The sequence below is a fragment of the Yimella sp. NH-Cas1 genome (assembly GCF_022359705.1).
GTDB lineage: Bacteria > Actinomycetota > Actinomycetes > Actinomycetales > Dermatophilaceae > Yimella > Yimella lutea.
This window is the reverse complement of the sequence record NZ_JAKSGG010000003.1, coordinates 1488289-1545959: the sequence shown is the minus strand read 5'-3', so window position 1 is coordinate 1545959 and position 57671 is coordinate 1488289. Positions and strand designations below refer to the sequence as shown.

The following is a 57671-nucleotide window of genomic DNA, read 5'->3' as shown; positions in this document are numbered from 1 at the left end:
CCATGGCCATCGGTGCCTGCGCGAAGTTGACGATACGGGTGGAGCGCCAGATGAGCACCAGTGCCAGCGCGAACGCCGAGTACACGGCACCCATGGTGATGCCGTTGAGGATGGTTGTGACGAACTGTTGCACGACGGTTCCCTTCTCAGAACCCGAGGTAGGCGTGGCGTAGACTCTCGTCCGCCGCGAGGGCGTGCGCCTCCTGGGTCGTGACGACCTTGCCGAGGTTGAGGACGACGCCGAGGTCGGCAATGGACAGCGCGCTGCGCGCGTTCTGCTCGACCAACAGGACCGACAGGCCTTGTTCGTCGACGAGCGTGCGCACCAGGTCGAAGATCTGCGCCACGATGCGCGGCGCAAGGCCGAGCGAGGGTTCGTCCAGCAGCAGCACCTTCGGGGTGGCCATCAGCGCTCGCGCGATGACCAGCATCTGGCGCTCGCCACCGGACAGCGTCCCGGCGAAGGCCGAGCGTCGGTCGGCGAGCTTGGGGAACATCTCCCAGACGCGATCCATGGAGACGGGGTCACCGTTCCTGGCGCGTCCCAGTTCACCCAGCCGGAGATTCTCGGTCACGGTGAGTTCGGTGATCACTCCGCGGCCCTCGGGGACGTGGGTGAGGCCGAGGCGGGACATGCGTTCGGGTGCCGCGTGCGTGATGTCAGCGCCGTCGAGGGTCACCGTGCCGGACTGCGGACGGATCAGGCCGGACACGGTGCGCAGCAGTGTGGTCTTGCCGGCGCCGTTGGCGCCCAGCACGGCGGTGATCGTGCGGTGGGGCACCTCGAAGGAGACGCCCTGCAGGGCCTTCACCGGTCCGTAGGAGGCAGAGAGTTCCGAGACCTCAAGCACGTCGGTCTCCGTTCGCGTCGTCACGGTCGAGGGAACGGTTCGGGTCGCGGTCGTCGGCGTCGTCGTCGATCTCACCGTCGTCGTGGGTCACCTCGTTGCCGAGGTAGGCGGCGAGGACGGCCGGGTCCTCCCGGACCTCGTCCGGTGTGCCGCGAGCGATGACCCGGCCGAAGTCGAGCACGGTGATCCGGCTGCACACCCGCATGACCAGATCCATGTGGTGCTCCACGAGCATCACCGACACCCGGTCGGACAGCCCGAGGATGATGTCGCCGAGCTCGGTCATCTCCGACTCGGACAGGCCGGACGCCGGCTCGTCCAGCAGCAGCAACTCCGGCTCGCTGACCAGGGCGCGTGCCAGGGCGACACGCTTGCGGATCGGGTAGGGGAGGCTGGCCGGTGAGCGGTCGGCGTATCCCTCGATGTCGAGTTCACGCAGCACTTCGAGGCTGCGCTCGCGCAGTGCCTTCTCGTCGCCGGTGCTGCGCGGGATCGCCAGCAGACCCGACCAGAATCCGGCCCGGCCGTGACGGTCGGCTCCGACCATCACGTTTTCAAGCACGCTGATGCCGTCGAACAGGCCGAGACCCTGCAGGGTGCGGGCGATGCCGTGGCGGGCCAGGTGGTGGGGCCGCAGGCCGTTGAGCTGCTCGCCCTTCCAGGTGATCGTGCCGGAGGACGGTTGTACGAAGCCGCAGGCGACGTTGAACAACGTGGTCTTGCCGGCGCCGTTCGGACCGATCACGCCGTGGACCTCGCTCGGACGGACCTCGAGACCGACGCTGTCGAGCGCGACGATGCCGCCGAAGCGAACGGTGATGTCCTGCAGCGTGAGCATGGTCGTGGGCGAGGCGAGGGCTGCGCGGTCTGGTGCACCGTCTGGTGCAGATGCGCTCACTTTGACTCCTGGGGTGGAAGTGCGGGTGACCCAACTTTGGACGCTACGCACAAGAAGGGGTATGGGCGCAGCGCACAATATCTGTGGTGCAGGCGGTCATCCTGGGGATCTGCCACTAGCGCTTTTTGTGCGCCGGTGTCATTCTCGGCCCATGGCCGCGCCCACCGAGTCGAGTCTGTCGACCTCCCGGCACGAGATTCCCGCCGCCCAGCGGGAGGCGATCAGACGTGCGTGGGCGAGCATGCTCGAGGACGCCGAGATCATCGCGGACGCGATCACTCTCGAACTGTTCGGGCGCGACGAGGCCTACTACCAGCAGGTGACCAGCGAACTGCGTGAGGAGGTTCGCACCAGCACCCGCCGCCACGTCCGGGCCGGATTGCTCACGATGGCCGGCCTGGCAGCCCCGGACGATCGCGCGATCCACGTCTGGCGCGAAACCGGGCGCCGGCGCGCACAACAGGGCGTGCCACTGGAACAAGTGTTGAACGCCTACAGCTACGGCGCGAGAGCCCTGTGGGAGACCGTGCTGCTCCAGGGTTCCGGCACCGTGCGCGAGGTGAGCGCGGAGACGCTCATCCTCATGGGACAACAGTTGTGGAGCGCGCTCGACGTGCAGAACGCAACCGCCTGCGAGTCCTACCGTCGCGAGGAAGCGCTGCTACAACGGCGGGACCTGCAACGCCAGCTCACCGTGCTGGACGGGCTGGTCCAGGGACGTGGGTCCGAGCCTGACTTCGCCTCGGAGGCCCGTCAGGTACTGAGCGTCGGTATCGACGAGGACCTGCTCGCGATCAGCTGCATCAACGACGACGAGGCCGATCAGCCCACCCGGTGGGCCGAGGAACGCCTGGAGCAGATCGGGGTCCAGTCGCACTGGCTCCAACTCGGCGCGCAGACCGTGGGACTGATCGACCTCGCCGGTCGTGACCCGGCGCCGGTCATCGACCATCTCCAAGTTGCGGCGCTGGGGCGGGCCGCCGTCGCGCTGTGCAGCGACGGTCTGAAGGGTTTCGCGGTCGCGCGACAGCTGGCCTCGCGGGCCGCGTCCTCGCTGCCCCGTGGCGGTCGCGAGGTGGTCGACGTCCGGGATCGTCTGCCGGAGATTCTGCTCACCGGTAGCCCGGAGGCAACCGTGCTCCTGGTCCAGGAGACGCTCGGACGTCTGAACCAGCAGCCCGACTCGACGCGCCAGATGCTGCTGGAAACCCTCGGCGCGTTGCTGCGGCACGGGGGCTCACCGACCCACGCCGCCCAGGAACTGTTCTGTCACCGCAACACCGTCATCTACCGTCTCAAGCAGATCGAGAACCTCACCGGGCGCTCGCTGACGCAGCCGCGGGATCGGCTGATGCTGTCGCTGGCCATCATCGCCTTGCGCGCCGGAGGAGACGGGGAGAGCGCACCGTCGACCGTCGGCGCCTGACGCCTGACTGCGCGGACGACCGCGCCCGTCCGGTCAATTAGGATGGCCGACGGCCTGTGGGCCGAAGCGAACGTACGAGTGTGTAGAGGGAGACATGAGCGGTCACTCCAAATGGGCGACGACCAAGCACAAGAAGGCTGCGATCGACGCCAAGCGGGGCAAGCTCTTCGCAAAGCTCATCAAGAACATCGAGGTGGCCGCGCGTCAGGGCGGCGGTGACCCTGCCGGTAACCCCACGCTGTACGACGCCATCCAGAAGGCCAAGAAGTCGTCGGTGCCCAATGACAACATCGACCGCGCCGTCAAGCGTGGTTCGGGCGCCGAGGCGGGCGCCGCCGAGTACATGAGCTTGATGTACGAGGGTTACGCACCCGGCGGAGTCGCGCTGCTCATCGAGTGCCTGACCGACAACAAGAACCGCGCCGTGGCTGAGGTGCGCACCGCGCTGCAGAAGAACGGCGGCTCGATGGCCGACTCCGGCTCGGTCGCCTTCCAGTTCCATCGCAAGGGTGTCGTCATCGTCCCGAAGGGCGACAACACCGAGGACGACCTGCTCGAGATCGTGCTCGACGCCGGCGCCGAGGAGATCAACGACCACGGCGAATCGTTCGAGATCGTCTCCGAGGCAAGCGATTTCGTTGCCGTGCGTGAGGCGCTGCAAGCGGCCGGTGTCGACTATGACTCCGCCGAGTCGTCCTGGCTGCCGACCGTCGAGGTGCCGCTCGACAAGGAAGGCGCCAAGAAGATGTTCCGCGTCATCGAGGCGCTCGAGGACTCCGACGACGTGCAGAACGTGTTCGCCAACGGTGACGTGTCGGACGAGGTGCTCGCCGAACTCGACGCCGAGGACTGATCCCGTTCCACCTCGAACTCGACCCGGCAGACTCGCTCCGCCGGGTCGGGTCGTTTCTTCCCCGATGATGGGTCGGTGCCCGGACTGCTGACCCTGATCTCTCCAATCCGTCGCGCGTGAAGGCGCAGGCGCTCCTGCACTGGCTGTGGCCGCGCGCAGAAGACGTGTGGGTGCTGACCGAGATCGGCGGCGACGAGGGGCACGGTTGATCGAGGCCGTCTGCCGCCAGGCTGGGTACTCGGTCATGTCGTCGGACGTGATCACACCGGACTCGGCTGCCGATACGACCACGCGTTCGTCACCGAAGGCTTCGTCGTCCGGCGATGCGACCTCGATCAGCCACCGCGGATCGAGGGGCACACCGATCATGCGGCGCTCGTGCTCGATGTCGATGCACCTGGCTCATCCCAGTCCGGCGCGCCTGCGTGAATCGCCCCGCCGGTACGGGTTAACGTTCCTGGAACCGAACATTTGTGCGAGGAGTGGACTGTGCGTGTACTCGGCGTCGACCCGGGGCTGACCCGGTGCGGCATCGGAGTGGTCGACGGCGGCATCGGGCAACCGGTGCGGCTCGTGGGCGTCGGCGTGATCCGTACGCCCGTCGGCGACGACCCGGCCGAGCGACTGCTCACCCTGCAGACCGAGCTCGACCAGTGGTTGTCCGACTACGAACCGGACGTGGTCGCGGTCGAGCGGGTCTTCGCCAAGGCGAACATCAAAGGGATCATGGGCACCGCGCAGGCGTCCGCCGTGCCGATGCTCGCCGCCGCACGTCGCGGGTTGCCGTTGGTGATGCACACACCCAGTGAGGTGAAGGCGTCCGTCACCGGCAACGGCCGGGCCGACAAGGCCCAGGTCACTTCGATGGTGACCCGTATCCTGCGGCTCGAGGTCGCGCCCAAACCGGCGGACGCCGCGGACGCACTCGCTCTCGCGATCTGCCATGTCTGGCGCGGGGGTGCGCAGGCACGCATTGCGAACGCCGCTGCTGCACAACGAAACTCACGACCGAAAGAGGCTCCGTTGGTCCGGGCGTCAAACAGGTACGCGCGATGATTTCTTCCATCCGCGGCAGCGTGTTGAGTGCCGGTCTCGACAATGTCGTCGTCGAGGTCGGGGGAGTGGGCCTGCTCGTTCACACCGCGCCCGCGCATGCAGCGTCAGCGCGCGTCGGCACCGAAGCGACCTTCTTCACCACGCTGGTCGTGCGCGAGGACTCCCTGACGTTGTACGGGTTCGGCGACGACTCCGAACGCAAGCTGTTCGAACTGGTCCAGACCGTCAGCGGCGTCGGTCCCCGGCTCGCACTGGCGATGCTCGCCGTGCACGCACCGGATGCCCTACGCGGGGCGATCGCCGGTGGGGATGTGCCCACGCTGATGAAGGTGCCCGGTATCGGCAAGAAGGGCGCCGAGCGCATCGTGCTGGAACTCAAGGACAAGGTCGGTGCCCTCACCGGCGGCGGATCTTCCTCGTTGCCGCAGCCGCAGGTGCCTGCCGCCGACGAGACGCAACAACAGGTCGTCGATGCGCTCGTCGGCCTCGGCTGGTCCACCAAACAGGCGCAGGACGCCGTCGCCAAGGTCACCAAGGCCGAAGGCGCCCCCACGGATGTCTCGCAACTGCTGCGAGTGACCCTTCGTAGCCTGGGCCGATGAGCGAGTACGACGACTCCTCCTACGACGCCGGCGCCCGCATCGTCGACCCCGGCGTTGCACCCGATGAACGCCACTTCGAGGCGGCACTGCGTCCGAGGCGGTTGGCGGAGTTCCCCGGCCAGCCACGGGTCAGCGAGCAACTCGGACTCGTGCTCGCGGCGGCGAAGCGTCGTGGCACGACGCCCGACCACGTCCTGCTGTCCGGTCCGCCCGGCCTCGGCAAGACCAGCCTGGCGATGATCATCGCCGCCGAACTCGAGCAGCCGATCCGCATCACCAGCGGCCCCGCCATCCAGCACGCCGGTGACCTGGCGGCGATCCTGTCCTCGCTGGCCGAGGGCGAGGTGCTCTTCCTCGACGAGATCCACCGTATGGCCCGTGCGGCCGAGGAGATGTTGTACCTGGCGATGGAGGACTTCCGCGTCGATGTCATCGTCGGCAAGGGCCCTGGCGCAACGGCGATCCCGCTCGAACTGCCGCCGTTCACGGTGGTCGGTGCGACCACCCGGGCCGGTCTGCTGCCGGCCCCGTTGCGAGACCGCTTCGGCTTCACCGGACACCTGGACTTCTACACACCCGAGGATCTCGCGGCCATCCTGCACCGCAGTGCCGGTCTGCTCGGGGTCGACGCCACCCGGCAGGGCATCGCCGAGATCGCCGGACGCTCCCGCGGCACACCCCGTATCGCCAACCGGTTGCTGCGGCGGGTGCGCGACTATGCGCAGATCCATGGCAGCGAGGTCGTCGATCAACCGTCCGCCATGGCTGCGTTGAAGCTGTTCGACGTCGACGAGAAGGGCCTTGACCGGCTCGACCGCGGCGTCCTGGAGACGTTGTGCAAGCGGTTCGGCGGGGGACCGGTCGGGCTCACGACCCTCGCGGTGGCCGTCGGCGAGGAACCCGACACCGTCGAGACGGTCGCCGAGCCGTACCTGGTGCGTGAGGGATATCTGTTGCGCACGCCGCGCGGACGTGCCGCGACGGCGCAGGCGTGGGCGCACCTCGGGCTGACGCCGCCCAAGGATGCCGGAACGTGGGCGACGCAGTTGTCGTTGCCTGAGGGTGAAGGTCGTTTCTCGGACTGAACATTCCGATCCATCCGCCGGGTATTGCTCAAACTCGGGCATGACACGCCTCACACCCGAAGTTGGGGCAGCCGCACACCTGACTTAGACTCACCCGTCGGCGTACGCGTCCGATCGCACCGGCGAAGCACAACCGTCCGGGCCGTCGCCACATCTATCGATCGCAGGGAGCACCACTCACATGCACGCACTCGTCGCCGAGACCGGCACTCAGAACTCGGGCGGCATGGTCTTGTTGCTGCTGCCGCTGGCGCTGCTCGCCGTGATGTTCTGGTTCAGCCGTCGCCGGCAGAAGCAGTTCGCGCAGGCGCAGTCGCAGATCACGGTAGGCGACGAAGTCACCACCACGTCCGGCCTGTACGGCCGACTGGTCGCCATGGACGACCAGACCGCAACGCTCGAGGTCGCCGACGGTGTCCAACTTCGTTTCGACCGCCGGGCGGTCGTGCCGCGCAGCATGGTGATTGAGGCGACCCCCGAATCCAACGACAAGAAGGCCTGAGTTCGTGGCAACCCGTGCAACCCGTGCTCGTCGTGCACCGGCTTCCAAACCGAAGCGCACGCTGATCCTGCTCTTCTTGATCATCGCCGCGCTCTTCGGCGGCATCGCGGCGACCACCGTCTGGGCCAAGCCGGCCGGACAATGGACCCCGAAGCTCGGCCTCGATCTCGAAGGTGGCCGCCAGGTCGTCCTCGAGCCGGTGCTCGGACGCGGCCAGCAGGTCAGTTCGGGCCAGGTGAACCAGGCGGTGAACATCATCCGCCAGCGCGTCGACGGCACGGGCGTCGCCGAGGCGGAGGTCAGCACCCTGGGTGACCGCAGCATCGTGGTGGCGATCCCGGGCAACCCGTCCAAGGAGATCCTCGACTCTCTCGCGCAGTCCTCCAAGCTGACGATCCGTCCGGTCATCGCCACGACCCCGCCGGTGGCGGATGCCGCTGCAACGGCGAAGCCGTCGACCAGCAGCGCGCCCTCGACTCCGTCCGGCTCGCCCTCGACCGCTCCGGCCAAGCCGAGCACGAGCGCTCCGGCCAAGCCGAGCACCTCTGCACCGGCAGCATCGACCTCTGCGAACGCTCCGTTCCCCGAGGCGTACGCCAAGGCCGCACCGAGCACTCCGGCGCCGAGCACTCCTGCGACCTCCAAGCCTGCGACCTCCAAGCCTGCGACCACGTCGAAGACCGCCGCGACTACGCCCGCTGCTCCGGCCGACCCGGTTCCCGCGCAGCCGACGCTGCCCGGTGCCGAAGACGCCGGTATTCCGGCCACGCCCAGCGACCCGCAGTGGGGCGCCAAGCCGGTCGCCGACATCTGGGTGACCAACGGGCTGGCCAAGAAGGGCACTACTTACCAGCAGTTGATGTCGCAGTTCAGCTGCCGCAACACCGACCCGAAGAAGGGCCCCACCGCGGCGAAGTTCCGTGAGATCTCCGCGCAGGCGCCCGAGGACGAGCCCTCCGTCGCGTGTGCCAAGGACGGCAACGAGGTTCTGCTGATGGGTCCGGTCGAGGTGGACGGTTCCACCATCACCGACGCTTCCTTCGGCCAGCGCACCAACCAGCAGGGCATCGCCACCGGTGAGGTCGCGGTCAACCTGGAGTTCAACGAAGAGGGCAAGAAGGCCTTCGGCGACATGACCCGTCGTCTGTCCTCCCTGCAGCAGGACCAGAACCGCTCCGCGATCAACGTCGACGGGGTCGTCATCTCCGCTCCCGGTACGAACGGCCCGATCGTCGACGGCCGCGCCGAGATCAGCGGAGGCTTCACCTCCGACAGCGCGAAGACCCTCGCCGATCAACTTAAGTTCGGCGCGCTGCCGTTCAGCTTCAAGGAACTCACCTCCGACCAGATCAGCCCGCAGCTGGGCACCGACCAGTTGCAGAAGGGACTCATCGCCGGCGCGATCGGTCTGCTCCTGGTGGTCCTCTACTCGCTGTTCCAGTACCGCGCGCTCGGCCTGGTGACCGTGGCCTCGCTGATCGTGGCCGGTCTGCTCACCTACGGCGCGGTCACCTTCCTGGGCTACGCGAACAATTTCCGTCTGACCATGGCCGGCATCACCGGCCTCATCGTCGCGATCGGTATCACCGCCGACTCCTTCATCGTCTACTTCGAACGAGTCAGGGACGAAGTCAGATCCGGAAGACCGTTGCGTGCCGCCGTCGAGACGGGTTGGGCCCGTGCCCGCCGCACGATCCTGATCTCCGACGCGATGAACTTCATCGCCGCCGCGGTGCTGTACGTGTTGTCCGAATCCAGCGTGAAGGCGTTCGCGTTCACCCTCGGTGTCACGACCCTGATCGACCTGCTGGTCGTCGTGATGTTCACCCACCCGGTGCTGTCGCTGCTGGCCCGCACCAAGTTCTTCGGCGACGGACACAAGTGGTCCGGCTTCGACCCCGAGCGCCTGGGCGCCAAGGGAGCCACCTATGCCGGGCGCGGACGCGTCACGATCGCCGATCGCAAGGCCGCTGCGGCCGAAGGAGGAATGCTCTGATGGCGAGCTTCGCGCAGTTCGGTAACGACCTCTACACCGGACGCCGTCAATTCGACTTCGTCGGACGCCGCAAGACCTGGTACGTCATCTCCGCGATCCTTCTCGTCGTCGCGGCCGCCGGCCTGCTCGGCCGGGGTCTGAACCTCGGCCTGGAGTTCAAGGGCGGCTCGGAGCTTCGCGTCCAGGGCGTCACCCAGATGGACAACTACGAGGAGCGCGCCAAGGACGCCGTGAGTTCCGCCACCGGTGCCAACGACTCGCTCAACGTCACCAAACTGGGTGACAACCAGGTGCGCATCCAGGCCAAGAAACTCGGCGACAACTCGGCCGCGACGACCGACAAGGTCTCGAACGCGCTGGCCGAGGAGTTCGGTGTCCCGGCCACCTCCATCGACAGTTCGTACATCGGACCGTCCTGGGGTGAGACCGTCACCCGCAAGGCCCTGATCGCGTTGATCGTCTTCCTGGTGCTGGTGTCCGTCGTGCTCGCGATCTACTTCCGCACGTGGGCGATGGCGGTCGCCGCGCTGGTCGCGTTGATGCACGACCTCGCGTTCACCGTCGGCATTTACGCGCTGTCCGGGTTCGAGGTCTCGCCGGCCACGATGATCGGCTTCCTGACGATCCTCGGTTACTCGATCTACGACACCGTCGTCGTGTTCGACAAGGTGCGTGAGAACGTCGACGAGGCGCACGCCACCGGTAAGCGTTCCTACGCGCAGGCTGCCAACTACGCCGTCAACCAGACGCTCGTCCGTTCGATCAACACCTCGGTCGTCGCGTTGCTGCCGATCCTGGCGTTGCTGGTCGTCGGATTCACCATGCTCGGCCCGGGCACCCTGCTCGACCTCGCGCTGGTGCTGTTCATCGGCATCGCCGTCGGCACGTACTCCTCGATCTTCATCGCCACTCCGCTGCTGGTGTCGCTGCGCAACCGTGAGCCCGCCAACAAGGAACTGGCCCGGCGCGCGGCGCAGTACCAGGAAGCGACCGGAGCCGACCACGCAGGCACCGCCGAGACCTCGTCCGGCGTCGTCGACCCGGAGCGGGAGAAGGAACTCGTCGCCGCCCGCAAGGAACGCACCGCCCGTAAGCGTGAGGTGCACCCGTGGGCCACGAAGGACGACGCGTGAGCAACGCCTCGCAGGTGCTCCTGGAGCGCGTGCGCGACATCCCCGACTTCCCCCGGCCGGGCGTGTTGTTCAAGGACCTCAACCCCCTGTTCGCGGACCCCGACGCGTTCGCTCTCGTGCTCGGCGAGGTGGCGTCCGGCTGGGAGGGCACGATCGACCTGGTCGCCGGCATCGAGGCTCGCGGCTTCGTCGTGGGCGCTGCGCTGGCCCAGCGGATGGGCGTGGGTTTCCTGCCGGTGCGCAAGGCCGGCAAGTTGCCGGGGGAGACGATCGACCAGACGTACGACCTGGAGTACGGCACCGCCACCATCGAGATCCCGGCCGACGCGTGCGAGGGCAAGCGCGTGCTGTTGGTCGACGACGTGCTGGCCACCGGGGGCACCGCCGCCGCTGCGGTCTCGCTGCTGGAACGGGCGGGCGCGGCGGTCGTCGGAATCGAGTTCCTGCTCGAGGTCGGGTTCCTGGAGGGGCGCCGGCTGCTGGAGGGTCACGAGGTCGCGGTCGTCGCGACCGTGTGACGGCACGGCGGTCAGTTCTGCCGCGCTGCGGCACTAAGATCAATTCATGGTCGAGCAGGAGCGTTCCGGGTCGCGGGTCAGGGCCCGTCTGGTGCGGCTGGGCGCCCCGCGCACACCGCAGCACAAGGTGCTCGGCCCGCTGCTGCGCACCGTCCGTGCCTCTCACCCCAAGGCCGATGTCACGCTGCTGGAACGCGCGTATGCCGTGGCCGAACACGCCCACCGCGGGCAGACCCGCAAGTCCGGCGACCCGTACATCACCCACCCGCTCGCGGTCACCACGATCCTGGCCGAACTCGGCATGCAGCCGGCCGTGCTCGCCGCCGCGCTGCTGCACGACACCGTCGAGGACACCGACTACTCGCTGACCCAGTTGCGCGAGGACTTCGGCGAGGAGATCGCCCTCCTGGTCGACGGCGTCACCAAGCTCGACAAGATGAAGTACGGCGACGCGGCGCAGGCCGAGACCGTCCGCAAGATGGTCGTCGCGATGGCCAAGGACATCCGGGTGCTGGTCATCAAACTCGCCGACCGGCTGCACAACGCGCGCACCTGGCGCTACGTGTCGGTGGAGTCGGCGACCCGCAAGGCCAACGAGACGCTCGAGATCTACGCTCCGCTCGCGCATCGCCTGGGCATGAACACCATCAAGTGGGAGTTGGAAGACCTCTGCTTCGCGGTGCTGCATCCCAAGCTGTACGACGAGATCGCCCGGTTGGTGGCCGACGCCGCCCCCGCGCGCGAGCAGTATCTGCAGGGTTTCCGCGAACAGGTCAGTACCGACCTCAAGGCGGCGCGGATCGACGCGACGGTCACCAGTCGGCCCAAGCACTACTACTCGGTCTACCAGAAGATGATCGTGCGCGGCCGGGAGTTCAAGGACATCTACGACCTGGTCGCGGTGCGCATACTGGTCGACTCGGTGCGCGACTGCTACGCGGTGCTCGGCACCCTGCACACCCGGTGGAGCCCGGTGCCGGGGCGGTTCAAGGACTACATCGCGACCCCGAAGATGAACATGTACCAGTCGTTGCACACGACGATCATCGGGCCCGACGGCAAGTCGGTGGAGATTCAGATCCGCACCCACGCGATGCACCACCGGGCCGAGTACGGCGTCGCGGCGCACTGGAAGTACAAGGACGATGCGAAGTCGGCTGCTGCGCCGGTCCCGGCGGCGTCCGACGGCGGGCAGCTCGATGAGATGGCCTGGTTCCGCCAGTTGCTGGAATGGCAGCGCGAGACCGCCGACCCCGATGAGTTCCTCGACAACCTGCGCTTCGACGTCGGCAGTCAGGAGGTCTACGTCTTCACGCCCAAGGGTGAGGTCGTCGGTCTACCCGTCGGGTCGACCCCCGTCGACTTCGCCTACGCGGTGCACACCGAGGTCGGTCACCACACGATCGGGGCCCGGATCAACGGACGGCTCGCGCCGCTGGAGTCGCCGGTCGAGAACGGCGATGTCATCGAGGTGCTCACCAGCAAGGCCGACGGCGCCGGGCCCAGTCGTGACTGGCTGGGCTTCGTCGCCAGCCCGCGCGCCCGAAGCAAGATCCGCCAGTGGTTCTCCCGCGAGCGTCGCGAGGAAGCCATCGACTCCGGCAAGGACCAGCTGACCAAGGCGCTGCGCAAACAGGGTCAGGGCATCGCGCGATTGACCAATGTCGACGTCCTGGCCAAGGTCGCGACCGGTCTGCACTACCAGGACGTCGACTCGCTGTACGCCGCGATCGGCGACAACCACGTCTCCGCCGAACACGTCTCCAAGCTGCTGCGCGAGGCCGTCGGTCCGGACGAGCCGGAGCCGCAGCAGACTCCCGAGAGCGCTCCGATCATCACCCGCGCCGAGACGCGGCGGCGTGCGGGCGACCCGGGAGTCACGGTCGTGGGCACCGACGACGTCTGGGTGAAGCTGGCCCGGTGCTGCACCCCGATGCCCGGCGACGACATTCTCGGTTTCGTGACCACCGGTCATGGCGTGTCCGTGCACCGCGACGACTGCACGAACGCCGCCCAGTTGAAGTCCCAGCCGGATCGGCTGATCGAGGTCGCGTGGGCGCCGTCCGCGGCGAGCGTGTTCATGGTGCAGTTGCAGGTCGAGGCGCTCGACCGCAAGGGCCTGCTCTCCGACGTGACCCGGGTGCTGTCCGAACAGCACGTCAACATCCTGTCGGCGAACCTGTCGACCGCGAACAATCGCGTCGCCGTCTCCCGGTTCACCTTCGAGATGGGCGACGCCGGCTACCTCGACCACGTGATCCGGGCAGTGCGCAAGGTGGACGGCGTGTTCGACGTATACCGGCTCACCGGCTCCGGTCAGCGCGTCGGCGCCTCCTGACCCCGACTCGTCTTGAACGGGCGTCCATCACGGTTTGATCTCGTCGGCCGCGTCACCCGTGACGACCCACCCCTGGGTGTAGTACCATGGTGGCCATGCGTGACGAGGGGGGCGTGCGCGCCGGCGAGCAAACGCCGGCTGCGCGTAAGCATGTCGGGGGACTGGACGGACTGCGAGCGATAGCAGTCGTCGCCGTCATCCTCTACCACCTCGAACTGCCCTGGGCCGCAGGCGGATTCCTCGGAGTCGACATCTTCTTCGTGATCAGCGGCTACCTGATCACCTCGCAATTGTGGGCCCGCGCATCTGCTCCGGGCGGCGGAGTCGATCTGCGTCGGTTCTGGGCGGCTCGTGCACGCCGGCTGATCCCGGCACTGGTCGTCGTCCTGCTCGCCACCACGCTCGCGCAGCTCGCCGCCGGACGCGATCAGCTCACCAGCTACCTCGGCGACCTCGGTGCGGCCGCGACGTACACCTCCAACTGGTGGTACGTGCTGCACGAACGCTCCTATTTCGAGGCGTTCGGTCGACCGCCGGCCCTGCAGCACCTGTGGTCGCTGGCGGTGGAGGAGCAGTTCTACGTCGTCTGGCCGTTGGTGGTCGCGCTCATCGTGTTCGTGTTCCGTCGTCCGCATGCGCGCAGGTTCGCGATGCTCACGGTCTGCGTACTCGGCGCGGCCGCGTCGATGCTCGTGATGGGCGTGGGCACCTGGCGTTCGGGCGCGCCGCTGGGAGCAGACGCCTCCCGTTTCTACTTCGGCACCGACTCCCACAGCGCCGGTCTGCTGGTCGGCGCGGCGCTTGCGGTATGGCGCGGCGGCGCCGGCTTCGGCGGACCCGCGCTCCGCCCGGCCACCGTTCGGTCGACGCTTGTCGGAGTCGTGGCGCTCGGTGCCCTGCTGTGGTCGCTGTGGGCGGTGCACTCATGGTCGGTTGCGTTGTACCGCTGGGGTTTCGCGGCTCTCGCTCTGCTCACGGCCGTTCTCGTCGCGGCTGCCACTCGTCCCGGTGTGCTGGGCCGAGTGCTCGACCTCGAACCCCTCGCTGCGATCGGACGCCGGTCCTACGGCCTCTACCTGTGGCACTGGCCGGTCTTCGTCTTCACCCGTCCCGAACTCGACGTCCCGCTGACCGGCACGGCGAACATCGCCCTCAAGCTCGGACTGACGTTCGTGCTGTCGGAGTTGTCGTATCAACTGGTCGAGCAACCCGTCCGACGGCTGGGGCTGCGCGGTGCATGGCGGTCACTGCGTTCGCACTCGATCGGACGTATCGCGCGTCCGGCGCTGGTGTGCACGCTCGTCGCGGTCTTCGCATCGACCGGTGCCGTCGCCGCGATGAGCCCGCAGCCGAAGACCACGGCGAAAGCTGCCGTCACCGCGGCTGTCGAGGAGCCTGCTCCGCCGTCGTTCGCCGTCCCGTCTGCGGCGCCGTCAGCAACGAGCGACCGACCGACCGGTTCCGCCACTTCGGCGCCGTCCCTGACCGCATCGCCGACGTCGTCAACCAGCAGTTCACCGACTCCGTCCTTCGACGGTCGCACATCGGACATGACCATGACCGTGTTCGGTGACTCGTTCGCGATCGGTGCCGCCAACGGGTTGCACCGGCGGTTCAAGACGGCGACCCTGCACGCCAAGGAAGGTGAGCAGGGGTTCGTCGCTGTGTCCGAACTCGACCGGTTGGCGCCGTCCCTGACCACGGACATCGTCCTCATCCATGTCGGCAACAACGGTGTCATCGACGAGGTCGCGCTGGCCGCCGCCATCGCGAAGATCCCGACGCACAGCGTCGTGGTACTCGGGCTTCCTCGCGTGCCTCGGTTCTGGCAGAACGAGGTGGTCAAGCAGTTGCGCTCGGTCGCCGCTCGCTCACCGCGAGTGAAGGTGGCTGACTGGTACTCCCTGGCCAACCCGCACGACGACTGGTTCGTCGACGGAGTTCACCCGAACGGCAACGGAGTTCGCGAGTACGGCAACTTGATCCAGCGCACCGTCCTCGGCGAGTAGAACCGAACCTGCTCAGGCGGGTGCGAGGAACGCGGTCAACGCGTCGGCGTACATGCCCTGGTCGGCGGCGCCGACGAGTTCGCGCACCGAGTGCATCGACAGGGTCGGCGCACCGAAATCGACGGTGGTCGCACCGGTGAGCGCCGAGGTCATCGGTCCGACGGTCGAGCCGCACGGCAGATCCGAACGCATGACGAAGGACTGCATCGGCACGCCGGCCTGCTCACAGGCGAGCGCGAACGACCCGGCACCGACGCTGTCGGTGGCGTAACGGCCGTTGGTGTTGACCTTCAGCACCGGACCGCCGTTCAGCGCGATGCGGTGGTCGGGCTCGTGCCGGTCGGCGTAGTTGGGGTGCGTGGCGTGCGCCATGTCGCCGGACGCGATCACCGTGCCGGCAAGCGCACGGTGGTAGTCGTCCCGTCCGCCACCCAGCCCGGAGACGATCCGTTCGAGCACGGTCGGCAGCAGCACCGAGAAGGCGCCACGCTCGGTCATCGACCCGATCTCCTCGTGGTCGAAGAGCACCAGCACCTGGACGGTCGGGTCGGCCGGGCCGTCCTCGACCGCGCGGATCAGCGCCCGGGTGCCCGCGTAGGACGTCGCGAGGTTGTCCATCCGCGCGCCGGCCACGAACTCACCGTTCAGCCCCGTGCGGGCGGCCGGTTGGATGTCGTGCGTCATCACATCCCATGCCAGGACGTCGGCCCCGTCGACCCCGAGCCGGGCAGCAAGGAATCCGCGGAACGAGGGTGCGTCACCCAGGGCCCAGTGCGGTGCGATCTGGAACTGCTTGTTGAAGACCTCACCCTCCGCGGCGCTGCGGTCGAGGTGGATCGCAAGTCGCGAGATACGCAGCAGCGGTTCGTCGACCCGTAGCAGTTTCGCTGCGACAGAGCCGTTCTCGCGAACAGTGACCCGCCCCGAGAGGCCGAGGTCGCGGTCCAGCCAGCTGTTCAGGATGATGCCGCCGTACGGCTCGACCCCCAACTGTGCGTAGCCGATGCTCCGATGGTCGGGCTGCGGCTTGATCCGGAAGTTGGGGGAGTCGGTGTGCGCCCCGACGATGCGGAACGGTGTCGTGGCGCCGTCGGCGTGCTCGGTGCTCCACGCTGCCAGCGTGCCGCCGCGGACGAGGTAGTAGCGCCCGGGTTCGCTCGGCCAGGCGTCCGTCTCCAGCAGCCGGACGAAACCCGCGTCCTCCAGCATGCGAGCTGACGTCTCGCACGCATGGAACGGCGACGGGCTCGTGCCCAGGTACTCGATCAGTCCGTCCGCGGCATCCAGCATCAGCTGCCGAACTCCTTCAGTCCGCCCATCGCCTGGTCGAGCCAGGTTTGCTTGGTCTTGAGCTCCTCGCGCAGCTTCGCGGCCTTCTTGTCATCACCCTTGGCCTCGGCCGCGGTGATCTCGTCCTGCAGGTCACTGACCGCCCGCTGCAGCTGCTGCGCGAACGATCCGGCGCGCGCAGCGAGTTCGGGGTCGGTCTTCTTCCACTGCTTGTTCTCAGCCTCGCGGATGGTCTGCTCGACCTTGCGCATGCCGCGCTCCATCCGCTCGATGTCCTTACGCGGCACCTTGCCGGCGGCGTCCCACTTGTCCTGGATCGCGTGCAGATCCTTCTTGGCCTTCTCCAGGTCCTTGATCGGCACAAGCGCCTGCGCCTGGGTGAGGAGTTCCTCCTTCACCTTCAGGTTGGCCTCGAACTCGACGTTCTCAGCGGCGGCCACCTCGTCCTTGGCGTTGAAGAACGCGTCCTGAGCTGCCTTGAACTTCGCCCACAGTGCGTCGTCGTCGGCACGGGAGGCGCGACCGGCGCGCTTCCATTCGCTCATCAACCGCTTGAACGCACCTGCGGTCGGACCCCACTCGGTGCTCTCGGACAGCTTCTCGGCTTCCTCGACCAACTTCTGCTTGGTGGCCTTGGCGGAAGAGTGCTCCTCGTCGAGCTTGGCGAAATGGGTGCGTCGGGTCTTGTCGAAGCCGTTCCGGGCGGCGCTGAATCGCGTCCACAGGGAGTGCTCGGTCTCCTTGTCGAGCCGAACCTGGCTGTGCTGCAACGTCTTCCACTCGTCCAACAGTTCGCGCATTCGAGCGGTGGACTGCTTCCACTGCACCTTCTCGACCGGCTGGGACGCGATCTTCTCGGCCTCGGCGACAAGCTCCTCGCGCTTGGCGGCCGACTCCTTCTTGGCCTCGGCGCGAGCCTTCGACTCGACCTCGGCCTTGGCTGCGAGGGCGGTCGCGATCTGCTCGACGGTGTTGTCGAGTGCGGGCAGGTCACCGACGACGTTCGCCTGCAAGACCTGCTCGCGCAGGGACTTCAGCGCCGCCTGGCCGTCCTGGGTGGACAGGTCGGTCTGCACCACGCGCTGCAGCAGCAGGTTCGCGGATGCCGCCAACTCGTCGTACTTGCGGGCGAAGTAGGCGAGCGCCTCCTCGTGGGTGGCGTCGGGGTAGGACCCGACCTCCTTCTCACCGTCCGGGGTGCGGACGAACACGGTGCCGTCGTCGGCGACCCGGCCGAACGTCACGGAGTTGCTGGACGCGGCCACCGGGGTGGCAGCGGGCGCTGCGGCCGGGGCGTGCGGCTTGATCGCAGCGGGCGTGGGGACGCCGGGGCGGGGCGTCGGCTTCGGTGCGTCGGTCGACATCGTCAGGCCTTCTTCTCAGTGACGGTGATCTTCTTGATCGTGACAGGGGTCTTGGGTGCGGTGCCGTCGGCACCGACGCCGCCGGCAGCCACCTTGTCGACGACGTCCATGCCGCTGACCACCTTGCCGAAGATGGTGTAGCCGCCGGCGCTGTCGGACGGGATCGGCACGTCCTTCAGGGTGACGAAGAACTGACCGCCGTTGCTGTCGCCCTTGTTTGCCTGGCGCGCCATCGCAAGGGTGCCGCGCGGGTACTGGTCGTCGGCGGGTGCGTTCTCCAGGCCGTAGGTGTAGCCCGGCCCGCCCTGACCCGTGCCGGTGGGGTCACCGCACTGCAGCACGAAGTCGGGCACGAGACGGTGGCACGAAGTGTCGGCGTAGTAGGCGCCCGAGAGCTGGATGAACGACGCAACCGTCTGCGGTGCCTTGTCGCCGTACAGCTCGAACTTCACCGTGCCCTGGTCGGTCTCCATGCTGGCGTCGAAGGTCTTGCCCTGCGCGCACTCCTTGGCCGGCAGCTTCAGGCCCTCTTTGCTCGTCGCCGGCGTGCAGGCCGCGCCACCTGCACCACCCTCGCCGGCCGAGGTCGCCGACGATCCGGCGGACGTGGTGTTCTGCGGGCTGTCGTCACCATCGGCGCAACCGGCGAGCGAACCGCCGATCACGGTGGCTGCCACAAGGGCTGAGATCAGACGGTGCGGACGGCGCGTGCTTGCTCGCTCGGTGGGTCGCGATGTGGGTCGCACGGGTGAGGACTCCCAGTCGGTGCAGCCTGGCGGCTTGTACTGCCCCGAAGGGCACGGTCGCCGGCCAGTCTAGGGACATCCGTCCGGCGCGTGCCCGGGCGGCAGGTCACGACCTGGATACGCCGTCGATAGGCTTGGCCGGTGCTGACCGTCTATTTCCCGGCCCAGGCCTTCGCAACCAACTGTTATGTGCTGGCCACCGGCCGCAGACAGGAGTGCGTCGTCGTCGACCCGGGCATCGGGGTGATGCCGCAGCTGACCGAGGTCCTGACCGATCTCGACCTGAAGCCGACCGCCGTGCTGTTGACCCACGGACACGTCGATCACGTGTACTCCGTGACGCCCGTCTGCGGCGGCGAACTCGGCGCCTACATCCACCACGACGACCGTTACCGGCTCGCCGACCCGCTGTCGAGCCTCGATCCGGGCCTGCTGCACATGTTCGAGCAGCAGTTCGGGCAACAGGCCAGTTGGAAGGAACCCGAGCACATCGTCGAGATCGCCGACGCACAGAAGCTGACGCTCGCCGGCCTCGACTTCACCGTCAGCCACGCCCCCGGCCATACCGAGGGTTCGGTGATGTTCGGCATCGACACGACTCCGGACGGTCTTCCCGGCGAGGTCGAGGTGACCTCGACCGTGCTGTCCGGCGACGTGCTGTTCGCGGGCTCCATCGGCCGCACCGACCTACCGGGCGGTTCGCACGAGTCGATGCAGCGGTCGCTGAAGGACGTCGTCCTGCCGCTGCCCGACACCGCACTGGTGCTGCCCGGCCACGGCCCCGGCACCACCATGGCTCACGAGCGCATGAGCAACCCCTTCCTCCAGAACCTCTGACACACAAGGATTCACAACACATGGCTTCCAAGGTCACTCCGATCAGTGGCTTCCAGGAATGGCTGCCCACCGAGCGCATCGCCGAGCAGTACTTCCTCGACACCATCCGTGAGGTATTCGAGCTGCACGGCTTCGCCTCGGTGAACACCCGCTCCGTCGAGTCGGTCGAGCGGCTGTCCAGCCAGGGCGAGGACGCCGACAAGGAGATCTACGCCGTCCGCCGGTTGGCAGCCCCCGCCGACGAGCAGGCTGAGCCGACGCTGGGCCTGCACTTCGACATGACGGTGCCGTTCGCGCGCTACGTGCTGGAGAACGCCGGCAAGTTGACGTTCCCCTTCCGTCGCTACCAGATCCAGCAGGCCTGGCGCGGTGAACGACCGCAGCGCGGCCGGTACCGCGAGTTCATCCAGGCCGACATCGACATCGTCGATGCGGGGGAGTTGCCCGCGCACTATGAGGCCGAACTGCTGTTGGTCATCGCGGACGTGTTCGCGCGGCTACCGGTCGGTGACTACACGATTCACGTCAACAACCGCAAGATCTGCGAGGGCTTCTACCTCGGTCTCGGTATCGACGACGTGATCGGCACGCTGCGCATCGTCGACAAGCTCGACAAGATCGGGCCGCAGAAGGTCGCGGAGCTCCTGGTCGCGAACGGCTTGACCGACGAGCAGGCCAAGCAGTGCCTCGCGTTGGCGGAGATCAACTCACCGGACGGTTCGTTCGTCGAGCGTGTCCGTGCCCTCGGGGTCGAGCACCCGACGCTGGACGAGGGACTGGCGCACCTCGAGTCGGTCATCGCCACCGCGGCCGAGCACGCTCCCGGCGTCGCGATCGCCGACCTGCGCATCGCGCGCGGCCTCGACTACTACACCGGCACCGTCTACGAGACGATGCTCGAACGCGACCCCGGTTACGGGTCGATCTGCTCCGGAGGTCGGTACGACTCGCTCGCCACCGACGGCAAGCGCACCTACCCCGGGGTCGGCATCTCGATCGGCGTCTCGCGCCTGCTGGGTCTGCTCATCGGCGAGGAGGGCCTGACGGCCTCCCGGGAGACCCCGGTCGCTGTGCTCGTCGCCGTCAACGACGAGGACTCGCGGGCCGAATCCACCCACATCGCAACGGCTTTACGCAGTCGCGGGATTGCGACGCTGGTGGCGCCGAAGGCCGCGAAGTTCGGCAAACAGATCCAGTTCGCCGACCGTCGCGGGATTCCGTTCGTGTGGTTCCCGGGGGCCGGCGAGGACGGCAGCGACCAGGTGAAGGACATCCGTTCCGGCGAGCAGTCGGCAGCCGACCGCTCCTCGTGGACGCCGCCGCAGGCCGACCTGCGTCCGTCGCTGGTGAGTCCTACGACGGACTGACGTCGTCGTCCCGCCGCACCGGCTCAGTGGCCGGACCGGTGGGCCCGCGATCCGGCTCCGACGCGGTCACCGGGCGGGCCGTCGCAGCACGGGACACGATCGGTTCGGCCTTGGCTGCGTTCAGACCCAGCTTGCGCAGGTGCAGCTCACCGAGGGCCCGATTGGTCTCCTCGTCACCGGTGCGCCAGCTCGTCGCCGGTCCGGACGACACCGCGAAAAGCTCTGCAGCCGAACGGTGTTGCAATGCTCGGAGCGCGAGCACGTCCATGCCTGCCGTCGTCCTGCGCAGCTTGGCGGCCTGGGACGCCTTGCGTAGCCAGGGGATACGGATCATGCCCCAGAGGAGCAGGGCGAACAGGTACGGAGCTGCTGCGGTGAGGTAGCCGAGCAGATCCCCGAGGTCGTCGATGCCGACGGACATGTCACGCCCGGCCGCCGAGATCTGGTTGGCTGCCGCGGCCGACTTGTCGAACGGCGACTGCAGGGTGTCGCCGACCAACGGCACCTGGCGCAGGCGCTGGCCCGCCTCGGTGAGGTTGCCCGAAAGCGAGGCGGCGCTCGTCTCCAGCTTGTTCGCACCGACGGTCGACGCGTCCGCCGTGTTGTTCACGCGATTCGCGACGTTCCACCAGAAGGCCAGCCACGTGACGATCGCCGCGTCGAACAGGATCTGCGGCAGCAGTCGGATCGGTCGTTCGGCGTAGAGCTTCATCGGTGTCCCCTCGCGATGCGCATGGGATGGAACCTACCCGGCGGCCACGCCGCGCGGACGCGCTCGTCCCGATCGGCCGGTGCAGAGGGCAGAATGCACGTCCATGGCTGCCACCGCGCTCGAACGCAACATCCGCGGGTGGCTCGATCACCTGCGGGTGGAGCGCGGTGTCTCGGTACACACCCTGAAGGCGTACGGTCGCGACCTCGAGCGCTACCGCGGCTATCTCGCCGACCTCGGTGTCACGGACGCCGTGAAGGTGGGGGAGAACGAGGTCAGCGGGTTCCTGGCTCACTTGCGAGAGGGCGACGACGAGCATCCGCCACTCGCGGCGTCGTCTGCGGCCAGGTCGCTGGTGGCCGTGCGCGGCTTCCACAAGTTCCTCGCGTTGGAGGGGGAGACCACCAAGGACGCGGCCGAAGGTGTGTCCCCGCCGACTCCGGGACGACGGTTGCCGAAGGCGATCAGCCAGGACGAGGTGGCGCGACTGCTCGACGCGGCGAGCGTCGGTGACACGCCGAACTCGATGCGGGACAGGGCAATGCTGGAGCTGATGTACGGCATCGGTGCGCGCGTCAGCGAGATCACCGGGTTGGACGTCGACGACGTCGACTTCGAGACCGACACCGTCCGCGTCCTGGGGAAGGGCGACAAGGAACGGTTGTTACCGCTCGGTTCGTTCGCCAAGGACGCAGTGCAGTCGTACGTCGTCCGTGCCCGTCCGGTGTTCGCATCGAAGGGCAAGGGGACGCCCGCGTTGTTCCTGAACCAGCGCGGCGGACGCCTGTCGCGCCAGTCGGTGTGGAACACCATTCAGGCCTGTGGGGAGCGTGCCGGACTGACCGCTCACCTGTCGCCGCACACGCTGCGCCACTCGTTCGCGACGCACCTGCTGGACGGCGGTGCCGACGTTCGCGTCGTGCAGGAACTGCTCGGTCATGCCTCCGTCACCACCACGCAGATCTACACGCTGGTCACCGTCCAGCAACTGCGTGAGGTGTTCGCCGGATCGCACCCGAGGGCGCGCTGATCTCACCCTCCGGCGAAGAGCACGAACTCACGCCGATTTCAATGGTGACTGGGGAACGGAGTGGGTTTGCGTCGAGGGTTCGGGGGGTTTGGCACCGACGGATTCGTTCCTCATCCGTCGGGCTCAACCAGCGGGCGTGGGTGGGTTCTCGATCCCTTCGACACGACGCTCGGACCTCGCGTCGGCTCAGGACAAGTGCAGGCACTCCGCCCCAGTTCGGCCACCGTCTTCATCGGGGACTGGGCGCGGGTTGGGGTGGTGGCATAGGCTGGCCGCTGATCGGCGAGAGCCAGAGCACGTTCTAGGAGTGAAGTTGAGCCAGCAGGAGACCCTCGGTCCCACCGGTCGCCCGCTACCGACCTTCCCGTACCCCAAGCGGCTGGAGAGTCACGGACCCGCGCGCATCATCGCGTTGTGCAACCAGAAGGGCGGGGTCGGCAAGACCACCACGACGATCAACCTCGGCGCAGCCCTGGCCGAGTACGGCCGGCGCGTCCTCGTCGTCGACTTCGATCCGCAGGGTGCGCTTTCCGCCGGTCTCGGCGTCCGCAGCAACGAACTCGACCTCACCGTCTACAACCTGCTGGTCGAACGCGGTCACGACATCCACAAAGTCATCCAGGGCACCGGGGTCATGAATCTCGATGTGCTGCCGGCCAACATCGACCTGTCGGCTGCCGAGGTCCAGCTGGTCGGCGAGGTCGCTCGCGAGATGATCCTGGCGCGCGTGCTGCGTCCGGTCGCCGACGAGTACGACGTCATCCTGATCGACTGCCAGCCCAGCCTGGGTCTGCTCACGGTCAACGCGCTCACCGCGTCACACGGCGTGATCATCCCGCTCGAGTGCGAATTCTTCGCGATGCGCGGTGTCGCCCTGCTGGTCGAGACCATCGACAAGGTCACCGACCGCCTCAACCCGCGCCTGGAGATCGACGGCATCGTCGCCACCATGTACGACGGACGCACGCTGCACAGCCGCGACGTCGTCCGATCGGTGGTCGACCACTTCGGCGACAAGGTGTTCCACACCACGATCAACCGCACGGTGAAGTTCCCCGACGCCACCCTCGCGGCCGAACCGATCACCAAGTACGCCTCCAACCACGGCGCAGCCGAGGCCTACCGACAGTTGGCTCGTGAACTCATCGCCCGCGGCGACGCAGCCTGAGCAGGGCGGCGAGCCCACTCACGGCATTGAGGACGCGATCGAGTCCGGCGACGCTGCACTGCTCGCCGAATCCGCTGACGTATCCACATCGGACGAGGTCGTACCCGGTGGCGTGATCACCAAGCGCGGTGCGTCCACCCCGTTCCAGGTGCACCTCGACGTCTTTTCCGGGCCCTTCGACCTGCTGCTCGGCCTCATCGCCAAGCACAAGCTCGATGTCACCGAGATCGCGTTGCACAAGGTCACCGACGAGTTCATCGCGCACATCCGGCAGGCACAGAAGACGAAGGCCGACTGGGACCTCGGTCAGGCGTCGGAGTTCCTGCTCATCGCGGCAACTCTGTTGGACCTCAAGGCTGCTCGGTTGTTGCCGAACTCCGGCCCGGAGGACGAGGACGACCTCGCCCTCATCGAGGCGCGCGACCTGCTGTTCGCACGACTGTTGCAGTACCGCGCGTTCAAGCAGGTTGCCGCAGCCTTCGATCAGCGCATGGCGACCGCCGGACGCATCACGGCCCGCCAGGCAGGTCTGGAGGAGCAGTTCGCCGGTCTGCTGCCCGAACTCGTCATGAATGTGACGCCCGAGCAGCTGGCGATGATCGCGGCGTCCGCGATGATCCCGAAGATGCCGCCGTCGGTCGGTCTGGAGCATCTGCACCAGGCTGCGGTCAGCGTGCGTGAGCAAGCCGAGATCGTCGCGAACAAGCTTCGGGCGCAACCGGTTTCGTCGTTCCGCGACTTGGTTGCCGACGCCGACAACACGCTCGTGATCGTCGCGCGGTTCCTTGCTGTGCTGGAACTGTTCAAGGAGGCGGTGATCGTCTTCGAGCAGGAGGAGGCGCTGGGCGATCTCACGGTGCGCTGGACCGCGGACACAGATACTCACGTGGAGGTCAGCGCCGAGTTCGACGAGGACGACCCGGTGCCGACGGCTGAGCCCGACCCCGACACCACAGCACCAGATGACGAAGGAGCCGGCGATGACTGAGCCGCAACAGGAACCGCTCGACGTGCCGGTGCCCGCGATCGAGGTGCCGGTCGAGCCCGAAGGCTTCGACGTCGAGGACTTCCCAGGTGGTGCACGCAGCACGATCGAGGCCATCCTGATGGTCGTCGACCAGCCGCTGACGCCTCTCGAGCTGGCCGACGCCCTCGAACTCGAGGAGCACGACGTCCGGGAACACCTCCTCGCGCTCGAGGACGAATACGCCTTGCAGCAGCGTGGATTCACCATCCGCGAGATCAACGGTGGGTGGCGCGTCTACAGTCGGGCGGACTACGCACCGGCTGTGGAGAAGTTCCTCCTGGGCGGTCAGCAGGCCAAGCTGACCCAGGCGTCGCTGGAGACCCTCGCCGTCATCGCGTACCGCCAGCCCATCTCCCGCGCCCGGGTCGGCGCGGTGCGCGGCGTGAACGTCGACGGCGTCATCCGCACCCTCACCACCCGTGGCCTGATCGCCGAGATGGGCACCGACGGCGACGGCGGCGCGATGCTCTACGGCACCACCCCCTACTTCCTGCAGCGCATGGGCCTGTCGTCACTCGACGAACTGCCCGCGCTGGCCCCCTACCTACCCGAGACCGACGTGATCGACGAACTGATTGAGCAGGGACACGCATGAGCACTCCGAACGGCCGCCGTCCGGCGAAGAAGACCAACCACCGCAAGGGTTCGTCGGGTACCACCGCGAACCGCGGCGGAGCGCCGCTCCCGCCGAAGCGGCAGGCCCCGGCCGAGCCGATCGACGTCCACGACCCCGACGGCGTACGCCTGCAGAAGCTGCTCGCTGCCGCCGGCGTGGGCAGCCGCCGCGTCTGCGAACAGCTGATCGCCGACGGACGCGTGTCGGTCGACGACCAGATCGTCACCGAACTCGGGGTGCGCATCGACCCGTTGAAGCAGATCGTGCACGTCGACGGTGAGCGCGTGGTGCTCGACGAGAGCCGCGTCTACTTCGCCTTCAACAAGCCGCTCGGTGTCGTGTCGACGATGGACGACGATCTCGGCCGCGAGTCGGTCGGCGACTTCGTCGGCCCCCGCAAGGAGCGCCTGTTCCACGTCGGACGCCTGGACGCCGACACCGAGGGACTGCTGCTGCTCACCAACGACGGCGAACTCGCCAACCGTCTGCAGCACCCGCGGTACGGGGTGCAGAAGACGTACGTCGCCGTCGTCCCGGGTCCGCTGCCCCGTGGCCTGGGTAAGGAACTGCGTGCGGGCATCGAACTCGAGGACGGCCCGGTGAAGGTCGACTCCTTCAAAGTCGTCGACTCACGACCCGGCTGGGTGATGCTCGAGATCATCCTGCACGAGGGCCGCAACCGCATCGTGCGACGCATCATGGAGGCGGTCGGCCACCCCGTCGAGTCCCTCGTGCGCACCGACGTCGGCCCGGTTCAGCTGGGTGACCTGCGACCGGGCAAGATGCGTCCGCTGTCCTCGGCCGAGGTGAAGGCTCTCTACAAGGCGGCAGGACTGTAGACGGATGCACGTCAGAGTCGTCGGCTGTGGGCTTCACCCCGCAAAGTTCTCCGCTCCTTCGTCGCTCCGATACTTTGCGGGGGCCCCGAACATGGCTGGAGCATCTGCGTGCACATAAGGATTGTCGGCTGTGGCCTGATCGGAACGTCGATCGGTCTTGCGTTGTCGCGCAGCGGGTTCCGTGTCTCGTTGAGTGACCCGTCCCCGACGTCGCAGGCCATCGCCCGCGACATGGGAGCGGGCGAGATCGACGTCACCGATGCACCCGAGGTCGTTGTGGTGGCCGCACCACCGGACGTCGTTGTGTCCGTCGTCCGTGCCGAACTTGACCGCTGGCCGGGCGCCGTCGTCACCGATGTCGCCTCGATGAAGCAGCAGGTGCTCGACGAACTGCGCTCCGCCGGCGCCGATCTGTCGCGCTACGTCGGGTCACACCCGATGGCCGGACGCGAACGCTCCGGTGCCGTCGCCGCGCGCGCCGATCTGTTCGAAGGGCGCACCTGGGTGATCTGCCCGACCCAGGATGATGACCCGGGAGCCGTTGCCGCGGTCCGCACTGTGGCTGAGGCCACCGGCGCCGCCACCACGACGATGGACGCCGCCGAACACGACCACGCCGTCGCGGCGGTCTCGCACGTCCCCCAAATCGCCGCCAGTCTGGTCGCCGTACGGCTGCGTGAACTGTCGGACGAAGCAATCGGTCTGTCCGGACAGGGAATTCGTGATGTGACGCGCATCGCCGAGAGTGATCCGATGCTTTGGACGCAGATCCTCGCCGGCAATGCGGCAGCCGTCGCCCCGGTGCTCGATGCTCTGCTGGACGACCTCGGTCGCGTTCGGCAGGCGGTCACCGATCTGGCGGCCGGCAACGAGGACGGAGCCCGGCAGGTGCTGGCCCGGGTGATCGCCGACGGCCAACTCGGCCACGCGCGCATCCCCGGTAAGCACGGCAGCGCACCGACGACCTACGCCACGCTCGTCGTGGTGGTGCCCGACCGGCCGGGCGAGCTCGGCCGACTGTTCAACGACATCGGTGCGGCCGGGGTCAACATGGAGGACCTGCGCCTGGAACACGGTCAGGGTGCACCGGTCGGCCTCGCCGAAGTGTCGGTGCTCCCGTCCGTGGCCGAGCGACTGCGCGATGAACTCACCGCGAAGGGATGGAGCGTGCATGAGTGAGGGTGGCGACAATGGTGACGAACGAAAAGGGAGTGGCATGAAGCAGATCCAGGTCGCGATCGACGGCCCCTCGGGCACCGGCAAGTCGTCCGTCTCCAAGCTCGTCGCCAAGCAGCACGGCTGGGGCTACCTCGACACCGGCGCGATGTACCGGGCCCTCACCTGGTGGTGTCTCGACCAGGACGTCGACCTGGACGACGGACCTGCGGTCACGGACGCGTCGAAGTCGTTCGACCTGCAGATGGGCACCGATCCCTCGAACCCCACGGTGGCAGTGGGGGATCGACGCATCGATGCAGAGATCCGCGAGCCCGAACTCACCCGTCAGGTCGCGAAGGTCGCCACCAATCTCGAGGTTCGCGCGAACATGCGGGAGCGACAGCGGGCGCTCATGCAGCAGCTCGCGGAACAGACCGGGGGAGTCGTCGCCGAAGGCCGCGACATCACGACGGTCGTCGCACCGGACGCCGACGTCCGGATCCTGATGACGGCCAGCGAGGAGGCACGGCTCGCGCGCCGTTCCAAGGAACTCAGCTCGACCGTCGAGGCGACCCGCTCCCAGATCGTCGACCGCGACAAGGCCGACTCCACCGTTTCCCAGTTCATGACCGCCGCCGACGGCGTCACGCTCGTCGACACCTCCGAATTGACCTTCGAGGAATCGCTGGCGGCGGTGTTGCAGATCGTCCAGGGGGCCCGACGTGACTGAGATCGACTTCGACCGCGGCTGGTCCGACCGTGGACGCGGCATCGGCAACCGACTGGTGAGGTTCGGGTGGCGCGCGAAAGCCCTTCACCCCGAACGGGTTCCGCGCACCGGACCGGTGTTGATCATCTCCAACCACACCGGATTCCTCGACGGCCCGCTCGTCTTCTGCCTCGCGCCACGCACAGTTCACTTCCTGGTGAAGAAGAGCTATTTCAAGTCCGTGTGGGGCCGGTTGCTGCGCGGCATGGGTCAGATCCCGATCGAACAGCGCACCGGCGATCGGCAGGCGCTGGCTGCCGCGAAATCCCTGCTGTCCGACGGCCATGCGCTCGGCATCTTTCCCGAAGGGACGCGCGGCACCGGGACGGTCGAGTCGGCCCACCAGGGCGCGGCGTGGCTGGCGCTGCAGACCGGAGCCACGATCGTCCCCGCGGCGACCCTCGGGACGCGCGGCACCGGGCGCGGTCGGGAGTCCTGGCCAAAGCTGGGCACGACGCTGCGCGTGGTGTTCGGTGGACCGTTCGATCTGCCGCCCTACGAAGGCGTCCCGGGTCGGCAGAAACTGCAGCTGGCGACGGAGGAGATCCGTTCCCGCTTGGCCCAACACGTGCACGCCGCGGTCGACGAGACCGGCCTCAAGCTGCCGGTCGACGCCCCGCCGGTCCTCTGAGTTTCTCGTTCAACCCAGGTGTCGGGGATGATGGATCAATGACTGAGCAGAATCCCCCCACCGTCACCGACGAGGAGAACGTCGAGCGCGCCTTGCGTGCCGGACTGGAGGACTTCGACCTCAGTGAAGAGGACCGCGCCCTCCTCGAACGACAGGGCGCCGACCTCGATGAGGAGTCGGAGGAATCGACCCGCCCGGTCGTCGCGATCATCGGCCGCCCGAACGTCGGCAAGTCCACCCTCGTCAACCGCATCATCGGACGCCGTGAGGCCGTCGTCGAGGACGTCCCCGGTGTCACCCGCGACCGCGTCGCCTACGACGGCGAATGGAGCGGACGCCGGTTCACGCTCGTCGACACCGGCGGCTGGGAGATCGACGCCCAGGGCATTCACCTGCGCGTTGCCGAGCAGGCCGAGGTCGCGATCGACCTCGCCGACGCCGTCCTTTTCGTGGTCGACGCGACCGTCGGTGCGACCGACGCCGACGAGGCCGTCGTGAAACTGCTCCGCAAATCGGGTAAGCCCGTCATTTTGATCGCCAACAAGGTCGACGACCAGCGCTCCGAGGCCGACGCCGCGATGCTCTGGTCGCTGGGCCTGGGCCAGCCCTGGCCCGTCTCTGCGCTGCACGGACGCGGCACCGGCGACGCGCTCGACGCGCTGCTGGATGTGCTCCCCGACAAGTCGACCGTCTCGGGTGCTTATCAGCGCGGCGGCCCGCGCCGCGTCGCACTGGTCGGACGCCCCAACGTCGGCAAGTCCTCGCTGCTGAACAAGCTGGCCCGTGAAGACCGTGTCGTCGTCGACAACGTGGCCGGCACCACCCGTGACCCAGTGGATGAGTACATCGAACTCGCCGGCAAGACATGGCGATTCGTCGACACGGCCGGCATTCGGCGCCGCGTGCACCAGACCCGTGGTGCCGACTTCTACGCCTCGCTGCGTACCCAGACCGCGATCGAGAAGGCCGAGGTCGCCGTCGTGCTGATCGACGCCGAGGAGTCGATCGCCGAGCAGGACATCCGCGTGGTGCAGCAGGTCATCGACGCCGGTCGTTCGCTGGTGGTCGCCTTCAACAAGTGGGACTTGTTGGATGAGGAGCGCCGCTACTACCTCGAGCGCGAGATCGAGCGCGAACTCGTCCAGATGACCTGGGCGCCGCGGGTGAACATCTCCGCGGTCACCGGTCGCAATGTCGAGAAGCTGGTTCCGGCGATCGAGACCGCCCTCGAGTCCTGGGACACCCGCATCCCGACGGGCCGCCTGAACGCGTTCATCGGCGAGATCGTCGCCGGTCACCCGCACCCGGTGCGCGGCGGTAAACAGCCCCGCATCCTGTTCGCGACGCAGGCGTCCACGCGTCCGCCGCGGTTCGTGATCTTCGCGTCCGGCTTCATCGAGGCGGGTTATCGACGCTTCCTCGAGCGCCGCATCCGTGAGGAGTTCGGCTTCGAGGGCACCCCGATCGAGATGTCGGTGCGGGTGCGCGAGAAGCGCAAGCAGCGCTAGTCCAGGTCGGCATGCCGGATGATCGAACGCGCCCTGGGTGATGACCTGCTGCGCACGCCGCGCCCGCAACGACTCACCGGCTGACCGCGTTCTTTCTGCCGCCGACCAAGAGAGGCCGATATCCGTGAGTGTGCTGAGTGGTGCGCGTCGAGTTCTGCTGGTCCACGCCCATCCTGACGACGAGACGCTCGCGACCGGTGCGCTGATCGCCGAGCTCGTCGAACGCGGTGTGGAGGTACGGGTCGTGACCGCGACGCGCGGTGAACGTGGCGAACTGACGCCTGCCGTCTCGGGCGTCGAGCCCGGGTCGGACCAACTGGTCGCGCTGCGTGAGGGCGAGCTCGCCTCCGCTCTTCGGACGCTGCGGGTCGCCGGTCATGCGTTCCTCGGCAGCCCACCTGCACGAGCTGCGGGGCAGACGCAGGAGCGCACCTACCGCGATTCAGGCATGCGGTGGATCACCGAGACCGTCGCCGGCCCGGCTGACGACTCGGACGGCGAATCCCTCACCGCCGCAGACGTATCGGACGCCGCCGCAGACCTCGAAGCGTACGTCGACGCCATCGGTCCGGATGTGCTGATCTCCTACGACGAGAACGGCGGGTATGGGCATCCCGACCACGTCCGCACCCAGGAGATCACCCGCGAGGTCGCGAAAAATCGCGGTCTGCCGATGCTGGAAGTCATCCCGCCCGACCGGGCGGTCGGGGGAGACCCCGACCAGATCGAGTGGAGTGACATGTCGGCTCACTTGCCCCGTGTGCGCGAGGCGCTGCAGGCCCACGCGTCGCAGCTGACCGTCGACGGCGACGAGGTCGTTCACGTCGGCGGGCAACGCGAACCGATCGTCACGAGAATCGGTCTGCGCCCGGTCGAACTCTGACCTCGGTCGAACGCTGCGCGTACGGTGATCGCATGACCGAGCGTGCTGTCCTCCCCGCCCTCCCCGACGAGTCGTGGACGCGCGTCCTGTGCGTCGTGGCCCATCCCGACGACATGGAGTACGGCGCGTCCGCGGCCGTTGCCACGTGGGCGAAGCGCGGGATCGAGGTCACTTATCTGCTGCTGACCAGCGGCGAAGCGGGCATGCAGCGGTCGCCCGAGGAGGTGGGACCGATGCGCGGGCAGGAGCAGCAGCGAGCCTGCGACACGGTGGGCGTGAAGCAGCTGCGCATCCTCGACCACCCGGACGGAATGCTCCAGCCGACCCTGCAATTGCGCCGTGACATCGCGCGGGTGATCCGGGAAGTTCGTCCGGACGCTGTCCTGACGATGAACTTCGACCTCGAGGCATACGGCGGGTTGAATCAGGCAGATCACCGCGCTGCCGGCCTGGCGACGATCGACGCGGTGCGGGACGCGGACAACACCTGGGTCTTCCGTGAACTCGCCGATGAGGGTCTCGCGAAGTGGAGCACGGGCCGGCTGCTTGTGGGTGGTCATCCGGATGCCACGCACGCAGTGACTGTCGACGAGGACGCGGTCGCCGCGGCCGTTGCGTCGCTGGAGTGCCACGAGGCCTACCTGGCGGACCTGCCGGGCCATCCGAAGCCGGAGAAGTTCATTCCGGAGATCCTGAAGGACGGTGGCCAGGCCGCCGGATCGCAGTACGCGGTGCTCTTCCGTGTGTACGACGTAGGGGTGTCCACGGGAGACGAGGGGGAGTGAAGTAGTCGCCACTGAGCGCCCTTCGTCCACGAGCGCACTGTCGGCCCAGGTCAGCGCTGAATGGGCCGAACCCGGTGACTCAGCCGGTCTCGCGGGAGAAATAGGCGTTCAGCGCGTCGAGGAGTCGGGAGACATCCCGGTCGTTGTTGTACGGAGCGAGTCCGATGCGTACGCCACCTGCCTCCCCGAGTCCGAGCAATTCGGACGTTTCGTAGCCGTAGAACGAGGACGCCGGGGCATTGACGCCGTGTTGCGCCAGAAACTCGCTGACAGCGGACGACTGCTCACCGGCGAAGGTCGTCAGCAAGGTGGGTGTGCGCCGGCGCGCCCGGGAGAACATGGTCACACCGGGTAGCTCGGACAGTCCCGCTTCGATCTGCTCGCGCAGCCGGTCTTCGTGCTGCTCAACGAGTTTGAGACTGGCTTGCAGACGTTCCCGACGCGATCCGGTGGCCGCGCCGAACCCGGCGAGGAAGTTGATCGCAGCCGTGGTGCCGGCCATCAGTTCGTACGGCAGCGTGCCGAGCTCGAAGCGTTCGGGGACATTGTTCGACGACGGCAGGAGCTTGTCCGGGTGAAGTTCGGCCAGCAGTTCGGGCTTTCCGGTCAGCACTCCGCAGTGCGGGCCGAAGAACTTGTAGGGCGAGCAGGCGAAGAAATCGGCGTCCATTGCTTTGAAGTCCACGCCCGCGTGGGCGGTGTAGTGGACGCCGTCTACGTAGATCTTCGCTCCGACGGAATGTGCCGCGTCGGCGAAGGCGCGAATGTCAGGCATGGTGCCGATCAGATTCGACGCGGCCGTGACGGCGACCAGCCTGGTGCGATCAGTGAGTTGTTCGTTCAGCACCTCCACAGGAAGTTCGCCGGTCTTCGGGTCGAAGTCCAACCAGCGCACCGTGGCACCGGCACGTTCCGCCGCGATGACCCAGGGGCGGACGTTCGCGTCGTGATCCAGCCGGGACACGACGACTTCATCGCCGGGGGACCACAGTGCCGACAGCGTCCGGGACATCTCGAAGGTCAACGCGGTCATGCTGCGGCCGAAGATGACGCATTCCGCTCGCGTGTTGAGCAGGTCTGCGAGGGCGGCACGGCACTCGGTGACCGCATCTTCGGCGTTGCGTCCGGCCGCCGTGCTCGAACTCCGGTTGGAGAGCGGCCTCAGCATGGTGTGCCGGATGGCATCGGCAACCACGTCCGGGGTCTGGGTGCCGCCCGGACCGTCGAAGTGTGCCGCTCCATCGTGGATTGCGGGAAAGTGGCGACGGATCGCTTCGACGTCCAAGGGCGCTGCGGGGGACTGGGTTTGAGTGTCGAAGTTCATGGCCTCAGCGTGGCACGGCGCTCTGACGCAGCGGGGCGGAGAAGATGAGGGAGCAGATTTCGGCGGTCGGAAAGCGAACGTCGACCAGGTACGTCTTGTGTGCCGGTCGATTGGATTTTCGCCAACCCCACGGCCTGGCTGATGACGGTCGCCCGGCGCCGGTCGGCCGACCATGCGCGACGCCGTGAGACCGAAGCGTGCAGGCTGACCAGACCTGGCCAGGTGAAAAATGTGCTCCGTCTCGACCGGCAAGCGGGCCATGGCTACTGGGCGGCGGTCTCCACTTCGTCGGACACCTGCACATTCACGTGGTTCAGGGCGCGGACCTTCTTGCCGACCTCCCCCTTGGACGCGGCAGTGGTGATCCGTACGTTCACGCGCAGAGTGCGAAGATCGACACCGACGCCCGTGATGTGTCGGCCCGTTGGGTCAATCTTCTCGACGTCCTGCTGGGTGCGTCGAAGTTCACGATCCCCAACCTCGGAGATGCGCGGCAGGAAGCCCTCGTCCCTGATCGTGGACATCGCGGCGCGTTCCTGAGCGGGGACGATCACGAAGAAGGAGCTCGTGCCGGTCTGGTACATACCGTTGAGGGCCGGGTGCTTCGTCTGCAGTTCGGCGTACTTCTGCCCCGCAGTCGACTGGGTGAGAACCGGGATCGTTTCACCGGTCTGCGTCGGCTCAGGACCCGTCGACCCGGAGCAGCCTGTCATCACAAGAACAAACCCTGCCAGCGCGGTACAAAGTCGGATACCCAGTCGTTTCATCGCTATCCAACCTTCAAAGTTGCGCCGTACTGCCTCAGGGTTCGGCCGGCGAAAAACAGCACCAGCCCTGCAAGTACCGCCGTCGCGGAGAGTGCTGTTAGTCGCTTGAGCACTTGTCCCTCTGAAGTCCCCGCGAGCGGCGTGTGCTGACGAACGTATTCTCTGGCCGGTTGGAGCGAAAGCCCCTGTACTCAGATTGTTGTGCGGCAGCGGCCATCGAGGATCACTACGAAGCCTCCGGGGCTACCGCCGCCTGACCGGAGGTGGGCGAGTGCCCGCGGGTTGCGGGCCTACGACAGCAAGCCCGATGGCCGGATGGCCGGATGGGCCCGCACACAGTGCACAGACGACCGGTCGGAAACATGAAAGAGGCGCTCCCGGTGCTTAACTGAAACCACCTCTTACCTGCGTAAACGCTAGTCGGGCAGTCGGGTTGGGGATGCTGAAGGGTCGGCCGACCCCTGAGTGATGCGCCCGTCGATACGGGTCGTGGGCACTTGATTCGTTGGACACGGTGGCCCGCCAAGTGGTGGCTGGGTCGCCAGCGCTCCGCCGCGCGGTGCTCTCGACCGCAACAAGTTGTAAATGGGTGGCTGGCCGCACAATTGGGCGCCGACCGGCGTCCTGACGCCGCAATAGCCACGGTTCTTGGGCGGAATTTCGGTGTTTCTGGTCCTGTTGATTAGTACTGTTCTGCGGTGGGCCGGAGACCGTCGCCATTGGGTAAGGCGCGCGAGTTACTCACCGACGCGCCGCGGTTGGAGGCTGCGCGTCGCTCCGCACTGCAGCGGCGATACCTCGCGACGCGGGGTATCGCGGTGGTCGGTAGCTCGACGGCGGAAGCAGTCATCCCACTGGTCATCGTGATAACGCTCGGGGGCGGTCCGGGTCAGATAAGCGCCGTCCTGATCGCGACGCTCGGAACAGCACTTGTGCTTCGCCTTCCGATCGCGCGGATCCTGGATCAAAGGACCGACGAGGCAAGCATTCAGGCATTGGCCCTTGTGCTTGCAGCCATCGGGTCAGCCCTGATTTGGGCGGCCTGGATGATCGGCGTGCTGACCTACCCCTTCCTTCTGGCCTGCGTTCTACTCATCGCCCTCGGCCGCACGGTTGTCTCCACTTCCGGGTATGCGGTGGTCGGCAGAATCGCGGATGGGCCGGAACGGCTCCGCATGACCGGGCACTTGAGTAGCGTGAACAGCGCTGGCTCAGTGGTCGGCGAAGCGGTGGGCCCCGCACTGACACGGTTCGTTCCGCCGCCGGTAGTGCTTCTCGTCGACGTCGTCCTGAGCGTGGTATCAGCGATATGCGTCCGATCATTGCGTCGCGCCACCGGTGAGGTGGCCAAAGCTCATGAGGACGTGTCATCGACGGATGCCACGTCGGTGTGGACATCGATTCGGACGAACCGACCATTGCTGACCATCTGGATGATCGGGTTCGTTGCTTCCGTCTCGGCGCCCGCGATCCTGGTGTTCCTGTTGGACGTACTCCGGATTCCGATGTGGCTCATCGGTGTCACCTTCGCCGCAGCCGCTCCTGGCGGCATTGTTGGGGGTTTGCTGGTCCGCGCGGTCGCCGGCCGCTTCCGGGCGAACGTTGTGCTGGCGACTGGTGCTGTCATGTCCGCTCTCGCCATTGGCCTGCTCCTGGGCGCCAACGGTCTCGGTCATTGGGCGCTTCCGGCTGCCATCGCCTACGAATTCGTCACAGCCCTTTTCGGCACTCTCATGGTCGCGTCGACGATGGGGCGCCTGCAGATGATCACGCCCAGTCACCGCGTGGCACGGACGATGTCCGCCGCCAGCATCGGACTGGAGGCTGCTGCACTGCCCGGACTGCTGGTCGGTGGCACCGTCGGCTCGACCGCGGGTGCGGAGGCGGCGCTTACCGCAGCAGTCCTGCTCTACGTCCTGCTGGCCGGGGTGGCGGCCATGTGGGTGCGAGAGTGACCGTGGGTGCCTGCGGTGACGCGTGGGCGCCTTCCGCCGACCTGCTCGGGCCCGCCTACGCACGACACACCGAGTCGGTTCTGGGACGTGTCCGATTCGAACTGGTTTTCGAGTCAACTCCTGGAGGTCTTTCCGCGGACGGAGGGCCACGTGGTCGACGTGGGTGGCGGGTTCGGCGAGCAGGCAATCATGCTCGCGCGCGAAGGTTTCCGTGTCACGGTTTCCGACCCGGACCCCGACATGCTGGCCATGGTGAAGTCGCGAATTCAGACCCTGGAGGAAGCGCTTGCCTCGCGGGTTGTCCTAGTGCCGGACGACGGTCGGCGGCTGGAGAGTCTCGGCGCCGGCGAGTGCGATGCGGTGCTGCTCCACAGCGTGCTCATGTTCTTCCAAGATGTTCGACCCGTTTTCGAGGCGGCTTCGCGTGTTCTCAAGAGCACCCATGATCGCGACACGCTGGTTGATGTTGCCGCCGAATTCGGCTTCGTTCCCGACGCGGAGTTTGTGGTGCGGGTGTTCACGGATCACTTGGAGGACACTGATGTTCCCCATGATCCCGCTGAGATGGCAGCGCTCATGGAGCTGAGCGCCTTGCCGGTTCCAGGGATCCGTACCGCTCGGTGGCGAGGCTCTATCACTTGGTGTTACGTCGAGGAGGATGACGCCTCACCGCCGGGCCATCTCCCTGGCATCCATGGGGGTAGGTGGTGCGTGACCCCCACGCGGCACGCATAAGACTCAGCCGTTCGCGATAGCTACGCAGCGGCTCGTCGTTCGTCCAGCGAGGGGATGAAGGCCGGGTCGGGGCACTGTTGAACCGCCGTCGCACCAATGCCGTGTGGCAAACGGGAGTCCTCGAGGTCGGATCGCAGGACGCGAGGGGAGTGCCCGATCGAGGTTCGTCGAATTTCTCCTTCCGAGACCACGCGGCTCACGGTCGGCTCGGAGACACCGGTCAGCTTCGCCACCTCGGCGAACGTGTACACCGGGTCGGTCAAAGGGATGATCGCCGGTCCGGCGTCATCAGTCAGTCCGTCCTGCGCGCTTGCGATGCGCGTTCTGTCGCGTGGGAGTCGCAAATACCCCGTACGACAGAAAGGTCAAAGACCCCAGTGGATGCGGAAGAGAGCCGCAGATTTGCCCGGAATACCGGCAAAATCTGCGACCCTCCAACGTCGGGCTGACAGGATTTGAACCTGCGGCCCCTTGACCCCCAGTCAAGTGCGCTACCAAACTGCGCCACAGCCCGATCGGCTCGTTTCCGAACCTCCGGAATCCTAGCCGACCGTCGCGGGAGAGCCGAATCGGACCCGACTTCGCCGACCTTTCATGCAGACGTACTACTTCAGTTCGTCGCGTCTGGCGCTGCCGAGGATGTCGCTGCAGCGGGGGAAGTGTCGTCGAACACCTGGATCCGCCCGGAGTAATTCGCGATCCACACGGTCCCGGTGACCGAGTCGTAGGAGACACCGATCGGGTTCGCGAAGGTCTTCACCGTCTGGATCACCCGCATGTCGCTGGTGCGGATCTTCTGCGCGACGTTCGCCCAGTGGTCGACGACGTAGAGCGCCTTGCCGTCGGGGGAGATGGCCATCGTCCGGGGTTCGCGCTCGGTGGGTGTGGTCGCCAGGACGACGCCGGTATCCCGGTCGACCTTCGTGACGTGATTGGCACGCGACGAGACCACGTAGAGGAACTTCGCGTCCGGCGACATGGTGATGTGGCGCGCCGCCTGGCCTACATGCGCGAACAGCGTGCAGGTGCCTGCGTCCAGGTCGACCCGATAGATGTTCGGGGTGCTGAACGCGGCGACGTACGCGGTCTTGGAGTCGGGCAGGACAACCATTCCGCGGGGATTCTTCGGCAGTGGAATCTGCTTGACCTGTCGACCGGTGGCCAGGTCGATGACGCTCATCGTCCAGCTGCACCAGTTGTTGACCAGCAGGGTCCTGCCGTCCGGCGTCACCGTCAGGTACTTCGGCACAGCGCCGACGCGGATCACTTGATCGACGGCGAACGACTTCTGCGTGTCGATCCGATACACGAAGGAGTCGACGTACCCGTTCTCGGGCCCGCAGAAATCCTGGGCGGAGTCGCGGTGGTTCGGACCGGACATGGCGTAGTTCGAGACATACGCGTACCGGCCGTCAGGGCTCCAGGCGGCCTCCACCGGAGCACCCTTCGTGCGACCGGGGAACTCCGGGAAGCCGAAGGCGGAGAGATCGACGTCGTCGGCCACGGTTGCCGCGAGGGTGCCCGTTCGTGTGTCGTAGAACGTCGCCGAGTGCGAATACATCATGTTGTTCGCGACGGCGAGTCCGTGACCGCTGGTCACGACGGACTTCGGTGTGATTGCGCCACCGATCGTCTTCGTCTCGACCATCGTCGTGAGGTCGGACGCCATCCGCGAGGCCGGCGGTGTGTTGCTCGTGCTCGCAGTAGGTGTCGGCGCGGCGGACTGCGTGGAGGCGCCGGACGACGACCTGCTCGACGTGGCAGCGCTCGAGGAGCTCCCGAGAGAGCACCCGGAGGTACTCGCGACCAGCAATATGCCCGCGAGCCCTGCAACGACTCGCCCGTACATGTGGAAACCTTCCGGCAAAGGGATGTCGCCTGAGACTAGGGCCCTTCGGGCTCCCGAGGCGCGTCCGTGCTGCCCGGCGTGTCAGACCCCATCCAGTGAAGCCATCCGCTCGATCGCCTCGGTGAGGATCTGCGGTGAGGTGGCGAAGTTGAGCCGTGCGAAACCGCGGCCTGTCTCCGGTCCGTAGTTGGTGCCGCTGGAGAGGCCCACCTTCGCTTCGCGCCGCCACACGGCGGCCGGATCGTCGCCCAATCCAGTTGCACGACAGTCCAACCAAGCCAGATACGTGGCAGCCGGCGGTGTGTACCGAATACTCGGAAGATGCTCGGCGACCAGCGCCTCGAGCAGTCGGCGATTGGCGTCCAGCTCGCGGTTCAGCCGACCGAGCCAGTCACGTCCCTGGGTGAATGCCGCAACATGGGCGATGATCCCGAAGTGGCTTGCGGCGTGCGTGTGCACCTCGTGCAGTTGTGCGAACGCTGCCTCCGATCCGGCGACGACGGCGGCCGCCTTCAGCGCAGCGAGGTTCCATGCCTTCGACGCCGACAGCACGGCGAACCCGCGCTGCCCGCGGTCCACTGTCAGGTACGGGGTGTACGAGCCGTCGTGCACCAACGGTGCGTGGATCTCGTCCGAGACGACCGTCACGTCGTGCTCGGCGGCCAGTGCCGCCAGCCGGGTGAGTTCGTCAGCGGTGTGGACGGTGCCGGTCGGGTTCTGAGGGTTGGACAGCAGGTAGGCGCTTCGGCGGCCACGTGCTTGTTCGAAAGCGGCACCGAGCGCCTCGAAGTCCAGCCGACCGGCGGAATCCAACGGTGCGTCGAGAGGCCGGCGACCGAGCATGTCGACGAACCCGTGAAAGGCGTCGTAACAGGGGGAGGACACGACGATCGAGCCGTCGACATCCGTCACCTCGCGCATGACCTCGGCGACGCCGACCATGACGTCCCCGACGACTGTGGTCCGTGCGGTGTCGATCGACCACTGCCAGGTGTCGGCGGCGTACGCGGCGACGGCTTCGGCGTACCGCGGTCCCCAGCCGTACCCGGTGTCACCGCGACGCATGGCGGCGGTGATGGCCTCCACCACCGCCCCGCACGGCTCGGCGTCCATCTCGGCAACCCACAACGGCAGGACGTCGGGTTCGAACGCGACCCACTTCACGCTGGTGCGATGACGGCGTGCCTGCTCCGGTGTGCTTGTCAGGATCTCGTAGTCCATGTGTCGAGCCTACGAGCGCGGTCCCGACCAACGGTCCCGGCGGGTCATAGGCTGACGCCCGTGACGACGAGCAACGGCCAGCAGGTCAACTGCCGGATCTGGCACGACGGCGAACTGATCACCGAGACCGTCCACCGCAGCGAGATCATCGAAGCGCTGCACGAGCCCGACCGGCTGGTCTGGATCGATTTCGTCGATGCGCACCCTGCCGACCTCGCCGAGCTGATCGACGCACTGCGGTTGCCGCCGACCGAGATCGAGGACGCATTCGCCCCCAACGAGCGTCCCAAGGTGACTCGTCACGGTGACCATCTGTTCTTCACCGCGAACACGGCGAAGTTGACCGGGCCACTGGGGGACAGCACCGAGGATCGGCTGCAGATCAAACGCATCTCCGGCTTCGTCCTGCCGACAGCGCTGGTCACCTTCCGTAGATCCGAGTTCGACATGGCGCCCGTGTTGCACGCCTGGGACCAGAACCCCGATCTGCTCAAATTCGGTCCGCGCGCTCTGGTTCACGGGCTGATGGACACGATCGTCGACGGGCACTTCGCCACGATCCAGCAACTCGACGACGACATCGAGTCGCTCGAGGACGTGTTGTTCGACCAGGACCGCACCGGTCACACATTCCAGCGGCAGGTGTACTCGTTACGTAAAGAACTGGTCGCGCTGCGCCGGGTCGTGCTGCCGATGCGTGAGGTGGTCAACGGGCTGCTGCGTCACGGCGGACGCACCAACACCGAACTCGACGGCTGGTACGACGACCTGTACGACCACATCCTGCGGGCCGGAGAGTGGACCGAATCGCTGCGTGACATGGTGATTTCGCTGTTCGAGACCAACCTGTCGTTGCAGGACGCACGGCTGAACACGACGATGCGCAAGCTCTCTGCCTGGGCTGCCATCATCGCCGTACCGACCGCCATCACCGGATGGTTCGGCCAGAACGTCCCTTACCCCGGGTTCTCCCAACCGGTCGGAGTCTGGGGGAGCACCATCGCGATCGCCGTGGGGTCGGCACTCATGTGGTGGTCGTTCCGCCGGCGCGGCTGGCTCTGAACACGCGGCTCAGAAATCGAAGCAGCCGGCGTCGCAACCGTCGCAGCCGTCCAGGCAACCGGTTGCTTCGTCGAAGATCCCGGACGCCGAATCGGTGAATGCCTCGAAGGCGCCGCTGATTTCCATCAGGCCGGCACCGGACACGTCCATTGCAGAGCCGGCGTCGATCAGTGCGCCGATGCCATCGGCAGCGAGCCCGGTCATCTCGCTCATCGCGTACCAGGCCCACGGGTCCATGGCGAACGCACCGGCGACGTCCAGGCCGTCCTGGACGTACGAACTGCGGATGGCCTCGCCGACGACCTTCGCCCAGCGATCGGCCAGTCCGAAGACGATCGCGAACGGCAGGTACCGGGTGAACAGCCCGATGGCTTCCTCGTGTCTGATCTGGTCTGCTTCGGCGGTCGCCAGGTACTTCTCGAAGCCGAGAGTCTGGATCCGTGCCGCCGTACCCGCCGCCGTCCGTGGGCTTCGCCCCGGACCGGTGAACAGCAGCAGCAGGGCAGAGATCAGAATCGCTCCGGGTATCGCGAACGGCACGAAGCTGTTGTGGCGTTCCCACGCGTCGTACGCGCCGAGGGCCAGCAACGCGGCGACGAACACCAGCAGCACGCCGAAGACTGCGGTCCACCGAGCACGCGAACGAGGATGCTTGCGATACCACCCACGATCGATCATCTCGCGGTAGAGATCGATCTGCGCTTCCCTCAACGTGAACCCGAGGTTGACCTTCAGATCGGACATTCGCACGCTGGAACCGTGGGCGAAAACAGCGGTGAGCATGCGACGCTCGGCGGGCGAAAGGCGGTGGTCGGCCGGCTGCTGCGGGTTCTTGACGAAGAGCCAGTCCTTCGGCTTCGCCGTGCCGGCCGGTGGGTGCGGCGCCGTGCTCGTCGCGGTGTTCGGCTGCGGCAGTGGCGCGGCGTCGGGGGTCTGCATCGGTTCGATCGTGAAGAAGCCCCGAAGCGAGAGGTCTACCAGCATGGCGGCCAGGTCGCGTCCGTCCACCTTGCCGTCGACGACCGTTCCAGCCACCGCGGGCCCGATGCCGGCCGGGGGAGTGAACGACACGGCGACCGTGCCCTTCCACTGCTGCCCGCCGCGGACGCGACGTGAACCGACGCGTTGTTCCGGGGACGGGAACAAGCCGGGTGTCAGACCGACGAACTCCTGGTCACGGCGCCGCCATCGCAACCAGGCGACGATGACGACCGAGATCGCGAGTATGGCTGCCGCGACCGACAGCCAGGTGATCTCCAACTCGGTCACGATTCCCAACCTCCACCGACGTACGCTCGCCCCATGACTTCCTCGACCCTAAGCCGAGCTGCGCTCTCGGCCGTCGCGGACCCGCTGGTTGGGGAGAACTGATGGGACGGCGTACCGACCGTCGACGGATGACACAGGTGTCCTTCGCGGGCGAGCAGATCAGCACCCGGACGCGCGCGGAGACGGTCGCCGTGGAGGAGCCGCTGGAGATCCGGGTGGCAGGGACGAGCCTCACCGTGACGATGCGACTGCCGGGCGACGACATGGAACTGGTGCACGGCCTGCTGCTCGGCGAGGGCCTGATCCACCACCGGGACGACCTCCTCGTCGCCCGTTACTGCGCCGACACCGACACCATGAATGTCATCGACGTGACGCTCGCCGATGGCCCCCGGCCGCTGCCGATCAACGCGCAACGGACGCTGGTGATGCACGGTGGCTGCGGACTGTGCGGTAAAGCCAGCATCGACGCGGTCACCGCCAGTGTCGGTGCGATGGAGATCCGTGGCGAGGTCGACGTCCGGGTGGTGCGTTCACTGCCACAGAAGCTCACGCAGGAGCAGCAGACCTTCGGTCGGACCGGGGGCACCCACGCGGCCGGACTGTTCACCGCGGCCGGCGAGACCGTGGTGGTCCGCGAGGACGTCGGGCGGCACAACGCGGTCGACAAGGTGCTGGGGTGGGCGTTGATCAACGATCGCGATGTGACCGACGACGTCCTCATGGTGTCGTCGCGAGCCTCGTTCGAGATCGTGCAGAAGGCCGCGATGGCCGGCGTCGGCATACTCAGTTGCGTGTCGGCGCCTTCCCAACTGGCCATTGACGCAGCGGCGGAGACCGGAGTGACGCTGATCGCGTTCAACCGCGGCGAGCGACTCACGATCTGCTCTCACCCGGAGCGCGTGCTCATCCCGAGCTCGCCGGTTCATCAGGCCTGAGCGGGCCGCACCGGTGCGGCGGCATAGGCTCTGCGCGTGACCACGGCTGAGGTGAGCAACCGCATCTGGACGGTGCCCAACGCACTGTCGCTGCTGCGACTGCTCGGCGTCCCGCTGTTCTTCTGGCTGATCCTCGCCGAGTACGACTGGTGGGCGCTGGCAGTGCTCATGATCGCGGGCTTCACCGACTACCTCGACGGCAAACTCGCTCGGATGCTCGGTCAGACCTCCAAGCTCGGCCAGATGCTCGACCCGGCGGCCGACCGGCTCTACATCCTCGCGACGATCCTCGCGCTCGCCATGCGCGACATCATTCCGTGGTGGCTGGTGTGGATCCTGCTCGCACGCGAACTGTTCATCCTGTGCCTGGGTCCGATCCTGCAGCGACACCGACTGCCGCTGCCCCCGGTGTCATTCATCGGCAAATCGGCCACCTTCAACCTCATCTACGCCTTCCCGTTGGTGCTGCTCGGGGAGCAGGCCGGCGCGGTCGGTGACGTGGCGCGTCCGCTCGGTTGGGCGTTCGTCTGGTGGGGAACCGCGCTGTACTGGGTGGCGGGAATCATGTACGCGGTCCAGGTGCGTCAGATGGTGCGCGACAGCCGCGATGCGCCACAATCGGCGCGGTCATGATCAAGCTCAAACTGCCCGAACTCACTCCCGACGAGCCCGCGCCACCGCGCGACCCGGCTGCGTCGATGAGCCTGATCAACGACGTCATCCGGCATCCGTTGGATCCCTCGTACGAGGCCGAGGCCGCCAAACGGCGGGCGTCGGGCGCGCAATCGCGTCCGATGAATCGCTCGCCGTTGCTGATCCTGACGATGATCCTCATCGGGTTCGGGCTCGCGACCAGCGCCATGGCCCTGCGCGTACCACTCGGCGTCGCGGAGAAGCAGCACGATGAACTGGTCACCCGCATCAACGCCGGCCAGAAGCTGATCGACCAACGCTCGGGCACGGTCAAGACGCTCAACGCCGATATCGCTCGGCTGCAGGAGTCGGCCCTCCAGCGCGGTAATCGCACCGGCACCACCGACGACCTGCGCGAGGCCGAGGCGATCGCCGGAGCGGTCGCCGTCAAGGGCTCGGGCTTCGTGCTGACCGTGAGCGACGCCGAGAATGCCGGAACGGATGCACAGGGGGATCCGCGAACATCCGGTTCCGACACCGGACGCGTGACCTCCAGCGACCTGCAGATCGTGGTCAACGGTCTGTGGCAAGCGGGTGCGGAGGCCATCTCGATCAACGGTCAACGGATCACCTCACTCACCGCCGTCCGCTTCGCCGGCCAGGCGATTCTGGTCAATTTCCGGCCGCTGGTGCCGCCCTACGCGATCTCGGTGATCGGCCCTGGCAGCATCAAGGCCGATTTCGAGAAGAACGCCGGCGGCACCTACCTGTCCACCCTGAGCAAGGGGGTCGGCATCACCTCGAAGTTCGAGACCGACAAGAGCATCACGATTCCGGCGGCACCGTCGGTCTCGTTGAACCACGCACGTGCATTGAAGGAGAACCAGTGATTCCCGCACTCGGCCTCGTCGCCGGTCTCGTCATCGGCATCGTGCTGTCTCCGGACGTCCCGCTCTGGCTCCAGCCGTACCTGCCGATCGCGGTCATCGCAGCGCTGGACGCGGTTTTCGGGGCAGTCCGTGCGGTGCTCGACGGCATCTTCGACGACAAGGTGTTCGTCGTGTCGTTCTTGTCGAACGTGCTGGTCGCGTCGTTCATCGTCTTCCTCGGTGACCAGCTCGGGGTCGGCTCGCAACTGTCCACGGGCGTCGTGGTCGTCCTCGGACTGCGTATCTTCAGCAACGTCGCCTCCATCCGCCGACACCTCTTCCACGCATGAGCGATCCCGCCGACAAGACACCTGAACCCACCGCACCAGGTCCGGTCACCAAGCCCTCGCAGGGGTGGGGCCGGCTGGTGCGGATGGGACGTCCCCGCCTGACGAAGGCGAACCTGCTGGCCACTCTGCTCGCGATCCTGCTCGGTTTCGGCATGGTGACGCAGGTGCAGCAGTACCGGGCGTCCGGACTGGAGAACCTGCGCCAGGAGGACCTCGTCACCCTCCTGGACGGGGTCAACCAGCAGAGCGGCAAGCTCGGCACGGAGATCAACCGGTTGACCCGCACTCGCGACTCGCTGCGGGCCGGTGGCGGCGACGCGGCCGCGATCAAGGCCGCCGAGGACCGCCTCGCGGCTCTGGGCATCCTGGCCGGCACGGTTCCCGCCACCGGGCCGGGCATCGAGATGAGGATCCCCGACTCCGAACGCCGGATCCAGCCCAACAACATCCTCGACACCGTCCAGGAGCTGCGCGACGCCGGCGCGGAGGCGATCCAGATCAACGACGTCCGCGTGGTCGCGAGCACCTGGTTCGGGCTGTCGATGGAGGGTCAGCTGATCGTCGACGGCAAGACGATCGCGGCCCCGTACATCGTGCGCGCCATCGGCGATCCGCACACCGTGTCCACCGCGTTGGCGATCCCCGGAGGTGTCCTGGAGACGTTGCGGCAGTTGGGAATTCCCGCCACAGTGCAGAGGAAGACGTCAATTGCGGTGACCGCATTGCGGCCCGCGAGCGAGCCTGGATACGCTCAGCCGGAAACATCCGAGTAAACCCAGTGCGCTGTCCACAAGGAGCATGATGAGCGACCTCGAGTACCCCGCCGACCTGCGTTACACCAGCGACCACGAGTGGGTGAAGGACCAGGGCAACGGCGTCGTGCGCATCGGCATCACCGCTTTCGCACAGGACGCACTGGGCGACGTCGTCTACGTGAGCCTGCCGGGTGTCGGCGACACCGTCACCGCAGGTGACTCGTGCGGCGAGGTCGAGTCGACGAAGTCGGTGAGCGATCTGTACGCCCCGGTCGAGGGTGAGGTCACGGCGGTCAACGAGCAGTTGGACGCCACGCCGGAGCTGGTCAACTCCGACCCGTACGGTGAGGGCTGGATGTACGAGCTGAGGCTCGCCGACGCTTCGTCCGTGAACGACCTGCAGGACGTCGAGGCGTACAAATCGTCGCTCAACTGAGCACATTCCTTCGATCGATTAGGCTTCGAGGATGAACGATCAGCAGTACCCAGGCAACGGCCAGCCGGCCGGTGACGCCACCGCGCGCTTCACCGTCGGCGGCGACGCTGTCGTGCCGGCTGAGTTCGTCGGCGAGTTGCGTCTTTCGCAGTCCGACCAGGCGATGGTCGATGCGCTGCGCCCGGGCACCGCTTTGCTGATCGCGATGCGTGGCCCCAACGCCGGCGCGCGTTTCCTGCTCGACGACGAAGAGGTCGGCAGCGGACGCCACACCGACAGCGACATCTTTCTCGACGACGTCACCGTGTCTCGCCGCCACGCGGTGTTCCGTCGCGGTGAGCACGGCTACAGCGTGGTCGACGTGGGGTCGCTCAACGGCACCTACGTCAACGGCGACATCACCGACGCAGCCGAGCTGCGCAGTGGCGACGAGGTGCAGATCGGCAAGTTCCGGTTCGTCTACTTCGGCGCGCCCACCGGCGCGTGAACGGGTCGTGACCGACCCCGCCCAGCAGCCGGCACTGTCGATCGGTGCGGTCCTGAAGCAGTTGCAGGACGAGTTCCCCGATCTGTCCCTGTCGAAAGTGCGCTTTCTGGACGCACAGGGCGTAGTCAGCCCGCAGCGTGCGGGCAGCGGGTACCGGCGCTACACCCAGCGAGACGTCGAGCGACTGCGCTTCGTGCTGCGGTGTCAGCGCGACCGTTTCTGGCCGTTGAAGGTCATCAGGGAAGCCCTGGATGCCTTCGACCGCGGACTGGAGCCCGCGCCGGTCGAAGGTCGCCCGTCGGTTCCGGCTGTCCAGGATGACTCCTCTGTGCCGAGCGTCGCCGACCTGGTCGGGGGACAGGCGCACGACCTACGCCTCTCCGCGGACGAGGTGTGCTCTGCCACCGCACTCGACCACAAGGCGCTGAACGGGCTGGCCGACTTCGGCCTCCTGAAGCCCGACGCAGACGGCTACTACGACGCGAACGGTCTGCAGATCGCGCGTGCCGCGTCCGCCCTGCTGGCGCACGGCATCGATGCACGTCACCTGCGTCCCTTCCGGTTGGCGGCCGACCGCGAACTCTCTCTCGTGCAGCAATTGACCTTCGGCCCGGGCGACACTCAGCCCGCCGAGGTCGTGCGCGAATGTCTCGCGTTGCACCTTGCTCTCGTCCGAGCAGGCTTGCAGGGGTAGCGTTGACCTCGTGAAACAGGTCGAGGTCATGGGCGTACGGGTCGAGATGCCGACGAACAAGCCGATCGTGATCCTGCGCGAGGCCGACGGCAACCGGTGCGTTCCGATCTGGATCGGTGCGCCCGAAGCTGCGGCGATCGCTCATGTCATGGAGGGTGTGGAACCGCCGCGCCCGCTCACGCATGACCTGCTGCTCAGTGTGATGGAGACGTTGGGCGCCCGCCTGGGGCACGTCGACATCACCTCGATGGACGAAGGCGTCTTCTACGCCGAACTCGTCCTGGCCGACGGCCGCCGCATCGACGCCCGTAGCTCGGACGCCATCGCGCTCGCACTGCGAGCCGAAGCCCCCGTCTACGTCGACGACTCCATCCTCGAGGAGATCGGCGTCGCAATGGAATTCGAGGAAGAGGACGAGGTCGAGAAGTTCCGCGAGTTCCTCGACAACGTCTCGGCCGAGGACTTCGAGGACGACGGCGAGGAATCCGGCGGGCCCGAGGGCGGCAAGGATTAACTATGAACTACATGTTGAAGGTTTCGACCGACCTGAAGTTCACCCGCGACACGCCGAGCGACTTCGTTGACGCTCGTGGGGGTCGGTCGTACCTTCAATCCCAGGCACGCGCAGGCGTGCAGTTGACATTCACGAGGAAGAGGTAGCCATGGCACGCGCAGATGTGCAGCCCGAAGGCTCCCGGGCTCCGGCTCCGCTGGAAGCTCCCGTCGTCGACGGCATCGACCTGCCGGACGACGAGCAGCTGGGCTACCGCGGTCCCGCAGCCTGCCGCGCGGCCGGCGTCACCTACCGCCAACTCGACTACTGGGCCCGCACCGGCTTGGTCGAGCCGTCGGTGCGCAACCCGTCCGGATCGGGCAACCACCGGCTCTACAGCTTTCGCGACATCCTGGTGCTCAAGGTCGTCAAGCGGTTGCTCGACACCGGTGTGTCCCTGCAGCAGATCCGTATTGCCGTCGCCGCACTGCGCGACCACGGTGTCGACGACCTGGCCACTATCACCTTGATGTCCGATGGTGCGAGCGTCTACGAGTGCACCTCCGACGACCAGGTCATCGACCTGATGCGCGGCGGCCAGGGCGTCTTCGGTATCGCGCTGGGCTCGGTCTGGCGCGAGGTCGAAGGCTCGCTGTCCGAGTTGCCGTCCGAGCGTCCCGACGCCGAGACGATCGCCGACCATCCCGGTGACGAGCTGCGCGGACGTCGCGAACGCCGCGCGGCGGTCTGAGGACCCCCTCGCCGGACACGTCGAACAACAGCAACCAGCACCGGGCGCCTCGAGCGCCCGGTGCTATTTTGTTGCCCAGCTCACGACACCGGGCGGGAGAGTCCCCCGCCGCAGTGGTGGTGGCGCCGAAGGTGCAATTCTCCCCAGAACCTCTCAGGCCACCGGACCGCCCGGACGAGGCGAATCTGAAGGCAAGCGCCGACAGATGGGGAGGCGAACCCGTACCTCGCCCCGAAGGAAGAGCATGACGCACAGCATGTCGAGTTCGACGCCGGATTTCGTCGGTCGCCACATCGGTCCCTCGCAGGAGGAGCTGGAAGAGATGTTGCAGGCCATCGGGTACGCCGACGTGGAGGCTCTGGTCGACAAGGCGATCCCGCAGACGATCCGCACCTCGGACGCGCTGGCGGTCGAGGCCGCCACCAGCGAGGCGGCGGTCATCGCCGAACTCCGCGAGAAGGCGAGCCGCAACCGCGTGCTCACCTCGATGATCGGTCTGGGTTACTACGGCACGCACACGCCGGGCGTCATCCGCCGCAACATCCTGGAGAACCCGGCCTGGTACACCGCGTACACGCCCTACCAGCCCGAGATCTCCCAGGGACGGCTGGAGGCGCTGCTCAACTTCCAGACCGTCGTGGCCGACCTGACGGGCCTGACCACGTCGTCCGCCAGCCTGTTGGACGAGGGCACGGCCGTCGCCGAGGCGATGGCGCTGATGCACCGAGCCACCCGCGCCAAGGACGACTCCGTTCTGCTCATCGACGCACAGGTGCTGCCGCAGTCCATCGCGGTGACCGAGACCAGAGCCGACGCTGTCGGCATCGACGTCGTCATCGCCGACCTGCGCAAGGTCACGTCCGCGAAGGACCTCGAAGAGTTCGCCGGTGGCCGCAAGGTGTTCGGCGTCGTCGTCCAGTACCCGTCCGCGAACGGCGAGATCGTCGACTGGAGCAACGTGGCCTCCGCCGCGCACGACGCCGGTGCGCTCGTGACCGCTGCGGCCGACCTGCTCGCGCTCACCTTGCTGAAGTCGCCGGGGGGTGGGGCGCCGACATCGCTGTCGGCACGAGCCAGCGCTTCGGTGTGCCCATGGGGTTCGGTGGCCCGCACGCCGGTTACATGAGCGTGCGCGAAGGTCTCGAACGCAATCTGCCTGGACGCCTGGTCGGAGTCTCTGTCGACGCCGACGGCGCCCAGGCCTTCCGTCTTGCGCTGCAGACCCGCGAACAGCACATCCGCCGCGAGAAGGCGACCAGCAACATCTGCACCGCACAGGTACTGCTCGCCGTGATGGCGTCGATGTACGCCGTCTACCACGGCCCGGACGGGCTGCGCCGCATCGCGCGCTCCGTGCACGGCAAGGCCGTCGGTCTGGCCGCGGCGCTGCGTGCCGGGGGCGTGGAACTGGTCGCCGACAGCTTCTTCGACACCGTCACCGCGGTGGTGAACGGCAGCGCCGACGGTGTCGTCGAGGCAGCCCGTGAGCGCGGTATCAACGTGTGGCGGGTCGATGCCGACCACGTGAGCGTCAGCGTCGACGAGACCACCACCGAGCCCGAACTCGCTGCTGTCGCAGCAGCTTTCGGCGTGAATGCGCCAGTGCCCGCCGATGGTGAGCCGACATGGGCCAAGAGCCTGGTGCGCGAGTCGGAGTTCCTTGAGCACCCGGTGTTCAACACTCACCACAGCGAGACCGAGATGCTGCGCTACTTGCGTGGGCTCGCCGATCGCGACTACGCGCTCGACCGCGGGATGATCCCGCTCGGTTCGTGCACCATGAAGCTCAACGCCACCACCGAGATGGAGGCGGTCACCTGGCCGGAGTTCGCGAACCTGCACCCGTTCGCGCCGGCCGAGCAGACCGAGGGCATCCGTGAACTCATCGACGAGCTGGAGCAGTGGCTGTGTGCCATCACCGGGTACGACTCGGTGTCGCTGCAGCCGAACGCCGGATCGCAGGGTGAGTTCGCCGGTCTGCTGGCGATCCACGCCTATCACGAGGCCAACGGCAACGGGCATCGCAATGTCTGCCTGATCCCGGCGTCCGCGCACGGCACCAATGCCGCATCCGCCGCGATGGCCGGGCTGAAGGTCGTCGTCGTCAAGACCGCACCGACGGGTGAGGTCGACATGGACGATCTGAAGATGAAGCTCAAGCAGCACGGCGAGAACCTCGCCGCGATCATGGTGACCTACCCCTCGACACACGGCGTGTACGAGGACACCATCACCGAACTGTGTGACCTTGTGCACGAGGCGGGTGGTCAGGTCTACGTGGACGGCGCCAACCTCAATGCGCTCGTCGGTCTCGCGCAACCGGGTGTGTTCGGCGGCGATGTCTCCCACCTGAACCTGCACAAGACCTTCTGCATCCCGCACGGTGGTGGCGGCCCGGGCGTCGGTCCGGTCGCGGTGCGCTCACACCTCGCGCCGTACCTGCCCAACCACCCACTGTCCTCGCACGCCGGACCCGACACCGGTGTGGGTCCGATCTCGGCTGCACCGTTCGGGTCGGCGTCCATCCTGCCGATCTCGTGGGCCTACGTCCGGTTGATGGGTGGGGCCGGTCTGACCGACGCCACCAACGCGGCGGTCGTCAACGCGAACTACGTCGCGAGCCGTCTGAACGAGCACTACCCGGTGCTCTACACCGGCGAGGGCGACCTCGTCGCGCACGAGTGCATCCTGGATCTGCGTGGCCTCACGAAGGACTCCGGCATCACCGTCGACGACGTCGCCAAGCGACTGATCGACCACGGCTTCCACGCGCCGACGATGTCGTTCCCGGTCGCGGGCACGCTGATGGTCGAACCGACCGAGTCCGAGAGCAAATTCGAACTCGACCGGTTCTGTGATGCGATGATCGCGATCCGACGCGAGATCCAGGACGTCATGGACGGCACGATCGCCGCCGAGGACAGTGTGCTGCGCAACGCGCCGCACACGGCCATCAGCCTCGCCGGCGATTGGGACTACAAGTACTCGCGCAAGGACGCCGCCTACCCCGAAGGTGTCGACCCGATGCGCAAGTACTGGGCTCCGGTCCGTCGTATCGACGGTGCCTACGGTGACCGCAACCTGATCTGTTCCTGCCCGGCGCCGGAGGCGCTACGAGGACTGATCAGCGCACAGCACAGCCGGTGGCGGGTCGCAGCGAAATGTTGTGACCCGCCATTTGTTGTTCCCTCGAGTACGGCCAACTCGGCACCCGCAGCTTCGTCGAGCACTTCAACGACGAGCGCACCGACGTCGACGAGCGCGGCTCCCCCCCCCCTCGGGCTCGTGACGAAACGCGAAGGGCGCCGGCACAAACGTGTGCCGGCGCCCTTCGCCATGTCGCCTGCACCGGCGGTCAGCGCATCGTTGCCAGGAACTCGTCGATCCGGCCGATCGCCTCGGTCAGCACTTCGACGTCGGGCAAGGTGACCAGGCGGAAGTGGTCGGGCTCGAACCAGTTGAATCCGGTGCCATGGGTGACCAGGATCTTCTTCGCGCGCAACAGGTCGATCACGAACTGTTCGTCGTCCTTGATCGGGTACACGTCCGGGTCGAGGCGCGGGAAGCAGTACAGAGCGCCTTCGGGTTCGACGCAGCTCACACCCGGGATCTCGTTCAGCAACCGGGAGGCCAGCTTCGACTGCTCGTAGAAACGTCCGCCGGGCACGATCAGTTCGTTGACCGACTGGTAGCCGCCGAGCGCCGTCTGGATCGCGTGCTGCGCGGGGACGTTTGCGCACATGCGCATGTTGGCGAGCAGGGTGAGGCCTTCGAGGAAGTCGGTGGCCAGGTGCTTGGGGCCGGTGATGTAGACCCAGCCGGCTCGGTAGCCGCAGACTCGGTAGGCCTTCGACAGTCCGCTGAAGGTCAGGCACAGGACGTCGTCGCCCGCGTACGTCGCGGCATGGTGGTGCTGGGCGTCGTCGAAGATGATCTTCTCGTAGATCTCGTCGGCCATGACCACCAGATCGTGGCGGCGCGCGATGTCGATGAGTCCCTTGACGATGTCGGGGGAGTAGACGGCGCCCGTCGGGTTGTTCGGGTTGATGATCACCAAGGCGTGGGTGTTGTCGGTGATCTTCGACTCGATGTCCTCGAGGTCGGGATTCCAGCCGTTCTCCTCGTCGCACCGGTAGTGCACCGGTACGCCGCCGCAGAGGGTGACCGCTCCGGTCCACAGCGGGTAGTCGGGTGCCGGGACGAGGATCTCGTTGCCGTCATCGATGAATGTCTGCAGCACCATGTTGATCAGCTCGGAGACGCCGTTGCCGATGAACACGTCGTCGACGACCGCGTCGCGGAAGCCGCGTGACTGGTAGTACTGCGCGACGGCGGTGCGTGCGCTGTAGATGCCGCGCGAGTCGCTGTACCCCTGCGCATCGGGGAGTGACTGCACCATGCCGGCGACGATCGCCTCCGGCGCCTCGAAACCGAACGGGGCAGTGTTGCCGATGTTGAGCTTCAGGATGCGGTGACCCTCGGCTTCGAGACGCTGAGCCTCGACGAGGATCGGGCCACGGACGTCGTAACGAACTCCCTGGAGCTTGCGGGACTGGCGAATGGTGCGCATGCGGTCAGCTTTCCACAGCGGGTCAGGCGGCTGAGCCCGCATCGCCGACAAGCACCTCGACCCGTGAGCCCTGCTCGGTCTTGTGCACGCGGATCTGCGCCGGCACCCGCGTTCGCAACTCACTCACGTGACTGACGATGCCCACCGTGCGACCGCCCGACCGCAACTCGTCGAGCACCTGCATCACCAGCTCGAGCGACTCGTCGTCAAGGCTGCCGAATCCTTCGTCGACGAGCAGTGTCTGCAGCGGTCGGCCACCGGCCTCGTGCAGGACGGCCTGGCCGAGCGCGAGCGCCAGGGCGAGGGACACCATGAACGTCTCGCCGCCGGACAGTGATGCGGTGTCCCGGGAGGTGCCGGTCCAGGAGTCGAGCACCTGCAGGCCGAGACCGCTGCGAGCGCCGCCCTTGGCTTTCGCGTCGGTGTGTTCGAGTTGGTAGCGGCCACCGGACATGATCGCGAGCTGGTGATTGGCCAGTGTGGTGACGTGTTCGAGGCGTGCGGCCAGCACGTAGGCCGACAACCTCATGTGCAGCGCATTGTCGCCCGCGCCGGAGACCAGGTCGGCGAGCCGGTCAAGGGCCGGAAGTCGTTCTCGGTCGGCCTCGGACTGCGCGAGATGCTGTCGGACGTCCTCGCCGAGCCGCTCGAGACTGCCCGCCGCCCGCTTGGCGTACTCGAAGACCGATTGCGCCTTCTTGTTCTCCTCGAGGGCGGCCCGGCGTCGCGCTGCAGCGGCCGCGGGATCTGCCGGCGTCTGCGCCATCGCCTCTTGGACCTCGGGCTGATCGAGCACGCCACGTGCTTGCTGGGCCAGGTTGTGGGCGTGTTCCAGCTGACGACGTAGTTCGGCTTCCTCCGGAGCGGCAATCCGCGCCGCTACGGCTTCTGCGGCGTCCAAGAAACCTTCATCGTCCAGTTGACAGTTCAGCTCCTGCGAGCAGTCCTCGGCGGTCGAGCCTGCGTCCTCGGCCTGCCGGGACAGTTCGGCCCACTGCTGAAGTTTCGACGACAATGCCTTGTGGACGAGGACGATCGACTCGACGCGCTCGTCGTCGTGCTCCGAGGTCGCACGGCAGGGACACAGCTCGTCGTGGGTGGCGAGGCAATCGTCGCGACGAGCGCGGGCGTCGGCCGCTTGGGTCTGCAACGAGTCGCGTTCGGTGGTCGCGCGGATGGCTGACTCGTCGGCCTGCTTCTCCTCGTGCTGCAGTTGTTCGGCGCGGTGGGTGAGGTCCACCTTCTGCTGTTCGCATGAGGCGAGCGCCGCCTCGGCCCGGTCGACCGACGAGCGTCGGCGCTGCACCTCGGCGCGGATCGTGGCCGCGGTCGATTCATCGAGGGTTTCGGCGGCGAGTTCGCACCAGCGCACCTGGATCAGTTCGAGCGCGCTCTGCGATGTCTCGGTCGTGCCCCGGGCAGCCGCAGCCCGACGGCCGGCGTCGTCGTACTCCTTGCGGCGGGCCGCGGCCTCGGCTTCGGCGCGGTCGATGTCGTCCTGGCGCACGATCGAAGCGGACGACGCGGGTGCGGGGTGTTCGCAGGAGCCGCAGACAGGACACGGGTCACCGGTCACCAGGCCTTCTGCGAGTTCGCCGGCGAATCCGGCGAGGCGTCGTACCCGTAGGTCGACGGCAGCGCGTTCCGCGTCCAGGAATACGGTGCGAGCTGCCTCCAGGGACCGCTGCGCGGCACTCAGGATCTTCGTCGCCGACGCGACTCGGTCGCGAGCCTGCTGCCACTCGGCGAGGACGAGTTCACGGCGTTCGAGATCGGCAACGGTGTCGATCGTCTGGCCGGCTGCGAGGGCCGTGGTCGCCAGTACTTGGAGTCGTTCGGCAACCTGGCGCTGCGCGGTGCGAACAGTTTCCTTGGCCGCCTCGGCGGCATTCAGCGTCGTGACGACCGCGGGCAGCGTGCGTTCGGCGCGGTCGAGGATGCGTGCTGCCTCGGCCGCCTGTGCCAGGGCGGGCTCGGCCTGGGCGACGCTCACACGCAGTTGCTCGGGGGAGTGGTGAGTTCGGCGAGTTCGCCGGTGACCCGCGCGAGGGCGGTTTGCGCCTGCTGCTCACGGACGCGGGCACGCTCGAGTGCGCGGATCGCCCCCTGCACGCGCGTCGCGCACATGTCGATCCAGGCGCTGCTGCAGCGCAGCCCGTTGGTCAGCACCCTCCTCCCAGGCCTGCCAGACCTGCCCGGCCCGTGCGCCCTGCTGCTGCAAACGGGCGAGTGTGGTCTCTCGATCGACCTGCTGTGTCGCGTTATCGAGCGCGGCGCTGGTGGCATCGGTGGCCGCGAGCGCGTGGGTGAGGCGCTCGGAGGTGTGCTCCCGCGTCGACTCGATGACCGTCGGCAGCGCGCAGACGGACAACTCACGCCATTGTTCGATCTGCGGGGCAAGGTCGACGAGCGACTCCTCGGCCCGCACGACCGCCGTGCGAATCTGCGCGTCCTTCGCGTCGATGGCCGAGCGCACGCAGCGGCGGGTGTCTACGAGCCACTGCTCGAGGTCACTGAATCGGGAGATGTCGAACAGCTTGCGCAGCAGATCGGCGCGGTCGTCGGCCTTCGCCCGAAGGAACGCCGCGAACTCACCCTGCGGCAACAGCACGACCTGAGCGAACTGTTGCGCGCCGAGGCCGATGAGTTCGTCGAGCACTTCTGCAACCTCGTCGGCGCGCGTACTCAACGTGCTCCACCCGGTGCCGGTGCGTTCCTGCAGCAGCACCTTCGCCGGTCGTTGGACTCGGCCGGTGCCGCGCTTCTTCACCGCGAAATAGCGCGGGGAGCGCGTGACGCGCAGGCGGCGGCCGGCCACGGTGAACTCCAGTGCCGCCTCCGGTGTGACGCCGGGACGGGCGTGGTCGCTGGCCAGCCGCTCGGCCTGCGAGCGACGTGCTCCGGGGACGGTGGAGAAGATCGCGAAACTGATGGCATCGAGCACGCTCGTCTTGCCGCTTCCGGTCGGACCGTGCATGAGGAACAACCCGTGCGCCCCGAGGGCATCGAAGTCGATTGTCTCGGTGTCGCCGAACGGACCGAACGCCCGCAGCTCAAGGAGGTGCAGCTTCACGCCACACCCGCTCGCCGGTCGGCGACACCTTCGTCGTCCTTGCCGGCGCGAGCGACCCGGATCGCGGCGAGACCTTCCTGCAGCAGCGCCTGCTCGGCCTCGTCCACCGGGGTGGAACGGACGTGCTCGACGAAGTCGCAGCAGACCTCGACGTCCGCCTTGGCGTGCAGGCGTTGGACGTAGGACTGGCCGGAGTCCGCCCGCACCGGTCCGTCGAAATGCAGCGACAACGTATGCGGGAAACGGCCACGGATTCGCTCCATGGCGGCGACCGGTTGCAGCGCGTCGGTCAGTGTCACCTCGCACCAGGCGTCCTGCGCATGATCCAACGACGGGTCGTCGAGGAGTTCTTCGAGTTCGCCCCGCAAGCGGGCCAGGCCGCGGAACACCGGCGTGGGGATCTGTTCGTAGGTGCCGGCGTCGAGGTCGACCAGCGTGGACGACTTCGGGTGGCCGACCTCGCTGAACGAGAACGGCATCGGCGACCCGCTGTAACGGACGTTGTCGCGCAGCACCTGCGGCCGGTGCAAGTGACCCAGCGCCACGTAGTCGATGTCGTCGAAGACCTCGACGGGGACGACGCCGAGCCCGCCGACCGACACATCACGCTCGGAGTCGCTGGTCGTCGCGCCCGCGACGAAGGAATGGGCCATCACGACCGTGCGCGCGGCCCCCGGGTGTTCGCGGACGCGGGACAGCGCCGCTCGCATCACTCCCGCGTGGGTGCGCTCGGTGGCACCGAGTGCCTCGGCCGCAACAGCAGGTTCGAGGTAGGGGAGGGCGTGGATCGCGGTGTCGCCCACCACGATGGGTGAACCGATCTGCGACAGATCCGTGACGATGTGCAACCCGACGCGGGACAGCAGCCGGGCACCGAAACCGAGCCGCCGGGCGGAGTCGTGATTGCCGCTGGACAGGATCACGCTGGTGCCGGCCTCCGACAGAGCGACCAGCGCATCGTCCAGTACGGCGACTGTGTCGGGAGAGGGGAGAGCACGGTCGTAGATGTCGCCCGACACCAGCAGTGCGTCGACGCGCTCGGACCGAACGACCTCGACCAGGTGCTGCAGATATGCGCGCTGGGCATCGAGCAGCCCGACCCCATGGAAGGACCGGCCCAGGTGCCAGTCGGAGGTATGGAGCAAGCGCATGGTGCGAGATTAGGTGGCACCACCGACAACCTCACCGACCAACACGGGTCGGGGTCCGGTTGCCGGGCAAGCGGACGTCCGTCGCCTGAATATTCCTGCGAAGTCCAGCGGGCGAACAGCCCTACGGGTGGTGCCTCCTGTGGTTAGTTTTGGGCGCAGCATTCGACGAAGGGGTGGGTCATGGGATCCGATATCGCAGGTACGAGTTACACCCGCGAAGAACGACAGCGTTACCGCGAGAAAGTCCGTCAGGATCTCGACGTCTTCGAACGCATGCTGCACACCCGTGGCT

At 67.2% G+C, this 57671-nt stretch carries 53 protein-coding genes, 1 tRNA gene, 2 pseudogenes and 1 riboswitch (2 of these 57 only partly in view); of the genes and pseudogenes, 39 read left to right on the top strand and 17 right to left on the bottom strand.

Annotated features, from left to right (window positions below):
* The 3 genes in view from MF407_RS07755 to MF407_RS07745 are tightly spaced (at most 13 nt apart) and all read right to left on the bottom strand, a layout consistent with a single transcriptional unit that may run on beyond the window.
* A protein-coding gene (locus MF407_RS07755) for a branched-chain amino acid ABC transporter permease (RefSeq protein WP_129623933.1) crosses the window boundary here: on the bottom strand, positions 1–133 show its 5' portion. The gene continues 746 nt to the left of window position 1, outside the view; the window shows 133 of its 879 coding nt (coding positions 1–133); it begins with the start codon at positions 131–133; the stop codon falls past the left edge of the window.
* A gap of 13 nt (positions 134–146) precedes the next feature.
* Positions 147–851: an ABC transporter ATP-binding protein gene (locus MF407_RS07750; RefSeq protein WP_239701941.1), complete on the bottom strand. Its 705-nt coding sequence runs from the start codon at positions 849–851 to the stop codon at positions 147–149.
* Positions 844–1749, bottom strand: a complete 906-nt coding sequence (locus MF407_RS07745) for an ABC transporter ATP-binding protein (protein WP_239701940.1) — start codon at positions 1747–1749, stop codon at positions 844–846. Before MF407_RS07745 ends, MF407_RS07750 begins: the two co-directional genes overlap by 8 nt.
* A gap of 151 nt (positions 1750–1900) precedes the next feature.
* On the opposite strand from MF407_RS07745, the gene MF407_RS07740 reads away from it, so the two are divergent.
* The 11 genes from MF407_RS07740 to MF407_RS07690 all read left to right on the top strand — a co-directional run bounded on the left by MF407_RS07740 (position 1901) and on the right by MF407_RS07690 (position 15267).
* Complete coding sequence (locus tag MF407_RS07740; RefSeq protein ID WP_239701939.1) at positions 1901–3175, top strand: PucR family transcriptional regulator; 1275 nt, start codon at positions 1901–1903, stop codon at positions 3173–3175.
* A gap of 94 nt (positions 3176–3269) precedes the next feature.
* Entirely contained in the window at positions 3270–4028 is a 759-nt protein-coding gene (locus MF407_RS07735; protein WP_129623929.1) for a YebC/PmpR family DNA-binding transcriptional regulator, read from the top strand.
* Between the two features lie 489 nt (positions 4029–4517).
* Positions 4518–5084, top strand: a complete 567-nt coding sequence (gene ruvC / locus MF407_RS07730) for a crossover junction endodeoxyribonuclease RuvC (RefSeq protein WP_129623928.1) — start codon at positions 4518–4520, stop codon at positions 5082–5084.
* Positions 5081–5686 carry a Holliday junction branch migration protein RuvA gene (gene ruvA, locus MF407_RS07725; protein WP_239701938.1) on the top strand — a complete coding sequence of 202 codons (606 nt, stop codon included), beginning with the start codon at positions 5081–5083 and terminating at the stop codon, positions 5684–5686. Before ruvC ends, ruvA begins: the two co-directional genes overlap by 4 nt.
* Complete coding sequence (ruvB, locus tag MF407_RS07720; protein WP_239701937.1) at positions 5683–6771, top strand: Holliday junction branch migration DNA helicase RuvB; 1089 nt, start codon at positions 5683–5685, stop codon at positions 6769–6771. The genes ruvA and ruvB overlap by 4 nt, the downstream gene beginning before the upstream one ends.
* A 181-nt stretch (positions 6772–6952) precedes the next feature.
* Positions 6953–7273, top strand: coding sequence for a preprotein translocase subunit YajC (yajC, locus tag MF407_RS07715; protein ID WP_129623925.1), 321 nt, complete (start codon positions 6953–6955; stop codon positions 7271–7273).
* Positions 7274–7277: 4 nt separating this feature from the next.
* The gene (secD, locus tag MF407_RS07710; RefSeq protein ID WP_129623924.1) at positions 7278–9269 is read left to right on the top strand and encodes a protein translocase subunit SecD; all 1992 of its coding nucleotides are present in this window, start codon (positions 7278–7280) and stop codon (positions 9267–9269) included.
* Positions 9269–10402 (top strand): protein translocase subunit SecF, encoded by a 1134-nt coding sequence (gene secF / locus MF407_RS07705; RefSeq protein WP_129623923.1) that lies wholly within the window; start codon positions 9269–9271, stop codon positions 10400–10402. The genes secD and secF overlap by 1 nt, the downstream gene beginning before the upstream one ends.
* Positions 10399–10920 (top strand): adenine phosphoribosyltransferase, encoded by a 522-nt coding sequence (locus MF407_RS07700; protein WP_239701936.1) that lies wholly within the window; start codon positions 10399–10401, stop codon positions 10918–10920. Before secF ends, MF407_RS07700 begins: the two co-directional genes overlap by 4 nt.
* A gap of 46 nt (positions 10921–10966) precedes the next feature.
* On the top strand, positions 10967–13258 hold the full coding sequence (locus MF407_RS07695; RefSeq protein ID WP_239701935.1) for a bifunctional (p)ppGpp synthetase/guanosine-3',5'-bis(diphosphate) 3'-pyrophosphohydrolase: 2292 nt from the start codon (positions 10967–10969) through the stop codon (positions 13256–13258).
* A gap of 95 nt (positions 13259–13353) precedes the next feature.
* A complete protein-coding gene (locus tag MF407_RS07690) occupies positions 13354–15267 on the top strand; it encodes an acyltransferase family protein (protein ID WP_239701934.1) in 1914 nt (637 codons plus the stop codon).
* 12 nt (positions 15268–15279) lie between these two features.
* On the opposite strand, the gene MF407_RS07685 is transcribed toward MF407_RS07690, so the two are convergent.
* The 3 genes from MF407_RS07685 to MF407_RS07675 are packed head-to-tail and all read right to left on the bottom strand — an operon-like array spanning position 15280 to position 18598.
* Positions 15280–16557, bottom strand: coding sequence for a M18 family aminopeptidase (locus MF407_RS07685; RefSeq protein WP_239701933.1), 1278 nt, complete (start codon positions 16555–16557; stop codon positions 15280–15282).
* A complete protein-coding gene (locus tag MF407_RS07680; RefSeq protein WP_239701932.1) occupies positions 16557–17921 on the bottom strand; it encodes a DUF349 domain-containing protein in 1365 nt (454 codons plus the stop codon). Before MF407_RS07680 ends, MF407_RS07685 begins: the two co-directional genes overlap by 1 nt.
* Positions 17922–17923: 2 nt before the next feature.
* On the bottom strand, positions 17924–18598 hold the full coding sequence (locus tag MF407_RS07675) for a peptidylprolyl isomerase (RefSeq protein ID WP_239701931.1): 675 nt from the start codon (positions 18596–18598) through the stop codon (positions 17924–17926).
* A 210-nt stretch (positions 18599–18808) separates the two neighbouring features.
* On the opposite strand from MF407_RS07675, the gene MF407_RS07670 reads away from it, so the two are divergent.
* Both MF407_RS07670 and hisS read left to right on the top strand, forming a co-directional pair.
* The gene (locus tag MF407_RS07670; RefSeq protein ID WP_239701930.1) at positions 18809–19504 is read left to right on the top strand and encodes an MBL fold metallo-hydrolase; all 696 of its coding nucleotides are present in this window, start codon (positions 18809–18811) and stop codon (positions 19502–19504) included.
* Between the two features lie 20 nt (positions 19505–19524).
* Complete coding sequence (gene hisS / locus MF407_RS07665) at positions 19525–20871, top strand: histidine--tRNA ligase (RefSeq protein WP_129623915.1); 1347 nt, start codon at positions 19525–19527, stop codon at positions 20869–20871.
* Here the strand turns inward: hisS and MF407_RS07660 are convergent.
* Complete coding sequence (locus MF407_RS07660) at positions 20858–21583, bottom strand: hypothetical protein (protein WP_129623914.1); 726 nt, start codon at positions 21581–21583, stop codon at positions 20858–20860. The two genes, hisS and MF407_RS07660, sit on opposite strands and share 14 nt — an antisense overlap.
* 103 nt (positions 21584–21686) lie before the next feature.
* Between MF407_RS07660 and xerD the strand changes: the two genes are divergently transcribed.
* The 11 genes from xerD to MF407_RS07605 all read left to right on the top strand — a co-directional run bounded on the left by xerD (position 21687) and on the right by MF407_RS07605 (position 31997).
* On the top strand, positions 21687–22613 hold the full coding sequence (xerD, locus tag MF407_RS07655) for a site-specific tyrosine recombinase XerD (protein ID WP_129623913.1): 927 nt from the start codon (positions 21687–21689) through the stop codon (positions 22611–22613).
* Positions 22614–22926: 313 nt separating this feature from the next.
* Positions 22927–23781 (top strand): AAA family ATPase, encoded by an 855-nt coding sequence (locus tag MF407_RS07650; RefSeq protein WP_205744615.1) that lies wholly within the window; start codon positions 22927–22929, stop codon positions 23779–23781.
* A gap of 112 nt (positions 23782–23893) precedes the next feature.
* Positions 23894–24769, top strand: a complete 876-nt coding sequence (locus tag MF407_RS07645; RefSeq protein ID WP_141929490.1) for a ScpA family protein — start codon at positions 23894–23896, stop codon at positions 24767–24769.
* Positions 24762–25403 (top strand): SMC-Scp complex subunit ScpB, encoded by a 642-nt coding sequence (scpB, locus tag MF407_RS07640; protein WP_141928201.1) that lies wholly within the window; start codon positions 24762–24764, stop codon positions 25401–25403. The genes MF407_RS07645 and scpB overlap by 8 nt, the downstream gene beginning before the upstream one ends.
* The gene (locus MF407_RS07635) at positions 25400–26263 is read left to right on the top strand and encodes a pseudouridine synthase (protein ID WP_239701929.1); all 864 of its coding nucleotides are present in this window, start codon (positions 25400–25402) and stop codon (positions 26261–26263) included. The genes scpB and MF407_RS07635 overlap by 4 nt, the downstream gene beginning before the upstream one ends.
* A gap of 108 nt (positions 26264–26371) precedes the next feature.
* On the top strand, positions 26372–27442 hold the full coding sequence (locus MF407_RS07630; protein WP_345770841.1) for a prephenate dehydrogenase: 1071 nt from the start codon (positions 26372–26374) through the stop codon (positions 27440–27442).
* A gap of 37 nt (positions 27443–27479) precedes the next feature.
* Positions 27480–28151 carry a (d)CMP kinase gene (gene cmk, locus MF407_RS07625; protein ID WP_129623909.1) on the top strand — a complete coding sequence of 224 codons (672 nt, stop codon included), beginning with the start codon at positions 27480–27482 and terminating at the stop codon, positions 28149–28151.
* Positions 28144–28821 carry a lysophospholipid acyltransferase family protein gene (locus MF407_RS07620; protein WP_239701928.1) on the top strand — a complete coding sequence of 226 codons (678 nt, stop codon included), beginning with the start codon at positions 28144–28146 and terminating at the stop codon, positions 28819–28821. The genes cmk and MF407_RS07620 overlap by 8 nt, the downstream gene beginning before the upstream one ends.
* Positions 28822–28859: 38 nt before the next feature.
* Positions 28860–30329 carry a ribosome biogenesis GTPase Der gene (der, locus tag MF407_RS07615; protein ID WP_141928204.1) on the top strand — a complete coding sequence of 490 codons (1470 nt, stop codon included), beginning with the start codon at positions 28860–28862 and terminating at the stop codon, positions 30327–30329.
* 124 nt (positions 30330–30453) lie between these two features.
* The gene (locus tag MF407_RS07610; protein ID WP_239701927.1) at positions 30454–31212 is read left to right on the top strand and encodes a PIG-L family deacetylase; all 759 of its coding nucleotides are present in this window, start codon (positions 30454–30456) and stop codon (positions 31210–31212) included.
* 32 nt (positions 31213–31244) lie between these two features.
* Entirely contained in the window at positions 31245–31997 is a 753-nt protein-coding gene (locus tag MF407_RS07605; protein ID WP_239701926.1) for a PIG-L deacetylase family protein, read from the top strand.
* A 79-nt stretch (positions 31998–32076) separates the two neighbouring features.
* Here MF407_RS07605 and MF407_RS07600 read toward each other — a convergent pair whose 3' ends face one another.
* Positions 32077–33321 carry a cysteine desulfurase-like protein gene (locus MF407_RS07600; RefSeq protein ID WP_239701925.1) on the bottom strand — a complete coding sequence of 415 codons (1245 nt, stop codon included), beginning with the start codon at positions 33319–33321 and terminating at the stop codon, positions 32077–32079.
* Between the two features lie 263 nt (positions 33322–33584).
* Positions 33585–34034, bottom strand: coding sequence for a hypothetical protein (locus MF407_RS07595; RefSeq protein ID WP_239701924.1), 450 nt, complete (start codon positions 34032–34034; stop codon positions 33585–33587).
* 752 nt (positions 34035–34786) lie between these two features.
* Between MF407_RS07595 and MF407_RS07590 the strand changes: the two genes are divergently transcribed.
* Both MF407_RS07590 and MF407_RS07585 read left to right on the top strand, forming a co-directional pair.
* Positions 34787–36043, top strand: coding sequence for an MFS transporter (locus tag MF407_RS07590; protein ID WP_345770840.1), 1257 nt, complete (start codon positions 34787–34789; stop codon positions 36041–36043).
* Positions 36044–36193: 150 nt separating this feature from the next.
* The gene (locus MF407_RS07585) at positions 36194–36778 is read left to right on the top strand and encodes a class I SAM-dependent methyltransferase (RefSeq protein WP_239701923.1); all 585 of its coding nucleotides are present in this window, start codon (positions 36194–36196) and stop codon (positions 36776–36778) included.
* Between the two features lie 440 nt (positions 36779–37218).
* Here the strand turns inward: MF407_RS07585 and MF407_RS07580 are convergent.
* The 3 genes from MF407_RS07580 to MF407_RS07570 form a co-directional block, all read right to left on the bottom strand.
* Positions 37219–37292, bottom strand: a tRNA-Pro gene (locus MF407_RS07580).
* Between the two features lie 96 nt (positions 37293–37388).
* On the bottom strand, positions 37389–38447 hold the full coding sequence (locus MF407_RS07575) for a YncE family protein (RefSeq protein ID WP_239701922.1): 1059 nt from the start codon (positions 38445–38447) through the stop codon (positions 37389–37391).
* A gap of 261 nt (positions 38448–38708) precedes the next feature.
* Complete coding sequence (locus MF407_RS07570) at positions 38709–39848, bottom strand: aminotransferase class I/II-fold pyridoxal phosphate-dependent enzyme (RefSeq protein ID WP_239701921.1); 1140 nt, start codon at positions 39846–39848, stop codon at positions 38709–38711.
* A 60-nt stretch (positions 39849–39908) separates the two neighbouring features.
* On the opposite strand from MF407_RS07570, the gene MF407_RS07565 reads away from it, so the two are divergent.
* On the top strand, positions 39909–40910 hold the full coding sequence (locus tag MF407_RS07565; RefSeq protein ID WP_239701920.1) for a magnesium transporter CorA family protein: 1002 nt from the start codon (positions 39909–39911) through the stop codon (positions 40908–40910).
* Between the two features lie 9 nt (positions 40911–40919).
* On the opposite strand, the gene MF407_RS07560 is transcribed toward MF407_RS07565, so the two are convergent.
* Positions 40920–42179: a DUF2207 domain-containing protein gene (locus tag MF407_RS07560; RefSeq protein ID WP_239701919.1), complete on the bottom strand. Its 1260-nt coding sequence runs from the start codon at positions 42177–42179 to the stop codon at positions 40920–40922.
* Between the two features lie 101 nt (positions 42180–42280).
* On the opposite strand from MF407_RS07560, the gene fdhD reads away from it, so the two are divergent.
* The 11 genes and pseudogenes from fdhD to gcvP all read left to right on the top strand — a co-directional run.
* On the top strand, positions 42281–43117 hold the full coding sequence (fdhD, locus tag MF407_RS07555) for a formate dehydrogenase accessory sulfurtransferase FdhD (protein ID WP_275578213.1): 837 nt from the start codon (positions 42281–42283) through the stop codon (positions 43115–43117).
* Between the two features lie 36 nt (positions 43118–43153).
* Positions 43154–43750, top strand: coding sequence for a CDP-alcohol phosphatidyltransferase family protein (locus MF407_RS07550; RefSeq protein WP_205744612.1), 597 nt, complete (start codon positions 43154–43156; stop codon positions 43748–43750).
* Positions 43747–44640 carry a DUF881 domain-containing protein gene (locus MF407_RS07545; protein WP_239701917.1) on the top strand — a complete coding sequence of 298 codons (894 nt, stop codon included), beginning with the start codon at positions 43747–43749 and terminating at the stop codon, positions 44638–44640. The genes MF407_RS07550 and MF407_RS07545 overlap by 4 nt, the downstream gene beginning before the upstream one ends.
* On the top strand, positions 44637–44969 hold the full coding sequence (locus tag MF407_RS07540; RefSeq protein WP_129623862.1) for a small basic family protein: 333 nt from the start codon (positions 44637–44639) through the stop codon (positions 44967–44969). The genes MF407_RS07545 and MF407_RS07540 overlap by 4 nt, the downstream gene beginning before the upstream one ends.
* Positions 44966–45742 carry a DUF881 domain-containing protein gene (locus tag MF407_RS07535; RefSeq protein ID WP_239701916.1) on the top strand — a complete coding sequence of 259 codons (777 nt, stop codon included), beginning with the start codon at positions 44966–44968 and terminating at the stop codon, positions 45740–45742. Before MF407_RS07540 ends, MF407_RS07535 begins: the two co-directional genes overlap by 4 nt.
* Before the next feature lie 28 nt (positions 45743–45770).
* Complete coding sequence (gene gcvH, locus MF407_RS07530; protein ID WP_129623860.1) at positions 45771–46160, top strand: glycine cleavage system protein GcvH; 390 nt, start codon at positions 45771–45773, stop codon at positions 46158–46160.
* Positions 46161–46191: 31 nt separating this feature from the next.
* Positions 46192–46647, top strand: coding sequence for an FHA domain-containing protein (locus MF407_RS07525; RefSeq protein WP_129623859.1), 456 nt, complete (start codon positions 46192–46194; stop codon positions 46645–46647).
* Between the two features lie 7 nt (positions 46648–46654).
* Positions 46655–47341, top strand: coding sequence for a MerR family transcriptional regulator (locus tag MF407_RS07520; RefSeq protein ID WP_141928502.1), 687 nt, complete (start codon positions 46655–46657; stop codon positions 47339–47341).
* 10 nt (positions 47342–47351) lie between these two features.
* Positions 47352–47855, top strand: coding sequence for a bifunctional nuclease family protein (locus tag MF407_RS07515; protein WP_141928503.1), 504 nt, complete (start codon positions 47352–47354; stop codon positions 47853–47855).
* Positions 47856–48003: 148 nt separating this feature from the next.
* Complete coding sequence (locus MF407_RS07510) at positions 48004–48585, top strand: MerR family transcriptional regulator (RefSeq protein ID WP_141928504.1); 582 nt, start codon at positions 48004–48006, stop codon at positions 48583–48585.
* A gap of 83 nt (positions 48586–48668) precedes the next feature.
* A riboswitch (glycine riboswitch) is annotated at positions 48669–48764 on the top strand.
* Between the two features lie 77 nt (positions 48765–48841).
* Positions 48842–51696: pseudogene (gene gcvP / locus MF407_RS07505) on the top strand (aminomethyl-transferring glycine dehydrogenase); the annotation flags it as partial.
* Positions 51697–51940: 244 nt separating this feature from the next.
* On the opposite strand, the gene MF407_RS07500 reads toward gcvP, so the two are convergent.
* The 4 genes from MF407_RS07500 to MF407_RS07485 all read right to left on the bottom strand — a co-directional run bounded on the left by MF407_RS07500 (position 51941) and on the right by MF407_RS07485 (position 57379).
* Positions 51941–53155 carry a pyridoxal phosphate-dependent aminotransferase gene (locus MF407_RS07500; RefSeq protein ID WP_239701915.1) on the bottom strand — a complete coding sequence of 405 codons (1215 nt, stop codon included), beginning with the start codon at positions 53153–53155 and terminating at the stop codon, positions 51941–51943.
* A 22-nt stretch (positions 53156–53177) separates the two neighbouring features.
* Positions 53178–55148 (bottom strand): SMC family ATPase, encoded by a 1971-nt coding sequence (locus MF407_RS15830; protein WP_239701914.1) that lies wholly within the window; start codon positions 55146–55148, stop codon positions 53178–53180.
* Between the two features lie 75 nt (positions 55149–55223).
* On the bottom strand, positions 55224–56228 hold the full coding sequence (locus MF407_RS07490) for an SMC family ATPase (protein WP_239701913.1): 1005 nt from the start codon (positions 56226–56228) through the stop codon (positions 55224–55226).
* On the bottom strand, positions 56225–57379 hold the full coding sequence (locus MF407_RS07485) for an exonuclease SbcCD subunit D C-terminal domain-containing protein (protein ID WP_239701912.1): 1155 nt from the start codon (positions 57377–57379) through the stop codon (positions 56225–56227). Before MF407_RS07485 ends, MF407_RS07490 begins: the two co-directional genes overlap by 4 nt.
* A gap of 180 nt (positions 57380–57559) precedes the next feature.
* On the opposite strand from MF407_RS07485, the pseudogene MF407_RS07480 reads away from it, so the two are divergent.
* Positions 57560–57671, top strand: a pseudogene (locus MF407_RS07480) (glutamate--cysteine ligase) (it continues 1369 nt past the right edge of the window).

Excerpts from the sequence above, each read along its gene's own strand:
- MF407_RS07545 (WP_239701917.1), top strand. The coding sequence starts at position 43,747 with ATGATCAAGCTCAAACTGCCCGAACTCACTCCCGACGAGCCCGCGCCA.
- xerD (WP_129623913.1), top strand. The coding sequence starts at position 21,687 with ATGGCTGCCACCGCGCTCGAACGCAACATCCGCGGGTGGCTCGATCAC.
- cmk (WP_129623909.1), top strand. The coding sequence starts at position 27,480 with ATGAAGCAGATCCAGGTCGCGATCGACGGCCCCTCGGGCACCGGCAAG.
- MF407_RS07595 (WP_239701924.1), bottom strand. The coding sequence starts at position 34,034 with ATGACAGGCTGCTCCGGGTCGACGGGTCCTGAGCCGACGCAGACCGGT.
- MF407_RS07605 (WP_239701926.1), top strand. The coding sequence starts at position 31,245 with ATGACCGAGCGTGCTGTCCTCCCCGCCCTCCCCGACGAGTCGTGGACG.
- MF407_RS07525 (WP_129623859.1), top strand. The coding sequence starts at position 46,192 with ATGAACGATCAGCAGTACCCAGGCAACGGCCAGCCGGCCGGTGACGCC.
- MF407_RS07635 (WP_239701929.1), top strand. The coding sequence starts at position 25,400 with ATGAGCACTCCGAACGGCCGCCGTCCGGCGAAGAAGACCAACCACCGC.
- ruvA (WP_239701938.1), top strand. The coding sequence starts at position 5,081 with ATGATTTCTTCCATCCGCGGCAGCGTGTTGAGTGCCGGTCTCGACAAT.
- MF407_RS07680 (WP_239701932.1), bottom strand. The coding sequence starts at position 17,921 with ATGTCGACCGACGCACCGAAGCCGACGCCCCGCCCCGGCGTCCCCACG.
- der (WP_141928204.1), top strand. The coding sequence starts at position 28,860 with ATGACTGAGCAGAATCCCCCCACCGTCACCGACGAGGAGAACGTCGAG.
- MF407_RS07575 (WP_239701922.1), bottom strand. The coding sequence starts at position 38,447 with ATGGCGTCCGACCTCACGACGATGGTCGAGACGAAGACGATCGGTGGC.
- ruvB (WP_239701937.1), top strand. The coding sequence starts at position 5,683 with ATGAGCGAGTACGACGACTCCTCCTACGACGCCGGCGCCCGCATCGTC.
- MF407_RS07740 (WP_239701939.1), top strand. The coding sequence starts at position 1,901 with ATGGCCGCGCCCACCGAGTCGAGTCTGTCGACCTCCCGGCACGAGATT.
- secF (WP_129623923.1), top strand. The coding sequence starts at position 9,269 with ATGGCGAGCTTCGCGCAGTTCGGTAACGACCTCTACACCGGACGCCGT.
- MF407_RS07535 (WP_239701916.1), top strand. The coding sequence starts at position 44,966 with ATGAGCGATCCCGCCGACAAGACACCTGAACCCACCGCACCAGGTCCG.
- MF407_RS07660 (WP_129623914.1), bottom strand. The coding sequence starts at position 21,583 with ATGAAGCTCTACGCCGAACGACCGATCCGACTGCTGCCGCAGATCCTG.
- MF407_RS07695 (WP_239701935.1), top strand. The coding sequence starts at position 10,967 with ATGGTCGAGCAGGAGCGTTCCGGGTCGCGGGTCAGGGCCCGTCTGGTG.
- yajC (WP_129623925.1), top strand. The coding sequence starts at position 6,953 with ATGCACGCACTCGTCGCCGAGACCGGCACTCAGAACTCGGGCGGCATG.
- MF407_RS07600 (WP_239701925.1), bottom strand. The coding sequence starts at position 33,321 with ATGAACTTCGACACTCAAACCCAGTCCCCCGCAGCGCCCTTGGACGTC.
- MF407_RS07570 (WP_239701921.1), bottom strand. The coding sequence starts at position 39,848 with ATGGACTACGAGATCCTGACAAGCACACCGGAGCAGGCACGCCGTCAT.
- MF407_RS07735 (WP_129623929.1), top strand. The coding sequence starts at position 3,270 with ATGAGCGGTCACTCCAAATGGGCGACGACCAAGCACAAGAAGGCTGCG.
- MF407_RS07510 (WP_141928504.1), top strand. The coding sequence starts at position 48,004 with ATGGCACGCGCAGATGTGCAGCCCGAAGGCTCCCGGGCTCCGGCTCCG.
- MF407_RS07685 (WP_239701933.1), bottom strand. The coding sequence starts at position 16,557 with ATGCTGGATGCCGCGGACGGACTGATCGAGTACCTGGGCACGAGCCCG.
- MF407_RS07485 (WP_239701912.1), bottom strand. The coding sequence starts at position 57,379 with ATGCGCTTGCTCCATACCTCCGACTGGCACCTGGGCCGGTCCTTCCAT.
- MF407_RS07690 (WP_239701934.1), top strand. The coding sequence starts at position 13,354 with ATGCGTGACGAGGGGGGCGTGCGCGCCGGCGAGCAAACGCCGGCTGCG.
- scpB (WP_141928201.1), top strand. The coding sequence starts at position 24,762 with ATGACTGAGCCGCAACAGGAACCGCTCGACGTGCCGGTGCCCGCGATC.
- hisS (WP_129623915.1), top strand. The coding sequence starts at position 19,525 with ATGGCTTCCAAGGTCACTCCGATCAGTGGCTTCCAGGAATGGCTGCCC.
- gcvH (WP_129623860.1), top strand. The coding sequence starts at position 45,771 with ATGAGCGACCTCGAGTACCCCGCCGACCTGCGTTACACCAGCGACCAC.
- MF407_RS07500 (WP_239701915.1), bottom strand. The coding sequence starts at position 53,155 with ATGCGCACCATTCGCCAGTCCCGCAAGCTCCAGGGAGTTCGTTACGAC.
- fdhD (WP_275578213.1), top strand. The coding sequence starts at position 42,281 with ATGGGACGGCGTACCGACCGTCGACGGATGACACAGGTGTCCTTCGCG.